At 71.1% G+C, this 56,397-nt stretch carries 56 protein-coding genes, 1 tRNA gene and 2 pseudogenes (1 of these 59 running past the window's edge); 41 read left to right on the top strand and 18 right to left on the bottom strand.

Annotated elements, in window-relative coordinates; genetic code table 11:
- The 7 genes from ACFQE5_RS17415 to ACFQE5_RS17385 all read left to right on the top strand — a co-directional run.
- Positions 1 to 551, top strand: the 3' portion of a protein-coding gene (locus ACFQE5_RS17415; protein WP_379586409.1) for a hypothetical protein. Its footprint begins 103 nt before the window's first position; only the last 551 of its 654 coding nucleotides appear in the window; its start codon lies beyond the left edge, outside the window; the stop codon is at positions 549 to 551.
- Between the two features lie 189 nt (positions 552 to 740).
- Entirely contained in the window at positions 741 to 1,514 is a 774-nt protein-coding gene (locus ACFQE5_RS17410) for an SDR family NAD(P)-dependent oxidoreductase (protein ID WP_379586408.1), read from the top strand.
- Entirely contained in the window at positions 1,514 to 2,095 is a 582-nt protein-coding gene (gene pyrE / locus ACFQE5_RS17405) for an orotate phosphoribosyltransferase (protein WP_379586407.1), read from the top strand. Before ACFQE5_RS17410 ends, pyrE begins: the two co-directional genes overlap by 1 nt.
- A gap of 141 nt (positions 2,096 to 2,236) precedes the next feature.
- A complete protein-coding gene (locus ACFQE5_RS17400; RefSeq protein WP_379586406.1) occupies positions 2,237 to 2,908 on the top strand; it encodes a hypothetical protein in 672 nt (223 codons plus the stop codon).
- Positions 2,905 to 5,259 carry an AAA family ATPase gene (locus ACFQE5_RS17395; protein WP_379586404.1) on the top strand — a complete coding sequence of 785 codons (2,355 nt, stop codon included), beginning with the start codon at positions 2,905 to 2,907 and terminating at the stop codon, positions 5,257 to 5,259. Before ACFQE5_RS17400 ends, ACFQE5_RS17395 begins: the two co-directional genes overlap by 4 nt.
- Positions 5,260 to 5,334: 75 nt before the next feature.
- Positions 5,335 to 6,006: a TrmH family RNA methyltransferase gene (locus ACFQE5_RS17390; RefSeq protein ID WP_379586402.1), complete on the top strand. Its 672-nt coding sequence runs from the start codon at positions 5,335 to 5,337 to the stop codon at positions 6,004 to 6,006.
- A gap of 72 nt (positions 6,007 to 6,078) precedes the next feature.
- Positions 6,079 to 7,146, top strand: coding sequence for a glycoside hydrolase family 76 protein (locus ACFQE5_RS17385; protein WP_379586400.1), 1,068 nt, complete (start codon positions 6,079 to 6,081; stop codon positions 7,144 to 7,146).
- Here ACFQE5_RS17385 and ACFQE5_RS17380 read toward each other — a convergent pair.
- Genes ACFQE5_RS17380 through ACFQE5_RS17370 form a run of 3 tightly spaced genes read right to left on the bottom strand, consistent with a single transcriptional unit; the run spans position 7,134 to position 8,722 of the window.
- Positions 7,134 to 7,811, bottom strand: a complete 678-nt coding sequence (locus tag ACFQE5_RS17380) for a DedA family protein (protein WP_379586399.1) — start codon at positions 7,809 to 7,811, stop codon at positions 7,134 to 7,136. The genes ACFQE5_RS17385 and ACFQE5_RS17380 overlap by 13 nt on opposite strands.
- Before the next feature lie 27 nt (positions 7,812 to 7,838).
- Positions 7,839 to 8,120, bottom strand: a complete 282-nt coding sequence (locus tag ACFQE5_RS17375; protein ID WP_379586397.1) for a hypothetical protein — start codon at positions 8,118 to 8,120, stop codon at positions 7,839 to 7,841.
- Complete coding sequence (locus ACFQE5_RS17370) at positions 8,117 to 8,722, bottom strand: SigE family RNA polymerase sigma factor (RefSeq protein WP_379586396.1); 606 nt, start codon at positions 8,720 to 8,722, stop codon at positions 8,117 to 8,119. Before ACFQE5_RS17370 ends, ACFQE5_RS17375 begins: the two co-directional genes overlap by 4 nt.
- Before the next feature lie 99 nt (positions 8,723 to 8,821).
- Here ACFQE5_RS17370 and fbaA point away from each other — a divergent pair, with 99 nt between their 5' ends.
- The 4 genes from fbaA to ACFQE5_RS17350 all read left to right on the top strand — a co-directional run bounded on the left by fbaA (position 8,822) and on the right by ACFQE5_RS17350 (position 12,216).
- The gene (fbaA, locus tag ACFQE5_RS17365) at positions 8,822 to 9,856 is read left to right on the top strand and encodes a class II fructose-bisphosphate aldolase (RefSeq protein WP_379586395.1); all 1,035 of its coding nucleotides are present in this window, start codon (positions 8,822 to 8,824) and stop codon (positions 9,854 to 9,856) included.
- A 75-nt stretch (positions 9,857 to 9,931) separates the two neighbouring features.
- The gene (locus tag ACFQE5_RS17360; protein ID WP_379586394.1) at positions 9,932 to 10,345 is read left to right on the top strand and encodes a DUF3151 domain-containing protein; all 414 of its coding nucleotides are present in this window, start codon (positions 9,932 to 9,934) and stop codon (positions 10,343 to 10,345) included.
- Between the two features lie 91 nt (positions 10,346 to 10,436).
- Complete coding sequence (locus ACFQE5_RS17355) at positions 10,437 to 11,465, top strand: FUSC family protein (RefSeq protein ID WP_379586393.1); 1,029 nt, start codon at positions 10,437 to 10,439, stop codon at positions 11,463 to 11,465.
- Between the two features lie 67 nt (positions 11,466 to 11,532).
- Positions 11,533 to 12,216 carry a lysophospholipid acyltransferase family protein gene (locus ACFQE5_RS17350; protein WP_379586392.1) on the top strand — a complete coding sequence of 228 codons (684 nt, stop codon included), beginning with the start codon at positions 11,533 to 11,535 and terminating at the stop codon, positions 12,214 to 12,216.
- 5 nt (positions 12,217 to 12,221) lie between these two features.
- Here the strand turns inward: ACFQE5_RS17350 and ACFQE5_RS17345 are convergent, their stop codons facing one another.
- Positions 12,222 to 12,935, bottom strand: coding sequence for a hypothetical protein (locus tag ACFQE5_RS17345; RefSeq protein WP_379586390.1), 714 nt, complete (start codon positions 12,933 to 12,935; stop codon positions 12,222 to 12,224).
- Between the two features lie 109 nt (positions 12,936 to 13,044).
- Here ACFQE5_RS17345 and ACFQE5_RS17340 point away from each other — a divergent pair, with 109 nt between their 5' ends.
- Positions 13,045 to 14,325 (top strand): adenylosuccinate synthase, encoded by a 1,281-nt coding sequence (locus tag ACFQE5_RS17340; protein WP_379586388.1) that lies wholly within the window; start codon positions 13,045 to 13,047, stop codon positions 14,323 to 14,325.
- Positions 14,326 to 14,346: 21 nt separating this feature from the next.
- Here ACFQE5_RS17340 and ACFQE5_RS17335 read toward each other — a convergent pair whose 3' ends face one another.
- Genes ACFQE5_RS17335 through nth form a run of 4 tightly spaced genes read right to left on the bottom strand, consistent with a single transcriptional unit; the run spans position 14,347 to position 17,758 of the window.
- A complete protein-coding gene (locus ACFQE5_RS17335; RefSeq protein ID WP_379586386.1) occupies positions 14,347 to 15,549 on the bottom strand; it encodes a MarP family serine protease in 1,203 nt (400 codons plus the stop codon).
- 13 nt (positions 15,550 to 15,562) lie between these two features.
- Positions 15,563 to 16,261 (bottom strand): NUDIX hydrolase, encoded by a 699-nt coding sequence (locus ACFQE5_RS17330; protein WP_379586385.1) that lies wholly within the window; start codon positions 16,259 to 16,261, stop codon positions 15,563 to 15,565.
- Positions 16,258 to 16,899 (bottom strand): TlpA family protein disulfide reductase, encoded by a 642-nt coding sequence (locus ACFQE5_RS17325; protein ID WP_379586384.1) that lies wholly within the window; start codon positions 16,897 to 16,899, stop codon positions 16,258 to 16,260. Before ACFQE5_RS17325 ends, ACFQE5_RS17330 begins: the two co-directional genes overlap by 4 nt.
- Positions 16,900 to 16,918: 19 nt before the next feature.
- A complete protein-coding gene (gene nth / locus ACFQE5_RS17320; protein WP_379586383.1) occupies positions 16,919 to 17,758 on the bottom strand; it encodes an endonuclease III in 840 nt (279 codons plus the stop codon).
- Between the two features lie 131 nt (positions 17,759 to 17,889).
- Between nth and ACFQE5_RS17315 the strand changes: the two genes are divergently transcribed.
- Complete coding sequence (locus ACFQE5_RS17315; protein ID WP_379586382.1) at positions 17,890 to 18,144, top strand: hypothetical protein; 255 nt, start codon at positions 17,890 to 17,892, stop codon at positions 18,142 to 18,144.
- A 165-nt stretch (positions 18,145 to 18,309) separates the two neighbouring features.
- Positions 18,310 to 18,984, top strand: a complete 675-nt coding sequence (locus tag ACFQE5_RS17310; protein ID WP_379586381.1) for a Crp/Fnr family transcriptional regulator — start codon at positions 18,310 to 18,312, stop codon at positions 18,982 to 18,984.
- A 10-nt stretch (positions 18,985 to 18,994) separates the two neighbouring features.
- On the opposite strand, the gene ACFQE5_RS17305 is transcribed toward ACFQE5_RS17310, so the two are convergent.
- From ACFQE5_RS17305 to ACFQE5_RS17280, 6 genes are all read right to left on the bottom strand, one after another.
- Positions 18,995 to 19,789, bottom strand: a complete 795-nt coding sequence (locus ACFQE5_RS17305) for an MBL fold metallo-hydrolase (RefSeq protein WP_379586379.1) — start codon at positions 19,787 to 19,789, stop codon at positions 18,995 to 18,997.
- The gene (locus tag ACFQE5_RS17300) at positions 19,786 to 20,628 is read right to left on the bottom strand and encodes an NUDIX hydrolase (protein WP_379586378.1); all 843 of its coding nucleotides are present in this window, start codon (positions 20,626 to 20,628) and stop codon (positions 19,786 to 19,788) included. Before ACFQE5_RS17300 ends, ACFQE5_RS17305 begins: the two co-directional genes overlap by 4 nt.
- 177 nt (positions 20,629 to 20,805) lie before the next feature.
- Positions 20,806 to 22,551: a hypothetical protein gene (locus ACFQE5_RS17295; protein ID WP_379586377.1), complete on the bottom strand. Its 1,746-nt coding sequence runs from the start codon at positions 22,549 to 22,551 to the stop codon at positions 20,806 to 20,808.
- A gap of 29 nt (positions 22,552 to 22,580) precedes the next feature.
- Positions 22,581 to 23,201: a hypothetical protein gene (locus tag ACFQE5_RS17290; RefSeq protein ID WP_379586376.1), complete on the bottom strand. Its 621-nt coding sequence runs from the start codon at positions 23,199 to 23,201 to the stop codon at positions 22,581 to 22,583.
- Complete coding sequence (locus ACFQE5_RS17285) at positions 23,201 to 23,659, bottom strand: RidA family protein (RefSeq protein WP_379586374.1); 459 nt, start codon at positions 23,657 to 23,659, stop codon at positions 23,201 to 23,203. Before ACFQE5_RS17285 ends, ACFQE5_RS17290 begins: the two co-directional genes overlap by 1 nt.
- 2 nt (positions 23,660 to 23,661) lie before the next feature.
- The gene (locus ACFQE5_RS17280; protein ID WP_379586373.1) at positions 23,662 to 23,838 is read right to left on the bottom strand and encodes a hypothetical protein; all 177 of its coding nucleotides are present in this window, start codon (positions 23,836 to 23,838) and stop codon (positions 23,662 to 23,664) included.
- Between the two features lie 103 nt (positions 23,839 to 23,941).
- Here ACFQE5_RS17280 and ACFQE5_RS17275 point away from each other — a divergent pair, with 103 nt between their 5' ends.
- Positions 23,942 to 24,976, top strand: coding sequence for an ArsA-related P-loop ATPase (locus ACFQE5_RS17275; protein ID WP_379586372.1), 1,035 nt, complete (start codon positions 23,942 to 23,944; stop codon positions 24,974 to 24,976).
- A complete protein-coding gene (locus tag ACFQE5_RS17270; RefSeq protein ID WP_379586371.1) occupies positions 24,973 to 26,142 on the top strand; it encodes an ArsA family ATPase in 1,170 nt (389 codons plus the stop codon). Before ACFQE5_RS17275 ends, ACFQE5_RS17270 begins: the two co-directional genes overlap by 4 nt.
- Before the next feature lie 4 nt (positions 26,143 to 26,146).
- Here the strand turns inward: ACFQE5_RS17270 and ACFQE5_RS17265 are convergent, their stop codons facing one another.
- The gene (locus ACFQE5_RS17265) at positions 26,147 to 26,572 is read right to left on the bottom strand and encodes a WhiB family transcriptional regulator (protein WP_449301279.1); all 426 of its coding nucleotides are present in this window, start codon (positions 26,570 to 26,572) and stop codon (positions 26,147 to 26,149) included.
- A 150-nt stretch (positions 26,573 to 26,722) separates the two neighbouring features.
- Between ACFQE5_RS17265 and ACFQE5_RS17260 the strand changes: the two genes are divergently transcribed.
- The 7 genes and pseudogenes from ACFQE5_RS17260 to ACFQE5_RS17230 form a co-directional block, all read left to right on the top strand.
- Entirely contained in the window at positions 26,723 to 29,161 is a 2,439-nt protein-coding gene (locus ACFQE5_RS17260) for a transglycosylase domain-containing protein (protein ID WP_379586370.1), read from the top strand.
- Between the two features lie 90 nt (positions 29,162 to 29,251).
- Positions 29,252 to 29,644 (top strand): hypothetical protein, encoded by a 393-nt coding sequence (locus ACFQE5_RS17255; protein WP_379586368.1) that lies wholly within the window; start codon positions 29,252 to 29,254, stop codon positions 29,642 to 29,644.
- A gap of 142 nt (positions 29,645 to 29,786) precedes the next feature.
- Positions 29,787 to 31,838 carry a bifunctional MFS transporter/dTMP kinase gene (locus ACFQE5_RS17250; RefSeq protein WP_379586851.1) on the top strand — a complete coding sequence of 684 codons (2,052 nt, stop codon included), beginning with the start codon at positions 29,787 to 29,789 and terminating at the stop codon, positions 31,836 to 31,838.
- Positions 31,835 to 32,986 (top strand): DNA polymerase III subunit delta', encoded by a 1,152-nt coding sequence (locus ACFQE5_RS17245; RefSeq protein WP_379586367.1) that lies wholly within the window; start codon positions 31,835 to 31,837, stop codon positions 32,984 to 32,986. Before ACFQE5_RS17250 ends, ACFQE5_RS17245 begins: the two co-directional genes overlap by 4 nt.
- A 69-nt stretch (positions 32,987 to 33,055) precedes the next feature.
- Positions 33,056 to 33,132, top strand: a tRNA-Thr gene (locus tag ACFQE5_RS17240).
- Between the two features lie 259 nt (positions 33,133 to 33,391).
- Positions 33,392 to 33,715: an antitoxin VbhA family protein gene (locus ACFQE5_RS17235; protein ID WP_379586366.1), complete on the top strand. Its 324-nt coding sequence runs from the start codon at positions 33,392 to 33,394 to the stop codon at positions 33,713 to 33,715.
- Positions 33,712 to 34,095 (top strand): annotated as a pseudogene (locus ACFQE5_RS17230) (Fic/DOC family protein); the annotation flags it as partial. The gene ACFQE5_RS17235 and the pseudogene ACFQE5_RS17230, both read left to right, overlap by 4 nt.
- A 354-nt stretch (positions 34,096 to 34,449) precedes the next feature.
- Here ACFQE5_RS17230 and ACFQE5_RS17225 read toward each other — a convergent pair.
- Positions 34,450 to 35,067 carry a TetR/AcrR family transcriptional regulator gene (locus ACFQE5_RS17225; protein ID WP_379586365.1) on the bottom strand — a complete coding sequence of 206 codons (618 nt, stop codon included), beginning with the start codon at positions 35,065 to 35,067 and terminating at the stop codon, positions 34,450 to 34,452.
- Positions 35,068 to 35,189: 122 nt separating this feature from the next.
- Between ACFQE5_RS17225 and ACFQE5_RS17220 the strand changes: the two genes are divergently transcribed.
- From ACFQE5_RS17220 to ACFQE5_RS17175, 10 genes are all read left to right on the top strand, one after another.
- Complete coding sequence (locus ACFQE5_RS17220) at positions 35,190 to 36,782, top strand: acyl-CoA synthetase (protein ID WP_379586363.1); 1,593 nt, start codon at positions 35,190 to 35,192, stop codon at positions 36,780 to 36,782.
- Positions 36,779 to 37,771 (top strand): LLM class flavin-dependent oxidoreductase, encoded by a 993-nt coding sequence (locus tag ACFQE5_RS17215; RefSeq protein ID WP_379586361.1) that lies wholly within the window; start codon positions 36,779 to 36,781, stop codon positions 37,769 to 37,771. The genes ACFQE5_RS17220 and ACFQE5_RS17215 overlap by 4 nt, the downstream gene beginning before the upstream one ends.
- A gap of 95 nt (positions 37,772 to 37,866) precedes the next feature.
- The gene (locus tag ACFQE5_RS17210) at positions 37,867 to 38,622 is read left to right on the top strand and encodes an SDR family NAD(P)-dependent oxidoreductase (protein ID WP_379586360.1); all 756 of its coding nucleotides are present in this window, start codon (positions 37,867 to 37,869) and stop codon (positions 38,620 to 38,622) included.
- 76 nt (positions 38,623 to 38,698) lie between these two features.
- Positions 38,699 to 40,660: an acetoacetate--CoA ligase gene (locus tag ACFQE5_RS17205; RefSeq protein WP_379586850.1), complete on the top strand. Its 1,962-nt coding sequence runs from the start codon at positions 38,699 to 38,701 to the stop codon at positions 40,658 to 40,660.
- Between the two features lie 29 nt (positions 40,661 to 40,689).
- Positions 40,690 to 41,442, top strand: coding sequence for an LLM class flavin-dependent oxidoreductase (locus tag ACFQE5_RS17200; RefSeq protein WP_379586358.1), 753 nt, complete (start codon positions 40,690 to 40,692; stop codon positions 41,440 to 41,442).
- Positions 41,443 to 41,579: 137 nt separating this feature from the next.
- Positions 41,580 to 41,987, top strand: coding sequence for a YciI family protein (locus ACFQE5_RS17195; protein WP_379586356.1), 408 nt, complete (start codon positions 41,580 to 41,582; stop codon positions 41,985 to 41,987).
- Entirely contained in the window at positions 41,984 to 43,141 is a 1,158-nt protein-coding gene (locus ACFQE5_RS17190; protein WP_379586354.1) for an RNA polymerase sigma factor, read from the top strand. The genes ACFQE5_RS17195 and ACFQE5_RS17190 overlap by 4 nt, the downstream gene beginning before the upstream one ends.
- An 817-nt stretch (positions 43,142 to 43,958) precedes the next feature.
- Positions 43,959 to 44,615, top strand: coding sequence for a YeeE/YedE thiosulfate transporter family protein (locus ACFQE5_RS17185; RefSeq protein ID WP_379586352.1), 657 nt, complete (start codon positions 43,959 to 43,961; stop codon positions 44,613 to 44,615).
- Positions 44,615 to 45,031 (top strand): YeeE/YedE thiosulfate transporter family protein, encoded by a 417-nt coding sequence (locus ACFQE5_RS17180; protein ID WP_379586351.1) that lies wholly within the window; start codon positions 44,615 to 44,617, stop codon positions 45,029 to 45,031. Before ACFQE5_RS17185 ends, ACFQE5_RS17180 begins: the two co-directional genes overlap by 1 nt.
- 318 nt (positions 45,032 to 45,349) lie before the next feature.
- Entirely contained in the window at positions 45,350 to 46,543 is a 1,194-nt protein-coding gene (locus ACFQE5_RS17175) for a serine hydrolase domain-containing protein (RefSeq protein ID WP_379586349.1), read from the top strand.
- An 87-nt stretch (positions 46,544 to 46,630) separates the two neighbouring features.
- Here the strand turns inward: ACFQE5_RS17175 and arfA are convergent, their stop codons facing one another.
- A complete protein-coding gene (gene arfA / locus ACFQE5_RS17170) occupies positions 46,631 to 48,109 on the bottom strand; it encodes an arabinosylfuranosidase ArfA (RefSeq protein ID WP_379586347.1) in 1,479 nt (492 codons plus the stop codon).
- Between the two features lie 172 nt (positions 48,110 to 48,281).
- Here arfA and ACFQE5_RS17165 point away from each other — a divergent pair, with 172 nt between their 5' ends.
- From ACFQE5_RS17165 to ACFQE5_RS17150, 4 genes are read left to right on the top strand one after another with little or no spacing between them, the layout of a single operon-like run.
- Positions 48,282 to 49,427, top strand: a complete 1,146-nt coding sequence (locus tag ACFQE5_RS17165) for a helix-turn-helix domain-containing protein (protein WP_379586346.1) — start codon at positions 48,282 to 48,284, stop codon at positions 49,425 to 49,427.
- A 47-nt stretch (positions 49,428 to 49,474) separates the two neighbouring features.
- Complete coding sequence (locus tag ACFQE5_RS17160; protein ID WP_379586345.1) at positions 49,475 to 50,374, top strand: alpha/beta hydrolase; 900 nt, start codon at positions 49,475 to 49,477, stop codon at positions 50,372 to 50,374.
- Positions 50,375 to 50,432: 58 nt separating this feature from the next.
- Positions 50,433 to 51,233, top strand: coding sequence for an SDR family NAD(P)-dependent oxidoreductase (locus tag ACFQE5_RS17155; RefSeq protein ID WP_379586343.1), 801 nt, complete (start codon positions 50,433 to 50,435; stop codon positions 51,231 to 51,233).
- A 15-nt stretch (positions 51,234 to 51,248) separates the two neighbouring features.
- A complete protein-coding gene (locus ACFQE5_RS17150; protein WP_379586341.1) occupies positions 51,249 to 52,046 on the top strand; it encodes an SDR family NAD(P)-dependent oxidoreductase in 798 nt (265 codons plus the stop codon).
- A 16-nt stretch (positions 52,047 to 52,062) separates the two neighbouring features.
- On the opposite strand, the gene ACFQE5_RS17145 is transcribed toward ACFQE5_RS17150, so the two are convergent.
- A complete protein-coding gene (locus ACFQE5_RS17145; protein ID WP_379586339.1) occupies positions 52,063 to 52,818 on the bottom strand; it encodes an ABC transporter permease in 756 nt (251 codons plus the stop codon).
- 93 nt (positions 52,819 to 52,911) lie between these two features.
- Here ACFQE5_RS17145 and ACFQE5_RS17140 point away from each other — a divergent pair, with 93 nt between their 5' ends.
- The 4 genes and pseudogenes from ACFQE5_RS17140 to ACFQE5_RS17125 all read left to right on the top strand — a co-directional run.
- A complete protein-coding gene (locus tag ACFQE5_RS17140) occupies positions 52,912 to 53,778 on the top strand; it encodes a class I SAM-dependent methyltransferase (protein ID WP_379586338.1) in 867 nt (288 codons plus the stop codon).
- 9 nt (positions 53,779 to 53,787) lie between these two features.
- Positions 53,788 to 54,750, top strand: a complete 963-nt coding sequence (locus ACFQE5_RS17135) for an alpha/beta hydrolase (protein WP_379586337.1) — start codon at positions 53,788 to 53,790, stop codon at positions 54,748 to 54,750.
- A gap of 63 nt (positions 54,751 to 54,813) precedes the next feature.
- Positions 54,814 to 55,869, top strand: a complete 1,056-nt coding sequence (locus ACFQE5_RS17130; protein ID WP_379586335.1) for a helix-turn-helix domain-containing protein — start codon at positions 54,814 to 54,816, stop codon at positions 55,867 to 55,869.
- Positions 55,870 to 55,982: 113 nt separating this feature from the next.
- Positions 55,983 to 56,397 (top strand): annotated as a pseudogene (locus tag ACFQE5_RS17125) (hypothetical protein); the annotation flags it as partial.

Here is a 56,397-nt window from a genome sequence, read left to right as displayed (position 1 = left end):
GGGACCGGAGGCGATGGGCCGCGGCGCACGAGTGGGAACACCTCGACACCGATCCGGTCCTGCCCAGCCGGTGGCGCTACGGCACCATCCACCAGGGCGGGCCAGGCGTGGCCCGAAACCTGATCAGCGGCATGGTCCCCACCCCCGACGGCCCGCGCCAGGCGTACGTGTTCGACCATGAGCAGGGCGGTCGGGTGGGATCGGTGCTCGCCGCCGTGCAGGTTCGCACCCCGTTGCCCGCCGCGGTCGAGCTCCGGCTGCCCTCGGCGCCGCTGCCCGACGATGCCGGCCTGGATCTGCTGGAACCGGTCGGCGAGCGCTACGCCTTCGTGTCCGACGCCGAGGCGGTGAAGCCGCTGCTGACCGAGCGGCTGGCCACGGCGGGCGATGCGATCGGCGAGGACATCGAGCTGCTCTGGGCCGAGGACTCCTGGGTCCTGGCGGCGGCGCCCGTCGGTGCCCCGCCGGAGCGACTGCAGGATCTGCTCGCCGACATGGCCGAGGTGGCGACGGCGCTCGAGGAGGGGCAGTCGGCGCGACGAGGCGCCTGACCGGAACGAGCAGCCCGATTCCTCGCGCAGCCGCGCACCGAAGATCACGGTGTCGAGCCGTGAGCGCGAACCTCATCGAGGAAGTCCGCTCCGGCGGGCCGGGCACGGGTGCACCCGGGTGCCGATCGCCGGGCGGGACGTCCTGTGCGGCGGCGATCCTCGCGTCGCCGGACAGTACTGTGTGTGGGCGTGTCCACCGCCCTGATCACGGGAGCCACCGCAGGCATCGGCGCCGCTTTCGCGGCGCGGCTGGCCGCGGACGGGCTCGACCTCGTCCTGGTCGCCCGGGACGCCGAGCGGCTCGAAGGGTGGGCGCACCGACTGCGCGGACGGGGGGTCTCGGTCGAGGTGCTGCCCGCCGATCTCGCCGCCGCCGCCGACCGGCGCCGGGTGGCCGCTCGGCTCGCCGACCCGGATCGGGCGCCGGTCGAGCTGCTGGTGAACAACGCCGGTATGGCGGTGGGCACCTCCTTCCTGGAGGCCGACGCCGAGGCGCTGCAGCGGCAGCTGGATCTCAACGTCACCACCGTGCTGCAGCTGACCAGGGCCGCGCTACCCGGCATGGTCGGGCGCGGGCGCGGCGCGGTCGTCAACGTGTCGAGCGTGGCCGGGTTCCTGACGGGCAGCGGTTCCAGCTACAGCGCAGACAAGGCGTGGGTGACGACCTTCACCGAGGGGGTCGCGGCGTCCCTCGCCGGCACCGGCGTGCGGGCGCTCGCGCTGTGTCCGGGGTTCGTCCGGACGGAGTTCCACGCCCGCGCCGGCATCGACGTCGGAGATCGGCGCGGTCCGCTCTGGCTCGATGCCGAGCGTGTCGTCGACGAATGCCTGGCCGACCTGGCCCGCGGCAAGGTCGTCTCGGTGCCCAGTCCGCAGTACAAGGCGATCGTCTGCCTGGTGGACCTGCTTCCCCGAAGCCTGCTGCGCAGGCTGATCGCGCGGTTCGACCGCGACCGTACGTGATGACCGTCCAGGAGGACCCCGTGATCGCCCGCAACACCGATCGGAACCGCCTTGCAGCTCTGGTCCGCGACCTCGGCGTGATCCATCAGCGGGTGACGCTGGCCTCCGGGGCGAAGGCGGACTACTACGTCGACCTGCGCCGAGTCACCCTCCAGCACGAGGCTGCGCCGTTGATCGGGCGGCTGCTGCGGGTGCTCACCGCCGACTGGGACTATGAGGCCGTCGGTGGTCTGACCCTCGGTGCGGACCCGGTCGCCGCCGCTGTGCTGCATGCCGCCGCGACCGAGCCGGATGCCCGGCCGGTCGACGCGTTCGTCGTGCGGAAGTCCACCAAGGAACACGGTATGCAGCGCCTCATCGAGGGCCCGGACGTGGCGGGGCGGCGGGTCCTCGTCGTCGAGGACACCTCGACGACCGGCGGGTCCGTTCTGACGGCGGTTCGCGCGGTCCGCGAGGCCGGGGCGACCGTCGTCGGTGTGGTGACCGTGGTCGACCGCAACACCGGTGCCAGGGAGGCCATCGAGGCCGAGGGCGCGCCCTACCGAGCCCTTCTCAGCCTCGCCGATCTGAACCTCCTGTGAGTGCGTAACAGTGTTCTAACACTGTTACGCACTCACGGCCGCTGTTGACGAGGGGTTTGCCTGCAACCTGTTCGGGGCAGGCGTGCACGCCGCCCGTGCCGCATACTTCGAAGTCACGGATAAGTCACGGCGGGAGGGCGCATGACTGTCCGGGCAGCGCTACGACGGTCCGCGATGGCACCGGTGGCGATCGTCGCGGTCCTGCTGGCGGTCGTGGGCTGTGGGGCGCCGTCGTACAACTACGTCGCGAACTCCGCCGAACGTACCTACATCAAGGTTCCCGCGACCTGGCGGCCGATCGACCCGCGGCAGCTCGCCGACGTTCTCGGGGTCGACCCGGCCGGTGGTGACCACGGGCTGTGGATGCAGGCCTACGACGCCGACCTCCAGCCCTCGCCGTCGCATCTGTTCGGGCAGGACGCCCCGCAACCCGTCGTGTTCGTCAGCGTGCAGACCATCCCCAAGAACGTCCAGGGACAGCTGTCCCTGGACCACCTCAGGGACCTCGTCTACCCGGTCTCGCCGACGGCTCGCCAGCAGCTCGAACTCACCGGGTCGTCGTCGCTGAGCGACTTCGCGCTGATCACCGACGAGGTGCTCACCCCGGGTCACGGGGTGCGTGGCGTGCATTCGGAGTACCGGTATCGGATCCAGGGCGGGCCACCTCAGATCATCGACCAGATCGGCTACCTCAACGACGACGCCAGCAAGCTCTACCTCGCCTTCGCGCGCTGCTCGGCCCAGTGCTTCCAGCAGCGGGAGCGGGAGATCGAGAGCGTCATCTCCTCCTTCACCGTCCGGGAGCAGCCATGACAGACGCGGCCCCGTCGCCCGCCACGCGCAAGCCCATGCCCGTATGGGATCGGATCCGGCTGCTGCTGCTGTTCGCGGTGGCGTTCCTGGTGATCGTCTGGGCGGCGATGGCGGACAATCCGCTGCTGCCGTTCGTCGACTCGCTGCGGATCCACCTCGTCGAGTCGCAGTGGCTGCTGTGGCTGTTCGGCCTCGAGTTGCTGCGCCAGGCGCATTTCCTGGTGAGCGAGCACTGGTCGGCCTACCACCGGTTCTGGACGGAGCGGGTGTTCGGTGGAGCCGACCGCCTGGTCAAGCGCCGGTTCTCCGACTGGACCCGGTTCCGGATCGGCAGGCTGATCAAGATCGCCGCGCTCATCGTGCTGTTCGCGCTGGTCGCCGCTCAGATCCTGCAGACCTCGCCGGTGCTCGCGGTGTTCCAGCTGCCGGCCCTCATCTGGTCCGCGCTGCCGTTCATCTTCCAACTGGCGTTCGCGTTCTTCTTCATCGCGTTCCAGTTCATCGGCTTGTTCTGGTTGCTCTCGCGCGGCGGCGTCGACACCTATTTCCCCGACGACATCAAGACTCGGTTCCGCGACGTCTGGGGGCAGGACCACGTCCTCGAGCGGATCAAGGAGAACATCCTGTTCCTGGAGCGGCCCGAGGAGATCGAGCGCAAGGGCGGATACGTTCCGGGCGGCATCCTGCTGTGGGGGCCCCCGGGCACCGGTAAGACGCTGATGGCCGAGGCGGTGGCGGGCGAGACCGGCAGGCCGTATGTGTTCGTCGACCCCGGCGCGTTCATCAACATGTTCATGGGCGTGGGAATCCTCAAGGTCAAGTCCCTGTTCCGGAAGCTGCGCAAGCTCGCCCTGCGGTACGGCGGAGTGATCGTCTTCTTCGACGAGGCCGACGCGCTCGGCAACCGTGGCGCGCTCGCCCAGAGCGGCCCCGGCGGCCCGCGGGGAATGGGCCCGGCTCCGTTCCACGCCGCCGGATGTCACGGCCTGTCCTACCTCTCCGAGGACACCCAGCTGTTGCTGGCCCGGGAGGCGATGCGAGCCGTCGCGGCGGACTCACCCCCCGAACCCTCCCGTCGCAGCCGCTTCGTGATGGGTGGGTTCGGCGGTGGCGGGGCCGGGATGGGCACCCTGCAGGCCCTACTCACCGAGCTGTCCGGGCTGAAGAAACCGCGTGGGCTGATCAACCGGTGGGGCCGTCGCGCGCTGGGCATGCGGCCCAAGCCACCGCCGCAGTACCGGATCCTCGTCATGATGGCGACCAACATGCCGGAGGCGCTGGACGAGGCGCTGCTGCGACCCGGTCGCATCGACCGGATCTACAAGGTCGGCTATCCGAGCAAGGCCGGCCGGATCCGTACCTATGAGGGCTACTTCGCGAGGGTGCCGCACGAGATCACGCCCGAGCAGCTCGACAAGCTCGCGACGATCACCCCGTACGCGACCGGCGCGACGATCAAGGACTTGGTCAACGAGGCGTTGATCATGGCCATCAGGGACGGCCGCGAGGTCATCACCTGGCGGGACGTCATCCGGGCCAAGCAGCTCAAGGACCTCGGCCCGCCCGAGGACGTCGAGTACATCGAGCGCGAGCGGCATGCGGTGGCGGTGCACGAGGGCTGCCACGCCGTCGTCGCCTTCCGGGTGCGCGAGCATATGGAGATCGACCTCGCGACGATCGAGAAGGGCAGCGACTACCTCGGCATGGTGGCCAGCATCCCGCCGGAGGACCAGTTCACCCGCTGGCGCTCGGAGTACGAGGCCGACATTCTCGTCTCGTTGGCCTCGCTGGCCGGCGAGCGCCTGTTCTTCGACGGCGACAGCTCGTCCGGGGTTTCGGGTGACCTGGAGTCCGCGACGACCCTGGCGTCGTTCATGGAGGGTTTCTGGGGGATGGGCTCGACCGTGTCGTCCTACTCCACGGCGCGCAGGCTCGAGGTCGGCAGCCCTGGCGGTGGCCGCGGCGCCCCCGGCAAGCGCGGCGAGAGCACCGAGACGATGATGCGCAAGGCCCTCGCCGACCGGATCGAGGACCAGCTCGCCGATCTGCTCGAACGGGCCGAGTCGATCGTGCGGGACAACCGTGCCGCCGTCCTGGCGCTCGCGCACGCGCTGGAGACGTACAAGACCTTATCGGGCGAGGATGTCGAGGCGGTGCTGTCGGGCACCAAGGGTCCGACGGTCGATGGGAGCCGCTACGCCGATCCGGGCTTCATCGCCCGGCTGGAGGAGTACCACGCCGCTGTCGTCGGCGCGCACCGCGGCCACACCAGGGTGCAGATCGCGTTGCCGGATGCCCAGCCCGACCCCGTCCCCGCGAGTCGCGCCATGTCCGAGCGCGAGTCGGGGTAATTCCGCGAGCGAGTTGCGGCTCCGGTGAGACGGCCGCCGCTTGGACGAGTGGCCGGGCGGCGGGATCATCGGAGAGTGACGCAGCAGGAGACCGCGCCCGCCGGGCCGACGGAGTGGACGGTTCCCGGGCAGGTGGGGGTCGGGCCGTGGCCGGGTGGGCCCGCCGCATGGCCCGATGACGAGCGCTACGACCCCGATCTGCTCGAGCACGGCGACCGGCGCAACGTCGTCGACGCCTACCGGTATTGGCGGCGCGACGCGGTCGCCGCGGACCTCGCGGCTCGTGCGCACCCCTTCCACGTCGGCATCGAGAACTTCGGGCACGACCACAACATCGGGACGGTGGTGCGGACCGCCAACGCCTTCGCGGCGGCGGGTGTGCACATCGTCGGGCGGCGCCGCTGGAACCGCCGGGGGGCGATGGTGACCGACCGCTACCAGCAGATCCATCACCATGCCGAGGTGGCGGGTCTTGTCCGGTTCGCGACCGAGCACCGGCTGGCCGTCGTCGCGGTCGACAACACCCCGGGGGCGGTGCCGCTGGAGACGGCGCGGTTACCCCGGCGGTGCGTGCTGCTGTTCGGGCAGGAGGGGCCCGGACTGACCGACGAGGCACGCGCCGCGGCGAGCCTGGTCTGCTCGATCGCCCAGTTCGGCTCCACCCGCTCGATCAACGCCGGGGTCGCTGCGGGCATCGCCATGCACGCCTGGATCCGCGTGCACGCGGACCTCGTCAAGGCCTGGTAGCGGGGAAGACCGGCAGCGCCGATACGTCGCATGCGGGGCCCGGGCACCGCGAGCCGATGCCATCATCGTCCGATGACCCGGTGCTGGGCCGATCGTGCGGCACTCGCGGAACGCGCCGTCACCCACCGTCACCTGCGCAGGCTCGGTGGGGTGCTGCCGGGCACCCGGATCGGCCGGGTGTGCTGGCCGCGCCCCGTCCCCGCGCCGCCCGCGCAGTGGCACTACTGGTGGCAGGCCCATCTGCTCGACTGCCTCGTCGATGCCCAGCTGCGGGAGCCCACCCGACGGCGGGCGACCGTGATCGCGCAGCTGGCCCGCACGGTGTGGCTGCGCAACCTCGGCCGTTGGACCAACGCCTACTACGACGACATCGCCTGGCTCGGCCTGGCGCTGCAGCGGGCGGGCCCGCTGGTCGGACGGGCCGGTCCGGCCGCGCTCACCGCCGTGACCAAGCAACTGCGGGAGGGCTGGACGTCCGACGGCGGTGGGGGGATCTGGTGGCGGCGCGGGGACGATTTCAAGAACGCCCCCGCGAACGGCCCGGCCGCGATCCTGCTGGCTCGTCGCGGAGAGCTCGGACTGGCTGCGGCGATCACCGACTGGATGGCAGCGACCCTGATCGACCCGGACACCGGGCTCGTTGTCGACGGTGTCCGGGTGCGCCCCGATGGGTCGGTGCGTCTGGTCGAGACCGCCATCTACACCTACTGCCAGGGCGTCTACCTCGGGGCGTGCGTGGAGCTCGCCGAGCGCGACGGTGACCCGCGGTGGGCACGCCGGGCGGCCGCGGTGCTCGCGGCGGTGACTCGCCGGGTCGCCGGCGCCGACGGGGTGATTCCCGGGGGCACCGGCGGCGGCGACGGTGGCCTGTTCAACGGCATCCTGGCCCGCTATCTCGCCGACGCGGCGCGGCGCCGCCCCGAGCTGGCCGCCGACGCCGGAAGGTTGGTGCTGGCCAGCGCCGAGTCGGTATGGGCGAACCGGGCTGAGGCCGAGGCGGGCCCGGTATTTGCCGAGGACTGGCGTCGCCCGGCGCGGATACCCGCTCGGGGCTCCCCCGAGTCCGGTCTGTCGGTGCAGCTGTCGGGGTGGATGCTGCTCGAGGCCGCGGCCCGGCTGACGGTCGGTCAGCGCAGGTGACGGGGGCCCGTGGTGGCGCGGCGTGCGGCCCGACGGGCGCGGACCATCTCGATGATGATCGGCAGCACCGAGAGCAGCACGATGAGCACGAGCATGAGCTCGATGTTGTTCTTGACGACGTCGAACTGGCCCAGGAAGTAGCCGAGCACGGTGACACCTGCTGCCCAGAGGACACCGCCGATCAACGAGTAGGTCAGGTACCGGCGGGCCGGCATCCGACCGACCCCGGCCATGACCGTGATGAATGTGCGCACGATCGGCACGAACCGGCCGAGCACGATGGCCCGGTTGCCGTACTTGTCGAAGAACTGCTGGGTCTTGACGACGTGCTGGGGTTTGAACAGCCGGGACCGCGGCCGGTCGAACACCGCGGGTCCCGCGGAGCGGCCGATCCAGTACCCCGTCACATTGCCGGCGAACGCCGCGACCACCAGCACCAGACAGGTCAGCCACAGCGGCGACTTGATCGAGTTGTTGGCGACGAACAGCCCAGCGGTGAACAGCAGCGAGTCACCGGGCAGGAAGAAGCCGATGAGCAGGCCGCACTCCGCGAACACGATCAACGCGAGGCCGATCAAGGCCCACGGGCCCAGCCACTCGATGATCGTGTCGGGCTTCAGCCACTCCGGGCCGAGCGCGAGTGTGCTGGTGGCGAGATGCGTCACGAACACGACCGTACCGGTCCACGAAGGTCACCCGAGTGGGGGCAGCAGTCCCGGTGCGAGCACGGACAACAGCCCGAGCGCGCAGCCGAGCACCGCGCCGGCGATCAGCGCGATGAACAACGCCCAGCCGGCCTGGGCCAGCAGACCACGTGGCGACGCCTCCCGGTGCGGGCCGGCATCGGCCGGTGCAGATCGGAAACCGGGTACGGGCGATGGGGGTGGGGGCGGTGGAGCGGAATGCCCGGCCTGCGTGGCCCGGGCCCGTAGGGCCTCGGCCAGGCGCTGCTCGGCATCGTCCATCGTGCTCATCGTCTCGTCGGTCGACCGGCCATCACCTTGGCCACCGTGTCCAGGGCTCTGCTCGCTGTCGACTTGACGGTACCCCGGCTGATCCCGGTCGCGTCGGCGATCTCGGCCTCCGACAACCCGCCGTAGTAGCGCAGCACCAGAACCTCGCGCTGCCGCGGCGGTAGGGTCGCCAGCGCGTCGACGACGGCCTGGTGCTCGGCCGACAGCATCGCGAGCGACTCGGCGGAGCGGGCGTTCACCTGATGCGGGGGGACGTAGTCGCGAGCGGTCCGACGCCTGCGCAGCACCGACCGGGACCCGTTGACGACCGCGATGCGCAGATATCCCAGGGCGGCCGACTCGTCGCGCAACCCCGACCAGTTCCGGTGCAGCCCGGTGAACGCCTCCTGGACGACGTCCTCCGCGGTCCCCGGCTCGTCGACGAGCAGGATCGCGAGCCGGACGAGTTGCATGCGGTGGTCGCGGTAGAGGTCGGCGAGGGTGCGCGGAGCGGGCTGGGCCGGTGCGGTGGGCACGGGAAGCGAAGAGTCCGGTCGGCTGTCGAGGCGACGTAACCTGCTCAACGTCTGCTCGACGGCGCGCTCGATCCCGCCTGCACTCACCCGACACACCCTATCTGCGCCCGGATCCGGCGCCCGGGGTGTCCGTCCTCGGATGGGCGATACTGGCGGCAAGAGCCGCAGACATCGAGGAGGCCGACCATGCCGATCGCCACCCCCGAGATCTATAGTCAGATGCTGGACAACGCCAAGAGCGGTGGCTACGCCTTCCCGGCGATCAACGTGACGAGCAGTGAGACGCTCAACGCCGCCCTGCGCGGTTTCGCCGAGGCGGAGAGCGACGGGATCATCCAGGTATCCACCGGTGGTGCGGAGTTCCTGTCCGGAACGAAGGTCAAGGACATGGTCACCGGTTCGACGGCGTTCGCGGAGTTCGCGCACGTCGTCGCGGCGAAGTACCCGGTGAACGTCGCCCTGCACACCGACCACTGCCCCAAGGACAAGCTGGACGGGTTCGTCCGGCCGCTGCTCGCGATCAGCCAGGAGCGAGTCGCCCGCGGTGAGAACCCGCTGTTCCAGTCGCATATGTGGGACGGCTCCGCGGTCGACCTCGAGGAGAACCTCAAGATCGCGGCCGAGCTGCTGGACGAGGCGGCCCAGGCCAAGATCATCCTCGAGGTCGAGATCGGTGTCGTCGGCGGCGAGGAGGACGGCGTCGCCCACGAGATCAACGAGAAGCTCTACACCACTGCGGGTGACTACGAGCGGACCGTCGAGGCTCTCGGGGCCGGTGAGAAGGGCCGTTACCTGCTCGCCGCGACGTTCGGGAACGTGCACGGCGTCTACAAGCCGGGCAACGTGAAGCTGCGCCCGGAAATCCTCAAGCAAGGCCAGGAGGTGGCGAGCGCGAAGCTCGGCCTCGAGGCCGGCTCCAAGCCGTTCGACCTGGTCTTTCACGGTGGCTCCGGATCGCTGCTGTCCGAGATCCACGAGGCGCTGAGCTACGGCGTGGTGAAGATGAACATCGACACCGACACCCAGTACGCCTTCACCCGGCCGATCGCCACACACATGTTCACCAACTACGACGGTGTGCTGAAGATCGACGGGGAGGTCGGCAACAAGAAGACCTACGATCCGCGTTCCTACCTCAAGGTCGCCGAGGTCGCGATGGCCGACCGCGTGGTGCAGGCCTGCGAGGACCTGAAGTCCTCTGGCCGCACCCTCGGACGCTGACCCCGATCGGGCGGTAGGCGGGTTCGCCGGTACCACCTACCGGGTGCGGCGTCGCAACCGGGCAGGATGTGCCGCATGAGTTTGCACGGCAACCTGCTCGGTCCGGACCCGACGCTGCTCCCGGTCGATCCCGCCGCCGCGACGCTGGACGCCGGTACCGACCCGGTCGAGGTCGCGGCCGCCAACCCGACCTCGAGCCTCGCCTGGGCGACGCTCGCCGAGGCCGCACTCGCCGAGGGCCGGACGGTCGTCGCCTACGCCTACGCGCGCACCGGCTACCACCGCGGGCTCGATCACCTGCGCCGCAACGGGTGGAAGGGCTTTGGCCCGATTCCGTGGGCGCACGAGCCGAACCGGGGTTTCCTGCGCGCTCTCGCCGCGCTGCTGCGGGCCGCCGAGGCCATCGGCGAGACCGATGAGATGGAGCGCTGTCGGACCTTCCTCGCCGAGTCCGACCCCGCCGCGCCGGCGGCGCTTGGCCTGACCTGACCGAGTCCGTGCGGTGACCATCCGGGCACGGGCGAGCGTGCGTGCGCGAGCCGCGGTCGCGGGGAGTACTCGTAGGCTGACGGTGGCCGCCGTGCCCATCGTGCAGTGCGCGGTTTCCGCGGGTCTGGCCTGGTGGGTCGCGGCGAACGTCGTGGGGCACCACCAGCCCTTCTTCGCGCCGATCGCCGCCGTGATCAGTCTCGGGGTGTCGCTGGGGCAGCGGCTGCGCCGGGCGGTCGAGCTGGTGGTCGGGGTGAGCCTGGGAGTGCTCGTCGGCGACCTGCTGATCTCGGTGATCGGGAGCGGACCGTGGCAGATCGCTCTGGTGGTGGCGCTGGCGATGGCCGCCGCGGTGTTCGCCGACGGTGGCACACTCATCGTCGCCCAGGCGGCGGCGTCCGCGGTGCTGGTGGCGACGTTGCTCCCGCCCGGTAGCGTCGGCGGGCTGGACCGCTGCGTCGACGCGCTCATCGGCGGTGTCGTCGGGGTGGTCGTCGCAGCGGTGCTGCCCGTCAACCCGGTTCGCCCGGTGCGCCGGGCGACCCGGGCCGTTCTCGACGAGCTGTCGGCGGTGCTGCATTCGATTGCCGATGCGTTGCGGGACAGGGACGTCGCGATCGCTGCGGCCGCGCTGCACCAGGGCCGGCAGAGCCAGCCGCTCATCGACGCGATGCACACCGCCCTGGCCTCGGGACGCGAGGTCACCACCGTCGCGCCCCTGCGCCGGCCGCGCCGTCGCGAGCTGGACGAGTTCGACGAGCTCGTCGAACGCATCGACTACGCCATGCGCAATGCCCGGGTGCTCGCCCGGCGCGTCCACACCGCGCTCGGCGACCGGAACTCCACCGTCGACGGGCTGGCGGACGCGGTCGCCGCGCTCGGCGACGTCGTGCACAAGCTCGTCGGCGAGCTGGGCGAGGGCGGCGACCGGTCCCGGGTGCGGGCACCGGTGCTCGAGATCGTGCACGAGCTGCCGACTCCGACGGGGCAGGGTGTGCCGGCGCTGAGTCCCACGGAGCACGTGTTGGTGGCGCAGCTCCGCTCCATCGCGCTGGATCTGTTGCAGGCCAGTGGGATGAGCCGGGATGAGGCGCTGGCGGCGATGCGGTCGAGGGACTGATGGCCCAGGTGTGTTCCGAAGACCCGTGTCAGGATGAGAACCATTCCTCGATCCCAGAGGTGACGAGATGCACGTGTTGATCAGGTGGCTGCTTGCCCCGATCATGCGGCTGCTGTATCGACCCGAGGTCGACGGTGCGCACCGAGTCCCCCGATCCGGGCCGGTGATCCTCGCCGCCAACCATCGCGCCGCGGTCGACACGGCCGTGATCTCGCTCGTCACCTCGCGTCCGGTTTCGTTCCTGGGGAAAGCGGAGTACTTCACCGGGCGGGGCATCAAGGGACGCATGGTCGCCCGCTTCCTGGCGGCGTTGGGCTATGTGCCGGTCGACCGCACGAACGCCAAGGCGGGACTGGCCGCGCTCGATGCCGGGCGCACCGTGCTGCGTTCCGGTGGGGTGTTCGCGATCTATCCGGAGGGCACCCGTTCGGTGGATGGGCGGTTGCATCGGGGACATACCGGGGTCGCCTCGCTCGCCCTGAGCACGGGCGCCCCGGTCGTCCCGGTGGCGTTGCTGGGGACCGAGCGGGTGCAGCCGATCGGAGCGAAGATCCCGCGAATTGCGCCGCTGAGGGTCCGCTTCGGTGATCCGCTCGACTTCTCCCGCTACGAGGGTCTCGAGGGCTCGGCCGCGATTCGCCGGGCCGTGACCGACGAGATCATGGATGCGATCGCCGGGCTATCGGGGCAGGAGTACGTCGACCGCTATCACCCTCGCCCCGACGACCTACGCCCCCCTGTGAGTGCGTAACAGTGTTAGAACACTGTTACGCACTCACAGGCCGAGGTGACCAGGAGCCAGTCGGACGTGTGGCGGTACCACGTCCAACGGGTGACCGCGCGTGGGTGAGCCACGCCGTCGTGGACGACGGTCGCCGAGACGCAACCCACCTGGAGGGCTCGGCCGGTGGCGGCCTGCACTCCCCGTCCGGGCAGAGCCGACACGCCCTGCGGACCAGGCGCCACCACCAGCCGCCGCACGTTTCCGCGCAGCACGAGCCGCTCGTCGCAGTAGGCTTCGCCGCGCAGACCACGCACCTCGCCGCGCCCGACCAGCACGCCGCCGGCGTCGTCACGGATCAGCGGCACCGCCGAGGCCGTTCCCGTCAGCGCCAGCGCCGCGGCCCGGGCCGGGTCGCGGGGCAGCCCCCACACGGCCGCCGCCGCCGAGCGGCGGGTCATCGGGATGTAGGCCACCTCGGTCGTTCCCAGGCGCTCGGTGCGTAACAGCCGCACCAGCACGGCGCTGAGGTCAGCGTCACATCCGGCGACGATCAACCTGGTGGGCCGGTGTTCGGCAAGCACCGGATCGATCTCGGCGCGGCCGGGGTTCGCGGATATCCGCACCTCGGGGACGTTCGCCAGGGCGGTGGGGACCCGCCTCATCCCGGCCGCGCGGAGACCGCGACGGCGCCCCGCCGCGCCGCGGTCACAGGTCAGCAGCACCACGTCAGAATCGATCGAACTCACCTGATCGGATACCCTCTCGCCGCGACGCCGAGGCGCGCCACTCGTCTGCTTCGCGCGTGTCGAGGCGCGCGCTCACGCCGCGTCGCGCCGTCAAGGACTGGAGTTTCGCATGCCGGCGATCGTGCTCATCGGTGCCCAGTGGGGCGACGAGGGGAAGGGTAAGGCGACCGACCTGCTGGGTGGTCAGGCACAGTGGGTGGTGCGTTATCAGGGTGGTAACAATGCTGGCCACACCGTCGTTCTGCCCAACGGGCAGGACTTCGCCCTGCACCTCATCCCGTCCGGGATCCTGACCCCTGGGACCAAGAACGTCATCGCCAACGGCGTTGTGGTCGACCCTGGTGTGCTACTGGAGGAGCTGGCCGGGCTCGAGGCCCGCGGCGTCGACACCAGCAACCTGCTGATCAGCGCGGATGCGCACATGATCATGCCGTACCACATCGCCATCGACAAGGTGACCGAGCGCTTCCTGGGAAAGGCGAAGATCGGGACGACCGGTCGCGGTATCGGGCCTGCCTACCAGGACAAGGTCGCCCGGGTGGGGGTGCGAGTCGCCGACGTACTCGACGAGAAGATCCTGCACCAGAAGGTGGAGGCCGCGCTCGCATACAAGAACCAGGTGCTGGTGAAGGTCTACAACCGGCGGGCCCTCGATGTGGACCAGGTCGTGGATACCGTGCTCGCCCACGGCAGGCGCTTCGCCAACCGGATCGCCGACACCCGGCTGCTGCTCAACAACGCCCTCGAGGCCGGTGAGACGGTCCTGCTGGAAGGTTCGCAGGGCACGCTGCTGGACGTCGATCACGGCACCTATCCCTTCGTGACCAGCTCCAACCCGACGGCCGGCGGCGCCGCGGTCGGGTCGGGCATCGGCCCGAACAAGATCGACCGGGTGATCGGGATCCTGAAGGCGTACACCACCCGGGTGGGGTCGGGCCCGTTCCCGACCGAGCTGCTCGATGCCATGGGCGAGCATCTGCGCAAGGTCGGCGGCGAGGTCGGCGTGACCACCGGGCGGGCTCGCCGCACCGGCTGGTTCGACGCCGTGATCGGCCGCTACGCGGCGCGGGTCAACGGGATCACCGACTTCTTCCTGACCAAGCTGGACGTGCTGTCCGGGCTGGAGAAGATCCCGCTGTGTGTGGCATACGACGTCGATGGCAAGCGGACCGACGAGATGCCGATGACGCAGACCGACGTGCACCACGCGGTTCCGATCTACGAGGAGCTCCCGGGGTGGTTCGAGGACCTTTCGGTGTACCGGACGTTCGAGGAGCTACCCGCTAACGCCCGCGCCTACGTGCACCGTATCGAGGAGCTGACCGGAGCCCCGGTGAGCGCCATCGGAGTGGGCCCGGGACGCGACCAGACGATCACCCGCGACACCTGATCCGACCCGCCCGGCGCCCGCTCAGGCCGCGCAGGCCCCGGTGTCGGCCCTGGCGCTGAGCCCGGCCGAGCCGAGCCGCGCGTCGGCCACCTGCTCCGCGGTGAGCACGAAGCCGGTCTCCGAGTCGTCCAGCGCCGCGCCGAACACCACGCCGAGAACCTGCCCGTCGGGGCTGATCATGGGTCCGCCGGAGTTCCCGGAGCGCACGACCGCTCGCACGGTGTAGACGTCGCGGGTGACGGTGCCGCTGTCGTAGATGTCCGGTCCGCGCAGCTGGATCCGATCGCGGACCTTGCCTGCCGTGGCGGTGAACGGTCCGTCGAGCGGATAGCCGAGCACGATCACGTCGTCGCCGACGGCGGCTGGGCTCGGGGTGAACTCCAGCGGCGGAGCCTGCAGGTTGGGCACCGCGAGGACGGCAACGTCGATCTCGGGGTCGTAGGACACGACCGTGGCCCGCAGGTCGCGGGTGCGCCCACCACGGCCGAGCACCTCGATGCTGGTCTCCGAGGTACCGGCGACGACGTGGGCGTTGGTCATCACCCGCTGCGGGCCGATGACGAACCCGGTTCCCTCGAGCTGACGCGAACACGACGGGGCCCGCCCGCGAACCTTCACCACGCTGCCCGCGACCTCCCGCACCACCGGGCTGCGCGCCAGCGCCGGGTCGGGCGGGCCGACGACGGTGATCGGGGTCTGCGCGAAGGGGCTGAGCACGTCGGGGAACCCGGAGCTGTCGAGCAGTTGCCGCAACTCGGCGGGCAGCTTGCGCGCTCCCGTCGGCATCACCGCGTCGACCGACTTGAGCACCTCGGAGCTGCGCACACTCGCCGCCAGCCCAGGAAAGCTCACCGAGGCCAGCGGCAGCGCCACCAGCCAGGCCGCGACCACGACGGTGAACGCCTGCAACACCGACCCGAACGCCGAGTCGACCTTGAGACTGCGTTCGCCGGTGATCCGGTCGCGGATCCGGCGGCCGAGGAACACCCCGGTCGTCTCGCCCAGCGCGACGAGCAGCACCACCACGACGATGCTGATGATCACCCGGGCGCTCTGAGTCTCGATGTTCTGCGCCAGCAACGGCGCCAGCCGCACCCCGAGGATGGCGCCGCCCAGCACCCCGATGAACGACAGCAGCGCGACGGCCATGCCGTGCCGCCATCCGGACACCCCGGCGATCAGTGCCAGCGCGATGATGAGGATGTCGACCCAGCTGATACTCATGCCCAGACCGTGGTCATCGTCCTGAGACCTCCTGCCTGGCGGCCCTCGCGGCGGACCACGCTTCTCCCAGGTTGTGGGTCCGCGACTCGTCCCACGGCCGCTCCCAACCCCCGAGCTGCAACAACGCGGACAATAGGCCCCCGGTGAACCCCCAGACGAGCAGGCCCGCCACGCTGAACGCCGGGCCGACGAGACCCGAGGGATGCCGCACCGAGAGCCGGTTCGCCGGATCGGTCAGGTCCTCGATGGGCACCCGTACCACCCGCGCGGTCTCCGCCGGGTCGACCGCACGGACCTGCGTCGGCCGATCCCAATGCGCCAGCACCGGCGTGACGATGAAGCCCGAGGGGGGGATGAACAGGTCCGGCAGCCGGGTCAACGGGACCACTCCGGTCGGATCGAGTCCTGTCTCCTCCTGCGCCTCGCGCAGCGCCGTATCGACCGGGCCGAGATCGGTTCGATCGATACTTCCGCCGGGAAACGCCACCTGACCCGGGTGATTGCGCAGGTCGGCCGCCCGCTCCATGAGCAGCACGTCCGGCCCGCCGTTGCCCTCGGCGAACAGCATGAGCACCGCCGCGCGTCTGCCTCCCGCAGGCGGCGGGATGGGGTGCCGGCTCAGCGTCTCGGCATCGACGTCACGCACGCCCTCCAACAGCGGCACCAGCCAGCGCGGCGCGCGCTCGGGATGCAGTCCGACCGGCCGGATCATGCGGACCCCCCGAGCCGCGCGACCGCGGCGGCGACGTCGTCGGCGGTCGCGAACGGGATCGGCGGGTCGACGAGCGCGACGCTTCCGTCCGCCCGTACGACGTAGCTCACCGGCAGCGCGGGCGGCAGGGTCAGCGCCCGGCGCAAGGCGTCGTCGGGATCGGTCACCGAGGGCAGCCGCACACCGAGGTCGGCGAGCAGTGACAGCGCCGACCGAGGGTCGTCCCGGACATCGATGCCGATCACGGGAACGGCCCCGGGCCGGGCCGCGTACTCCGCGAGCACCGGTAGCTCGGCCCGGCACGGCGCGCACCATGACGCCCAGACGTTGAGCAACGCGGGACGGCCGGCCAGCGCCGCGGCGAGGTCGACCGAACCGTCGGCGCCGAGGCACGGCGCCGACACCCCGGCCAGCGGCCCACTGCCCGCCCCGGTCCCGGCCGGGCAGGGTTCGAGCGCTGCGGCGGCGCGCAGCGACGTGAGGCTGTCCTCCGCCGGCGCGCTGCGTTCGGCGGGCGGGGCGGCCGGTTCGGTACCGCTGCGTGGCCACAGTGCGAACACCCCGACCGCGGCGAGCAGCACCACGACCACGGTGATGACGATCTCGGAACGCGACGGCCGAGTCAGCTTCGCGCTCATCGTCCCGATCCGTGCCGGCTCATGGTCCCTCGTCCACCGCTGTGCTCATCGCGCCGTCGCCGTCCGGGGTGCCGAAACCGGCCAGGGCCAGCAGATGGGCCGTTTCCGGACCCTTGACCAGGACGGCGGCCTGGGCCGGGTCGGTGGGCCCGGTGCCGAACGCCGGGCAGTCGACGGCGATCGTGCAGACTCCGCAGGCCGGTTTGCGGGCGTGGCAGACCCGGCGGCCGTGGTAGATCACATGATGCGAGACCATCGTCCAGTCCCGCTTGGGAACCAGCGCCCCGACCGCGTGCTCGACCTTCACCGGGTCGTCCAGCGTGGTCCACCCCCAGCGCCGGACGAGTCGGCCGAAGTGCGTGTCGACGGTGATCCCGGGGATACCGAAGGCGTTGCCCAGGATGACGTTGGCGGTTTTGCGGCCGATCCCGGGCAGCTTCACCAGCTCGTCGAGGGTGTTCGGCAACCGCCCGCCGTGGCGTTCGACGACGGCCTGTCCGAGCCCGATCAGCGCCGTCGCCTTGTTGCGGAAGAAGCCGGTGGGCCGGATGAGCTCCTCGAGCTCGGCCCGGTCGGCCTCGGCATAGTCGACGGCGGCCGGATAACGGGTGAACAGCGCTGGGGTGACCTCGTTGACCCGCTTGTCCGTGCACTGCGCCGACAGGATCGTGGCGACCGCGAGTTCGAGCGGGTTGGTGAAGTCGAGCTCGCAGCGCGCGTCGGGGTAGGCGACGGCCAGCGCGCGCAGCATGCGGCCCACGCGCCGGGCCCGGCCCAGGCGGCTCTCCCCGGCGGCGATCCGGGCGGCGAGCCGGGCCGCACTGCGCCGGTCGGGAAGGGTCCGGACGGGATTGCTCACGCCGTCGAGCCTACGGGCGCTCGCCGACAGCGGGTGACGCGCAGGTCAGGTCACGAATAGGTATCGGGGCGCGACGGATCGGGGCCCCCGGTGAGCATGCCTCGAACGGGTGCGGAATCATCGGTGCCGACATGACTGCCTGGTTGTCCGTCCTCGTGCCGCTGCTGGTGATGTTCTTCGCGCTCGGCATGGAGCGCGTCGAGTCCCGACTGCGGGAAGCCACTCTCCGTCAGGACGAGCTCGATGAGCTGCTCCAACGACCTCGCCCCGACGAGGTGCGCGCGCTCTTCCGGCAGGGCACGGCCCGAGCGCTGGAGCTGTTCCGGTTGCGTAACCGGGCACCGGGTCATCGCCGTTCGGCGCGCCGAACGAGGATCCCCTCGTAACGGATCGGGTCGTTGCGGGGAGATGGGTCGCGCCGAGCGCGCGCGACTGGCATGCTCCGGCTCACCGTGGACGGGACCTCGTCGTAGCTGGACAGGCAGTAACGCCTAGACTAGCGCGCCGATGATCCGTTGCCAGGGCGCGCCGGATGGACGAGGAGCGGGAATGTGGACGATGTTCTGATCCGCGCAGGGATCTTCCAGGGCGTGGAGCCGCAAGCTGCCGAGGTGCTGGCGCAGTCGCTGGAGCCGGTCGAGTTCCCACGCGGTCACATCATCTTCGCCGAGGGCGAGCCCGGTGATCGGCTCTACATCATCGGTAGCGGCAAGGTGAAGATCGGGCGCAAGTCCGCGGATGGGCGCGAGAACCTGCTGATGGTGGCGGGCCCGTCGGACATGTTCGGTGAGCTTTCGATCTTCGATCCGGGACCCCGAACGTCGACCGCGACGACGGTCACCGAGGTGCGCGCCTTCACGATGGACCGCGTCGCGCTGCGGGAGTGGATCGGCAAGCGGCCCGAGATCGCCGAGCAGTTGCTGCGGGTGCTGGCCCGTCGGCTGCGCCGGACGAACAACATGCTCGCGGACCTGATCTTCACCGACGTTCCTGGTCGCGTGGCGAAATCGCTGCTGCAGCTGGCGCGCCAGTTCGGATCGCAGGAGTCGGGCCTGCTGCGGGTCACCCACGACCTCACGCAGGAGGAGATCGCACAGCTGGTCGGCGCCTCCCGGGAGACCGTGAACAAGGCGCTCGCCGACTTCGCGCACCGTGGCTGGCTGCGGCTGGAGGGCAAGAGCGTGCTGATCCTCGAGCCGGAGCGACTGGCCCGCCGGGCCCGCTGACGCCCGGACGTCAGGTACGCAGGTAGTCCAGCTGGGCGTGGACCGACCACTCCGCGGCGCCCCACAGCGCCGGGTCGACGTCGGCATAGACCATCTCGACCACCTCGCGTGCTGTCGCGTCCGAGCCGAGCCGAGCCAGCGCGTCGCGGATCTGGGCGAGCCGCTCCTCGCGGTGCGCCAGATAGGTCGTGGCGGCACTCGGCGCGTCGGCGAGCTCCGGGCCGTGCCCGGGCAGCACTGCGGTGCGCTCCGGCAGCTCGGCCAGGCGCGCCAGGGAGCTCAGGTAGGGGCCGAGTGCTCCGTCCGGATGCGCGATCACCGTCGTGCCGCGGCCGAGGATCGTGTCGCCGGTCAGCACGCTCGGGGCCGGGTTGTCCGGGCCGTCCAGGAGCAGGCAGATCGAGTCGGCGGTGTGGCCGGGGGTGGCGAGCACCCGGATCTCCAGCCCCGCCGCCGCGACGACGGCGCCGTCGGCCAATGCCTCGGAGCCCAGCACCAGTGACGGGTCGAGCGCCCGCACCGGCGCCCCCACCCATTCGGCGAGCCTGCGGGAGCCGCCCGCGTGGTCGCGATGGTGATGGGTGAGCAGGATCTGCGCGACCGGGCCCTGCGCGGCCACCCGACGCAGGTGTGTCTCGTCGTCCTCACCGGGATCGACGATCACACACTCCTCGACGCCCGGTGCGCGCAGCACCCAGGTGTTGGTGCCCTCCAACGTCATCGGCGACGGGTTCTCGGCCAGCAGCACTGACGCGAGCGGGGTGACCTCGCGCAGCACGCCATAGGCGGGATGCCGAGCCGTCATGGCCGAACCGCCGGGCTCAGGTGGTCGACGGCCAGCGGGTAGTCGGGGTCGCCCGGCACCACGACGACGATGTCGTCGCCGCGGCGAACCACCTTCGGGATGACCGGCTCGATCGGCTGCTGGTCCGCGGCGGCGAGGACACCGCCGGTGTCGGGGTACTCGGCGATCTGCCGCAACGTCCGGAGAGTGGGCGGCATCAGCTGGATCGCGCCGTCGCGCCACTGCGCGAGCGCATCCTCCGGATGCCACCAGCTCGCCTCGACCGCCTCGGTCGTCGCACCGTCGGCCTGTTGGCCGTCGGGGACCGTCGCGGCGAAGAAGAAGGTGTCGTAACGCCGTGGGCTGGACTCCGGCGTGATCCAGCGGGCCCAGCCGCGCAGCAGGTCGGCGCGCACGGCGAGGTCGGCGGCGGCGAGCAGCTCGCGGAAGGTCCGCCTGCCGGCGACGACGTCTGCGCGTCCCTGCGTGAGTACCTCGGGATCGAGTGGGCCCCCGTCGGCCGGCCCGGCGAGCAGCACCCCGCACTCCTCGAAGGTCTCCCGCACGGCGGCGTGGACCAGCGCACCGGCGAGCTCGTCAGGGCAGCCCAGCCGTTCGGCCCACCAGCGGGGGCCTGGACCGGTCCACCGCGCCGGGGCCGGTCGGTCGTCGGGGTCGACGCCGCCGCCGGGGAACACCGTCATCCCACCGGCGAATGCCATCCCGGTGACCCGTCGCTGCAGGAATACCTGAAGCGGCGTACGACCGGCCGCAGGCTCGGGTGCGTTGCGTACCAACAGAACGGTCGCCGCGGGACGCGGCGCCGCAGGCTCCCGCGGCTCTACGGCTCCGATGCTCACGCGGCTGACGGTAACTGATTGGCCGACCATCGCGCGGTGATGGCGAACACGGTCTGTCGGACCCGATACGCGCCAGGCCCGGGGGACGCGGCCGACACGTGGCGCGACGGTCGTGCGCCGGCGGCACGGTTCAGCGTGCCCGGACCCCACCGCGGAACGACGGCCGGGCGAGGCTGCTCAGTTGTCGATCTCGGGTGGGCCGATCGAGGGCGGCGGGGTGAACCCGTTGGTCGAGTCGTGCCGGCGCGGAGACCGCTCGCGTGCGTTCAGTTCGGCACGCAGCTGGTGAAGGAGCGAACGCTCGGCCTCACTCAGTGTCACCGTCGGATCCGCGGCGGACTCCGGCGCCTCGCCGGGGCCGTCGGCGGACGGTGCTGCGGCGTCCTGCGCCTCCTCGGGGTCCGGCTCCGAGCGGTGCCGAGCCCGCCGCCGACCGTCCGGCGGCTCGAACGGCCCGCCGGGTGCGAGATGGGGCCCTCGCCGCCGGACCGGACGCGGCGCGGCCGGCCCGTTCACCGGCTGGGAACGATCGGTCCGGTCCGGATCGGGTTGATCGGAATCGGCGCGGCCCGGATCGGCTGTGGTCGGCTCCGCGCGATCCTCGACGGGTGGGGTGTCGGTGAGCCGGTCGCCCTCGCCGGACCCGTGGCCGGTCTGCCCGTCGGCGGCGGCAACGTCCTCGGCGTGATCGTCCTCGGCGATCCCGTTCGCGGTGGGTTCGGCCCCTGCTGCCACCGGCGGCACGGGCAAGGCCCACTCGCCCGAGGCCCATTCGTCGGCCCAGGGCCGCGGCGGCTCGGTGGGCATCGGCGGTTCCGGCTCCGCCGGGACCGGGGTCTCGGCTCCGACCTGCGGCTCGGGTGCCGACGTCGGATCGAGCAACGGGTCGAGCAACGGCTGGCGCAGCGGCCCGGTGAGCGGGTCCGGAAGCTCGCCGAGGGGTCCCGCGCCGGCCTCCTCGCCGACCTCGGTGTCAACGGGCGGTGTCGAAGCGGGCGCGTCGTTCTCCCCGGAAGCCTCGGTGGCCGACGGCGCGCCCGTGGTGGGCCCGGTCGGCACCGCGGGCACGGTCGGCACGGTGGGCGGCTGGAGCTGGACGGTGGGTGGCCCGGCCGCTCCGATCCGCAGCCCGGTGGTGGGTCCGTCCAGCGCAACCGGATCGGCAGCGAACCGGGGAGCCGGATGCCGTTCCGGCGCCGGACGTGGGGTGGATGTGTCGATCGAGGACACCCGATCCGGGGCGGGCAACGGCCGCGGCTGCGGTGGCCCCGAACGGGCACGCAGGTGCGCAGGCCGGTGCGGGGCCGCGTCGGGCACCGGGCGGGCGGAGCTCAGTGCCGCGGCGTGGTAGCTGGGCAGCACCGTTCCGGCCACGAACACCTCGACGGACGCGGCTGCGCCCGCTCGGTCGAGGACGGCCGCGAGCCGATAGGCGAGGACGTCCGCGAGGTGCTCCTCGAACGCGACCTCCGCGGCGATCTCGACCAGCACCACGGGGTGGGGCAGTGGGCCCGGCGCGGATCCGGCAGGTGTGATCCGCCAGGTGAGCCAGGTCCGGCAGCCGGGAGGCCGGTGGGCTGCCCCGGCGAGCACCGACCCGATGCGGGTCGTCGCGCCGCGGCCTCCGGCGTCGGGGTCGAAGCGGTGTGTCGTGCCGTTCTCCCGGCGCCCCGCAGGCAGCTCCCGTTCGGCGTCGAGCCCGATCCGCAGGCTCTGTCCGAACGCGGCGACGGACGCCCGGACCTGCGGCGGCAGGACGGTGCGGTCGGCGATGAGGGTCGCGGTGAGCAGCTCCAGGGCCTGCGCGTCCTCGCCGATCGCCACCAGCTCCCGGCAAAGGGCGAGCAGGTCGTCGTCGACCCTGCCGGCCAGAGCGAGCAGCAGTTCGTGCATCGTCAGGGCCGAAGTCCCGGGTCGGGCCACGGAACCTCCTTCGCTCAGCTCGCTCCGGGTCACGCAGAGGTGGATGCGCCGACCGGCGCCGCGGGGGTGGGCTCGCCTGCGGCCGCCCACAGCAGCGTGGACCCGGCGATCGCGGCCTGGTGGTACAGGGTGGGCTCGAGGCCGCCGGGCAGGACCTCGACACAGGGGGTGCGGTCGCCGTGCGCACGCAGCAGCCGCTGCAGCGAGCCGGTCAGCGTCCACGGGCGGTCGGCGCCCAGCACGAGCACGACCCGCTGCTCCCACCGCGGGCCGAGCCGCAGGGTGTGGCGCACCTCGCGCACCCCGGCCTCGCCCCGCGCGACCGCGAGGACACACAGCGCGGCGACGTCGGGAACGAGGGTGTCGGCCCGGAACTCGGTGGTGTGCGCCTCCGGCGCCTGGACCGGGAGCACGGCGTCGAGCAACCGGCGTGGGGCGCCCCAGCCACCGACGGCCTGGACCAGCAGGTCGCGCTCGGCGGCGGTGAGCCCGACCCGGTTACGCAGCAACGCCCGCGGCAGGGTCGCCCCCACCGCCGACCGGCCACCGGCCGCGAGCCAGTCGCGCAGCCGCCACAGCGGCTCGTCGGGAAGCCGACCGGCCAGCCGCAGGAGCAGCTCGTGGCAGGCGCGGTCGGCCCCCGACTCCATCACGCAACCTCGACGATCAGCTCGACCTCGACCGGGGCGTTCAGCGGAAGCTCCGCGACGCCGACGGCGGAGCGCGCGTGCCGGCCCGCCTCCCCGAAGACCTCGACGAGCAGGTCCGATGCGCCGTTGACCACGCCGGGCTGGCCGCTGAACCCGGGCGCGGACGCCACGAATCCCACGACCTTGACCACGCCGGTGACCGCATCGATGCCGACCAGGGCGTCGAGGGCCGCGAGTGCGTTCAGCGCGCAGGCCCGGGCGTGGTCGCGGGCGTCCTCGGCGCTGACCTCGGCGCCGACCTTCCCGGTGGCGAGCAGCGCACCGTCGACGAACGGCAGCTGCCCGGCGGTGAACACCAACGAACCGGCGCGTCGGGTCGGGACGTAGGCCCCCGCCGGGGCCGTGACCGACGGCAGCGCGATACCGAGTTCCTTGAGCCGGTCGCTAGGCGTCCCCACGCTCAGCCGCCCTGGACCGGACGCTTGAAGAAGGCCACCAGCTGCTCGGGGTTGGCCCCGGAGGTGACGGTGACCAGCTCCCAGCCGTCCCGACCGAAGTTGTCGAGGATCGCCTTGGTGTTGTGGATCAGTAACGGTGCGGTGAGATACTCCCACCGGGTGACGCCGGGTGAGCTCATGCCGCCTGACTGTAGTGGGCGCCGCCGCGCGTCCCACTCGCCCCCTGACCCTCTCGGCCCGGTAGGACGGGCCGGGAGGCGGCGCCGACCGTAGGCTGGAGCCGTGACCGTCCCCAGCTGGCCCGCGGCGTTCTCCGGCGTCCGACTGCACGTCGTGTCCGGCAAGGGCGGGACGGGCAAGACGACCGTCGCGGCAGCACTCGCGCTCGCCCTGGCCACCGGCGGGAAACGGACGTTGCTGGTCGAGGTCGAGGGTCGCCAGGGCATCGCCCGGGTCTTCGACACCGCCCCGCTGCCCTACGAGGAACGGCGGATCGCGGTGGCCCCCGGTGGCGGGGAGGTCCGCGCGCTCGCCGTGGACGTCGAAGAGGCGCTGCTGGAGTACTTCGAGATGTTCTACCGGCTCGGCATGGCCGGTCGGACCCTGCGGCGGATGGGAGCGATCGAGTTCGCGACGACCCTCGCCCCCGGCCTGCGGGACGTGCTGCTCACCGGCAAGGTCAAGGAGTGCGTGACCCGTACCGGCCGCGACGGGCGCTACGTCTACGACGCCGTCGTGCTCGACGCGCCACCGACCGGGCGGGTCCTCACCTTTCTGGACGTCACGCGGGCCATGGCGGATCTGGCGAAGGCCGGCCCGATCCACAGCCAGTCCGAAGGCGTGGTGCAGTTGCTGCACTCGCCGCAGACCGCAGTGCATCTGGTCACGCTGCTGGAGGACCTTCCGGTGACCGAAACCCTCAACACCGTCCGCGACCTCGACGCCGCGGACCTGCGGGCCGGAGCATTGATCGTCAACAAGGTGCGGGAGCAGTGGCTGCCGGACCGCTCGGTGGCCCCTGCCGCCGACGGTCGGGTCGACGCCGCCCGGGTCCGCAGCGGACTGGTCGCGGCGGGGCTGGACCTGCCCGCGGATGTCGTCGACGGGCTGGTGGCCGAGACCGTCGAACACGCCGTGCGGGTCGCCGCCGAGGCGGCCGCGCTGGCCAGGCTCGACACCGAGCTCGCCGAGCCGCTGCCTCGGCTCGAGCTCCCGCACCTGCTCGGTGGCGTCGATCTCGGTTCGCTCTACGAGCTTGCGGAGGCGCTGGTGGACCAGGGCGTCCAGGTCCGGCAGACCAGCGGGGCGTCCGCGTGAGCCCGCCGAAGCAGTCCCCGCCGCTGAAGATCGACGATCTGCTCGACGACGCCTCGACCCGGATCGTGGTGTGCTGCGGGTCCGGTGGGGTCGGCAAGACGACCACCTCGGCGGCGCTCGCGATGCGGGCGGCCGAACGCGGCCGCAAGGTCGTCGTGCTGACGATCGACCCGGCGCGGCGCCTGGCGCAGGCCCTAGGCATCGGTGAACTCTCCAACGAGCCCCGGCGGGTCGCCGGACTCGACGCCGACGGGGAACTGCACGCGATGATGCTCGACATGCGCCGGACCTTCGACGAGATGGTCTACGCGCACGCCGACCCGGAGCGGGCCGAGAAAATCATCGCCAACCCGTTCTACCAGGCCATCTCCACATCGTTCTCGGGGACGCAGGAGTACATGGCGATGGAGAAGCTCGGTCAGCTCGCCGCGACCGGCGACTGGGACCTCATCGTCGTCGACACCCCGCCGTCACGGTCGGCGCTGGACTTTCTCGACGCCCCGCAGCGGATGTCGACCTTCCTCGACGGCCGGATGATCCGGCTGCTGTCCGCTCCGGCGCGCGCGGGCGGGCGGGGTCTGCTCAGGCTGGTCGGCGTCGGGTTCCAGATGTTCGCCAAGGCCGTCTCGACGATCATCGGCGGCGCGATGCTCGCCGACGCGTCGGCGTTCGTGCAGGCCTTCGACACGATGTTCGGCGGGTTCCGGGAACGCGCCACGGCGACATACTCGCTGTTGCGCTCGCCCGGTACCGCATTCGTCGTCGTCGCCACCCCGGAGCCGGATGCGCTGCGGGAGGCCGCGTACTTCGTCGACCGCCTGTCCTCCGAGGACATGCCGCTGGCGGGGCTCATTCTCAACCGGACGCATCCGGTGCTGGCGCGGCTGTCGGCGGCCAGGGCACGCGATGCCGCGGACAACGCGACCGGTTCGCCGCTGGCCGCAGCGGTGCTGCGGTTGCACGCCGACCGGGTCGAGCTCGCCGAGCGGGAGGAGCGGCTGTTCGGCCGGTTCGCCGGCGCCCATCCCGAGGTCGCGGTGGCCCGGGTGCCCGCCGTCGCGGGCGATATCGCCAACCTCGAAGGGCTGCGCGAGATCGGCTCCCGGCTGGTGGCCGACGGGTACCCGGAGCACGACGTGTCCGCCACGCCGGGTGCGGCCCAGTGACCGCTCACCGGGGCTTTCCCCCGGTCAGTTCGGCCTGCTGGGTCGGTCGGGCCGTCCGGGCCGTGCCCGTCGCCGTCGCCCAGGCGGTGCGGACCGCGGCCGGGAGGCAGGTGCGCCTGGCGTCCCCGGTCGCGGCGGTCGCTGCGTAGTGCGCTGTCCGGGCCTGGCCGAGCAACTGGGCCCAGGACCGGATGGTCGGCCTGGTCCGAAGCAGCGCGCGGCGCTCGCGTTCGGTCATCCCGCCCCAGACGCCGAACTCGATCCGCTGGTCGAGGGCGTGCGCCAGGCATTCGGTGCGTACCGGGCAGGTGAAGCAGAACCGGCGGGAGTCTCGCTGCCCGGCTCCGGTCACGAACAGTCCCTCGGCGTCCTGGGTGCGGCACCGCGCCGCTGCCCGCCAGTTCCAGGTGCCCGTCATCTCGGCTCCCACGGTCCGTCCTTCGGGCCGCCGGAGTCGGTGACCCTGCTTGGAAAGGATCTTGTCGGTGCACCGCTGCACCGATAACCGTGTGGAACTACTCAACCTCCCCCGTTGCGACCTGACGGGACCGAAACAGGACTCCGCGTACCCTGACGCGTTGTGAACATTCCGCGGCATCTGGTCCGGCCGATCGGACTGCTTCTGGGGTTCTGCGTGCTGGCCGGCATCGTGACCGCTGGAATGGTCTTCCCTTTCGCCGCGTGGGCGGGCGTGGTCTCCAACGACGCCGGTGACAGCGTCAACAGCACCTCGGGCGATCTCGTGGACGGCGGGTTGCCGCAGCGCACGACGCTCACCGACGCCGAGGGCCGGCCGATCGCCTACCTGTTCGACCAGAACCGGTCCTCGGTCTCGGCCGACGAGATCTCCCCGGCGATGAAGGCGGCGATCGTCGCGATCGAGGACCGGCGCTTCTACCAGCACCAGGGCGTCGACTGGCAGGGCACGATCCGGGCGGTGGTCGCGAACTCCGCGTCCGGCGATGTCGTGCAGGGTGCCTCGACGCTGTCGCAGCAGTACGTCAAGAACTACATGCTCTACGTCGAGGCCAGGACCGAGGCGGAACGGCTCAAGGCCACCGAACAGACGCCGGCCCGCAAGCTCAAGGAAGCGCGCATCGCGCTGCAGCTGGAGCGGTCGCTGAGCAAGGAGGAGATCCTCACCCGGTACCTGAACATCGTGTACTGGGGCAACGGCGCCTACGGGATCGCCGCCGCGGCGCGCACCTACTTCGGCACCACGCCCGACAAGCTGACCGTGCCGCAGGCCGCGCTGCTCGCCGGGATGGTGCGCAGTACCTCGGGGTTCGACCCGGTCGCGCACCCACAGGCCGCGTTGGAGCGGCGCAACCTCGTCATCGCCCAGATGCACGAGCAGGGCATGATCAACAACGCGCAGGCGGAGGAGGCCGCGGCCAGCCCACTGGGGGTGATCACTCCGCTGGGCAGCCTGCCCAACGGCTGCATCGGCGCGGGCGACGCCGGCTTCTTCTGCAAGTACGTCGTGGAGTACCTGACCGAGGCGGGGTTCCCGATCGACCAGCTCACCCGCGGCGGCTTCACGATCAAAACCACGCTCGATCGCACCGCGCTGGAGAAGATGAAGGCGGCGCTGGACCAGAAGGTGCCGCCGGCCCAGCCGAACGTCGCGAACGTGATGTCGATCGTGGCCCCGGGCCAGAACAAGCACCGGGTCCTCGCGATGGGGTCGAACCGCACGTTCGGGCTGAACGCCGACAAGTGGGAGACGAGTTACGGGCTGCCCTACGAGCCGGTCAACCTCGGGGCCGGGTCGGTCTACAAGATCTTCACCGCGGCCACCGCCTTGGAGAAGGGGATCGGGATCAACTACTCGCTGGCCGTCCCGCCCAGCGGTTACACCTCGCCGATCTTCCTCGACGGCGGAGGCCGTCCGATTCCGGTGCAGAACGCCGGTAGCTACCCCGAGCGGATGACCCTCACCGACGCGCTCGCGACGTCGCCGAACACCGCGTTCATCAAGCTGGAGGAGTTCACCGGGATCCCCGACGTCGTCGACATGGCGGTCCGGCTGGGGATGAAGTCGCTGGCCACCATGCCGTTCGTGGACCCCGCGACCGGCAGGCGGACCGACCGCTCGATCGCCGAGGTGACCAAGGAGCAGAAGCAGGCGTCGTTCACCCTCGGTGCGAGCCCGACGAGCGCGCTGGAGCTCGCCAACGTCGCGGCGACCCTCTACAGCGCGGGCAAGTGGTGTCCGCCCAGCCCGATCGAGTCGATCACCGACGCGTCGGGAAAGCCCGTTTCGATCATCGAGGCGCCGTGCACCCAGGCCGTCGAGCCGGGGCTGGCCAACACCCTGGTCAACGCGCTGAGCAAGGACGACATCAGCGGCACCGCGGCCGCCGCCGCTCGCGCGGCCGGCTGGAACCGGCCGATGCTCGGCAAGACCGGGACCACCCAGGAGCACAAGTCGGCGGCCTTCGTCGGAGCCGTGCCGCAGCTGGCCGCCGCTGTGATCACCTTCGACAACTCGCGGTCGCCCAAGCCGTTGTGTGACGGCGGCGGCGCGCCGTACGCCTGCCGCAGCGGGACCATCTTCGGCGGGAAGACACCGGCGCAGACGTGGTTCAGCGCGATCAAGCCGATCCTCGAGGGTCAGCCGGTCCTGCCGCTGCCACCGACCGAGGACCGCTATCTGCAGGGTGGTGCGGAGTCCCGGGTCCCCGATGTCGTCGGTCGCGGCATGAACGACGCGCGCGCGATCCTCCAACGGGCCGGGTGGACGGTCTCGACCCGCACGGTCGACAACCTGGCTCCGCGGGGGACCGTCGTCGGTCAGAACCCGCGTGGCACCGCGCTGCCCGGCGAGACGATCGTGCTGCAGGTCAGCAGCGGCACCGTGCCCGCCCCGCCGCCCGCCCCGAGCAGCGAACCGGCGCCCGATGGTAATCCGGGGCAGGGCGGTGAGTCGCCGCCTGGTGGCGAGCCCGCTCCGCCCGACGGCGGGAGCCCGCCCAACGGGGAGGGTTCGCCCAACGGTGGTGCCCCGCCGGGGTGAGCGTGCCGAGGCCGTGGGTGTGGGTGACCGCCCGGACACGCCGCCGCGCGGCGCTGCCACCGGGCTGAGCCGGCATCTACCATCCGCGGCATGGGGGAAGGCGACGATCAGATCGACGCATTGTTCGGCCCCGACGGGACCGGCGAGGCGGACCCGGCCGGCGTCGCGCGGCCGCCGGCGGTTGAGCAGCCGGGGCAGGGCGTGCCGGACGCCGCCACCCGGCCGGCGGCGCCCCCCGGTGTCCGGCCGGCCGCACCCTCCCACAAGATCGTCATTTCGGAGCCGAGAACCGCGCCCACCGCGGCGGCCTCCGCCGAAACGCCGATCATGACCTACCGCCCTCGGGTCGAGGCCGAGCCGAGCATCCTCGGTCTGTCCCGGCATACCCGCGGACGGGTTGGCTCCCGGCTGTTCAACCTGTTCTTCACGGCGGTCTTCGTGGTGATCTTCGTGCAGATGGTCGTGGCCCTGCTCCGTGGCTGAGAGCCGGCTGAGCTTCGCGAACCGCCCGACCCGCTGCGGGTCGGCCGGCGACGACTACCCTGATGGCGCATGGCCATCGCCTACTGACGGTGGTGGCCCTGGTCCCGGTAGCCGGTCGGCGTCGCCGAGGAGGTGAGGAGCGATCCATCCCGAGACCGCTCCGCCCGGCGGGCCTGCGCTATCCCCGCCGACGTCGCACCGCGTCCGCAGCGTCCTGGCGATCCCGGCGTTTCGGCGGCTCTGGCTGGTCACGGCGGTGGCAGCGACGGGTGACTGGCTGTCGCTGCTCGCGCTGACCTCGCTGGCCACCCAGCTGACCACCGGCTACCAGGCGCAGAGCTTCGCGCTCGGTGGCGTCGTGGCGACCAAGCTGCTGCCGGCCCTGCTGCTCGGGCCGCTGGCGGGCGCGCTCGCCGACCGGTTCGACCGGCGCCGCGTCATGGTCGTCTGCGATGTGTTGCGATTCGGTCTGTTCATCTCGATCCCGCTCGTCGGGTCGCTGTGGTGGCTGTTCGCCGCCACCTTCTTGATCGAGATCTGCGCGCTGTTCTGGATTCCGGCGAAGGACGCGTCGGTGCCGAACCTGTTGCGCCGGCCCGACCAGATCGAGACGGCCAACCAGCTTGCGCTCGTGATGACCTACGGCGTCGCGGTGATCACCGCCTCCGGGCTGTTCACGGTGATATCGAGCGCCGGATCGCTGATCAACCACACGTCGCCGTTGATCACCGTCTACGTGGCGTTGATCATCAACGGCTCGGCCTACCTGCTCATCGCGGTCACCGTCTGGTTCCGGATCAAGGAGATCTCCGGGCGCGGGGGTGCGCGCCACGAGGAGGCGCCGGGCCTGGTCCAGCTGCTGCGCGAGGGTTTCCGCTTCGTCGGCAGCACCCCGCTGATCCGCGGCCTCGTCATCGGCATCATCGGCGCGTTCGCGGCAGGCGGCGCGGTCATCGCGTCGGCCAAGCTGTACTCGGCGAGCCTCGGCGGCGGCGACGCGGCGTACAGCGTGCTGTTCGTCTCGATCTTCGTCGGCCTCGCGGTCGGGATGGGCTCGGCGCCGCGGCTGGCGCGGCGGCTCCCGCACAACCGGCTGTTCGGCGCCGCGATCGTCGCGGCCGGGCTCTCGCTGTCGCTCGTCGCGTTGGCTCCGCATCTGTTCCTGGCGATCATCGCGGTGGCGTTGGTCGGCGGGTTCGCCGGGATCGCGTTCCTCACCGGTCTGACGATCATCGGCGCGCAGGTCGCGGACGAGGTCCGCGGCCGCGTCGTCGCGTTCGTGCAGTCCTTGGTGCGCATCGTGCTGCTCGGGTCGATGTCCGTGGTTCCGCTGATCGTCGGACTGGTCAACGCGCACCAGATCGAGGTGTTCGGCTACCCGTTCCTGATCGACGGCACCCGCACGGTGATGCTGGCCGGCGGCCTGGTCGCCGCGGCGGTCGGCGCGCTCGCCTACCGTCAGATGGACGATCGGCGCACCGAACCGTTGCTGCCGGATCTGCTGGCGGCGCTGCGCCGTGGCGATCGAAGGACGGGTACCGGGGTGCTGATCGCCGTGGAGGGCGCGACGGCCGCGGAGACCACCGAACAGGCCGGACGGCTGGTCGCGACCCTGCGTGCGCAGGGTCATCTCGTCGTCGAACCCGATCATGACGAGCGCGATCACGCTCGGTGGGCCGCGGCCACCCGCGAGGCCAACCTGTTCGGGGCCCGGGCCAAGGCGTTGGCGGCCGCGGCGGTGCGTGCCGACCTCGTCGAACGAGTGATCCGCCCGGCCCTGGCCGTGGGCGCCATCGTCGTGGTCGACCGATTCCTGGCCAGCCCGCTGGCTCAGTTCGGCGTGGCCGCGGACCGGATGGACGCCGAGCTCGACCAGGGTGAGCTGGAGAGCCTCGCCGCCTGGGCGACCGGACGGCTGCGGCCCGACATCTCGGTGCTGCTGGACCGCGCGCCGACCTCCGAGGCGGCCGATCCCCGGGAGAGCCGCGGCGTCGCCGGCGAGGAGCACCTCCGGGTCCAGCGGCTGTTGACCCGGATGGCCGCGGCCGAACCGCACCGCTACGTCGTCGTCGATGCAGACGGCTCGCCCGAGGAGGTCGCCGAGCGGGTCTTCGCGGGCTTGAGCTCGGTTCTCGGTGGGCCGCGCGTCGCGGAACCGCCGCCGGTCGGCCCGGACACCAGGACGTTGTCGTGAGCGTGTGGCGCGATGTCGTCGGCCAGCCGGCGGTCGTGGCCGAGCTGAGCGCCGCGGTGCGAGATCCCGCGGCGATGACCCATGCCTGGCTGTTCACCGGTCCGCCCGGTTCGGGCCGGTCGGTGGCGGCGCGCGCCTTCGCCGCGGGGCTGCAGTGCCCCCAGCAGGGCTGTGGTGCGTGCAGCGTGTGCCGCACGGTGCTGGCCCGCACCCACGCCGACGTCCGCGAGGTCGTGCCCGAGGGGCTGTCGATCAAGGTCGACGAGATGCGCACGCTGGTCCAGCTCGCGGCGCGCAGCCCGAGCACCGGGCGATGGCAGATCCTGATCATCTCCGACGCCGACCGGCTTGGTGAGCGCGCCGCGAATGCGCTGCTCAAGGCCATTGAGGAGCCGGCGCCGCATACGGTCTTCCTGTTGTGCGCGCCGTCCGATCATCCCGAGGATGTGCCGATCACGATCCGTTCGCGATGCCGTCCGATCCCCCTGCGGACGCCCTCGCCCGAGGCGGTCGCCGAGGTGCTCGTCGAGCGGGACGGTATCGACGTGGAGACCGCGCGGTGGGCCGCCGCGGTGGCAGGTGGGCACGTGGGCCGGGCACGTTGGCTCGCACGTGACCCGGAGGCGCGGCAGCGTCGCGCCGAGGCGCTCGACCTTCCGCTGCGCCTGCACGGTCTCGGTGACGCCTTTGCCTTCGCTGACTCGCTGGTCCGAGCGGCCAAGGCCGAGGCCGCGGAGATCGCCGAGTCCCGCGATGCCGCGGAGCGCGAGGAGCTCGCGGTCGCGATGGGCGCGGGCGGCGTCGGCAAGGGGGTCGCGGCCGCGGCCCGCAGCGCCAAGGCGGCGGAGCGCGAGCTGGAGAAGCGTCAGAAGTCGCGCAGCACCCGCAACCAGCGCGACGCCCTCGACCGCACGATCATCGACCTTGCCAGCTTTTTCCGGGACGTCCTGGTAGCCGGCAGCGGGGCCCGCGTCGCGCTGGCCAACCCGGACCGCGAGGACGACGTGCGGCGCGCTGCCCGGGAGTGGAGTCCCGAGTCCGCGCTGCGCAGGCTCGAGGCCGTCCTGGCGTGCCGCGAGGCACTCAATGCCAACGTCAAACCCGAGATCGCCGTCGAGAACATGCTGATCTCGCTGCACCGCGGCTGAGCGCCGTGCCGAACGGACCGGGCGCCGAAGCGCCGAGGGGTGGTCGCTACACTGGGCCCCGCACCACCTGCCGCCTTAGCTCAGTCGGTTAGAGCGACGCACTCGTAATGCGTAGGTCTGGGGTTCGACTCCCCAAGGCGGCTCCACTATTTCCGTAGGTCAGAGCCCTGCGACTGTTTTTCTCTGTGCGTTACGTTCGGTTGACCCGGCGCACTCGCCGAAACGCTGTTTCGCCTGGTCGCTGGCCTATGTAGGCCCTGATCAAGAGGGCTGGAGTGATCGATTTCGGTCGGGAGGTCGTGGCATGACGAACTCATGCCACGACGAGTGCGTTGCTCGGACGGACTGAGGGAGAGACTGAGTTCGTGTACGCGAGTGTGTACGCATCCGGGTACGCTGGTGTTCGTGCAGCCTCCTGAAGTCCTGTCGTTCCGGGAGTTCCGTGCGGGTCTTGCGGCGGCTCTTCGCCGGGTGCAGGAGCCGGGGGCGGAGCCGGTGTTCGTCGGTGCTCATCGCCGTGCCGAGGCGGTGGTGATGTCGGTGGAGCATTACGAGCAGCTCGTCGCGGCGGCGGGACGCCGTGAGGCGGTCGGCGAGGCTCTGGCGTCGGTTGGGGCGGAGGGGATCCAGCCGAGTGCGGAGGGTCTGGCTCGCCTCGATGCTGTGGCCGAGGGACGGTTGTCGACGGCGCAGGCGCGTGAGCAGGTGCTGGCCCGCTATCGCCGGTGAGTGCCGCTGATCCGTACTTCGACGTCGAGCACGGGCTGCTGCGGAACCGTCTCGGGATCGTTGATCCGGAGGAGTTGGAGCAGGTCGAGGCGGAGCTCACCGCGCTGCGGCTGGTGGAGCTGCAGGAGGTGCCGATCCCGGGAGGCTACGACCTCGCGCACGTGCAGGCGTTCCACCGCTTCATCCTCGGGGATGTCTACGACTGGGCGGGCGAGCTCCGGTCGGTGGTGATCGGCAAAGGTGATGTGTTCTGCCTGCCGCAGTTCATCGAGTCCTTCGCCGCGGATGTCTTCGGTCGTGTGGCGGGCAACGGGTTCCTGCGCGGCATGGGTCGTGCGCGGTTCGTCGATGAGTTGGCGGACCTGTTCGCCGACGTCAACGCGTTGCATCCCTTCCGGGAGGGCAACGGTCGCACGCAGCGGGCGTTCCTGGCGCAGCTCGCGACGGACGCCGGGTGGCGGCTGAGGTGGACGCTGATGGACCCGGAGGAGAACGCGCGAGCGTCCCAGCATGCTCACCGCGGTGACATCGCGCCTCTTCGTGCCATGCTCGACGGGCTGATCGAGCCGCGCGGGCCGGTTCCTCCTCCGCGCGATCGGCGTAGGTCCGCGGTTCGACCCCCCACGACGGCTCCACCATTCCGCAGGCCAGAGGTTTGCAGCTGCCCGGTTCCGCATGACGGTCGACGTTGCCTCGCCCTCGCCGGACGCCGGCAACGACGATGCGCTCGGCCGTCAGACGAAGAGTCGGGGCAGCAGGTCTCGGCAGCTGCGACGGAGGTCGTCGAGCGCTGTCGCCGAGCCCGCGAGGTAGCGCTGCAGCGCCTGATGGAACAGCCCGTCGAACATCGCGTAGGCCGCGGAAGGCGAGCAGGTCGGCTCGGCGCCGGTGAGGTCGGCGTAGGCGCGCACGAGGCGCCAGATCATCTCCTGCAGGCTGTCGTCGATCTCCGCGACGTCGTCGCGGAACGCCTCCTCGAACAGGGACTGCGAGCGCAGGTCGTACCAGAGCCGATGCATGAGCGGGGCGTCAACGAGCGTGGCGGCCAGCCCCTTCCCGCAGGCTGCGGCGAGCTCGTCGGGCGTAGCCGCCTCGGCGACGAGGCCCTCGTACCGCTGCACGCAGGCGTCCTTGTAGCGCCGCACGCAGTAGGTGATCAGGTCGCTCTTGTCGGCGAAGTAGTAGTGCAGGAGGCCGTGGGAGAACGTCGTGTTGTCCGCGATCGTGCGCAGGCTGGTGCGCGCGTAGCCGAGATCCGCCAGGGTCGCCAGCGCCGCGTCGGCGAGTTCGCGGCGGCGATCTTCGAACTTGTCGACGCGGGACCGCAGCCGCACGGCGGCTGTGTTGGACATGGGCCAACCATACCCACCGGGTGGTTTCCTAACCATCTGTCCAAAGAAATCTTGACAGCCGTCCAAAATCGGGCCATTGTCGGGCCTGTCACAGTGGCGCCGACGAAGATCGAGAGCCGACGATGTCGCTGACCTTCTACCTGGACAAGGGCGCCTCCCTGGGTCCCGAGGCGCCCTGCCTGACCCTCGACGGGACCTCGCTGTCGTACGGCGAGGTCGTCGAGCTCTCCCACGCGGTTGCCAGGGCACTGCGGCGCTCGGGCGTCGAGCCCGGGGACAAGGTCGGCATCCTCTCGGCCAACGACCCGACCGCGTTCTCCTGCGTCTTCGGCATCGCCCGGGCGGGTGCGGTGTGGTGCCCGATCAACCCGCGCAACGCGGCAGGCGAGAACGCGGAGTTGCTCGACCTGTTCGACTGCTCCGCACTGATCTTCCAGCCGGCCTTTGACGAACTGGTCACCGCGATCGTCCCGGAGCTTCCGAAACTGACCACGCTCGTCCGGCTCGGCGACGGAGCGGACGACGGTGGAGACCTGGCGCAGGCCTTCGACTCCTGGCTCGACGCGGCCCGGGACGATCCCTGCGCCGAGGCCATGCAGCCCGAGGACGTGGTGGCGCTGGTCGGCACCGGTGGCACCACGGGGCGTCCCAAGGGGGTGATGCTCACCGATCGCAACATCGAGGCGATGTCGGCGATCACGCTGATGAGCTACCCCTTCGAGGGGCGTCCGGTGTACCTGGCGCAGGCCCCGCTGACCCACGCTGCCGGAGTGCTGTGCTTCCCGATCCTCGCCCGCGGCGGGGAGGTCGTGATCATGGCGAAGCCCGACATCGGCCGGTTCCTGGAGCTGATCGAGCGGCACCGGGTCACCCACACCTTCCTGCCGCCGACGCTGATCTACATGGTTCTCGGCCATGCGGCGCTCGACAGCACGGATCTGTCGTCGCTGCAGTGCTTCTGGTACGGCGCGGCGCCGATATCGGCGGCCAGACTGGCCGAGGCGCTCGACCGCATCGGGCCGATGGCGCAGCTCTTCGGGCAGTCCGAGGCCCCGATGATGATCTCGACGATGTCTCCGGCCGAGCATCGCCTGCCCGACGGGTCGATCAACACCGCCCGGCTGTCCTCCGCCGGCCGACCCTCGCCGCTGGTCACGGTGGCGATCCTCGACCGGCAGGGCCTGCCGGTACCGCGCGGGGAGCGGGGGGAGATCTGCGTCCGGGGCTCGCTGGTGATGGTCGGCTACTACCGCAACCCCGAGGCCACGGCCGAGGCGTCCGCCCACGGCTGGCACCACACCGGCGACATCGGTTTCCTCGACGAGGACGGCTACCTGTACATCGTCGACCGCGCCAAGGACATGGTGATCACCGGCGGGTTCAACGTCTACTCCGCCGAGGTCGAGCAGGCGCTGATGGCCCACGACGCCGTCCGCGACTGCGCGGTGATCGGCCTGCCCGACGAGAAGTGGGGCGAACGGGTCGCTGCCGTGATCCAGCTCCGGCCCGACACCGCGATCGACGTCGACGAGCTGATTGCCTTCGTCAAGCAGCGCATCGGCAGCGTCAAGGCGCCCAAGCAGGTCGAGATCTGGGCCGATCTTCCCCGCTCGACCGTCGGCAAGGTCCTCAAGACGGAAATTCGCCTCACACTCGCGGGGCGCCAACGGAATCACCGCTCGCTACCCGAACGCCGCAAGGAGTCCGCATCATGAAGCTCGCCCTCTACCTGCCGAACTTCCGCGACAAGGTGACCGTCAAGGAGCTCGAGGACCTCACCGCGCTCGCCGAGGAACTCGATTTCGACTCGGTGTGGACGCTCGACCGGATCGTCGTCCCCGAAGCCTCCGACCGCGAGGAGCTGCAGTACTCGTTCGGGATGATGCCGGGGCTGCCCAAGGCGCTGCCGGTGTCCTCACGGGGTGAGTGGCTCCAGGGCATGCCGCTCATCCCGTGGCTCGCCGCGAAAACGTCGAAGGTCCGGATCGGCATGAGCATCATCGACACGCCGTACCGCTCGCCGGGCGTCCTCGCCGCGGAGATGGCCACCATCGACCACCTCTGCGCCGGCCGGCTCAACGTCGGCGTCGGCTCCGGCTGGATGCCCGAGGAGTTCGCGGCGGCGAGCGCCGCGCACATCTTCCCGAAGCGCCACAAGCATGTGCGCGAGACGATCGAGATCATGCAGGGCATCTGGCAGAACGAGCACTTCGAGTACCACGGCGAGTTCGCCGACTTCGGCAAGTGCGGGTTCGGGGCGAAGCCGGTGCAGAAGCCGCACCCGCCGATCTACTTCAGTGGCCTCAAGGATCCGAAGCGCTCGGCGAGCCGGATCGCCACGTACAACCTGTCGGGCTGGATCGGGATCCAGGACTCGCCCGAGGACATCCAGGGGTGGCGCGCTGCCATCCAGCGCGAGCTCGAGGAGCTCGGGAGCTCTCGTTCCGTCGACGAGCTGGACATCAGCAGCATGCTGTGGACCGTCATCACCGACGAGGAGACCGATCAGTCGCCGAACGGCAAGGTCACCAACCTCATGGTGGGTACCGCCGGGCAGATCACGGACCGCCTCAAGCGCTACAAGGAGGCCGGGCTCACCATGCCGATGATCTGGCCGCCGTTCGTGGACGTGCCGGTCTCGAAGACGCTCGATGACCTCAAGCGGCTGAAGGAGGAGATCCTGCCCAAGGTCGAGGCCAGCTGACCGGCTTTCGACGGCGCCGAGCCGACATCGATGTTCCACCCGACGGTTCCGCGCAGCGGGGCCCACCCCTGATCGACGTGAGAGGAGAGGAAGAGATGCCCGAGCTCGAGGGTAAGCGGGTCTTCATCACCGGGTCCGGTGCCGGGATCGGCAAGGCGATCGCGACGCTGTTCACGCAGCGCGGCGCCCGGGTCGTGGTCAGCGACATCGATGCAGACTCGGCCAAACAGACGGCCGAGGAGATGGGTGCGGTGGGCGTCGCCAACTGTGACGTCACGGACGAGGGCCAGGTCCAGGCGGCGGTGCAGCAGGCGGTCGAGTTCCTGGGCGGCCTCGACGTCCTGGTCAACAACGCCGGGATCGAGGTCTCCTCGCCGCTGTTGCAGCAGTCGACGGAGAGCTTCGACACGATCTTCGCGGTCAACGTGCGCGGTCCGTTCGTCGCGATGAAGGCGGCCATCCCGCACCTGGTCGCCGCGAAGGGCAACATCGTCAACATCGCCTCGATCGCCGGCATCGGCGGCAGCCCGCTGCTCGGCTCCTACTGCGCGACGAAGGCGGCCCTGATCCAGCTCACCCGGGTCGCCGCGGTGGAGATGCGGCCGACGGGGGTGCGGGTCAACGCGGTCTGCCCGGGGTTCGCCGACACCGCCATGGTCGAACGGCTCGTTCCCGACTTCGAGGCGGCGACCCAGATCCCCTTCGGCGACCTCGTCGCGATGAAGCAGGGCAGGCTCGGCACCCCGCAGGACATCGCCGAGGTGGCCGCCTTCCTCGCATCCGACCGGGCGACGTGGATCACCGGCAGCCACTACGTCCTCGACGGTGGGCTGACCGCGTCGCTCGTGTGACGTCCACGTCGATGACCGTGTCGATGACCGCGGTCGATGACGCTGTCGTCGACGCGTGCACAGTGAGGCGGTGCAGATGACCGACACGCTCTGGAGCCCGACGGCGGCCCGCATCGAGAACTCCGCGCTGCGCGCATATCTGAACTGGTTGGAGGAGCGCGAGGGACGGCGGTTCGAAGACCACGACGCCCTCTGGGCATGGTCGGTGCAGGACCTGGACCGGTTCTGGGTCTCCGTGGTCGACTACTACGACGTCGACTTCTCCACGCCGTGGACGCAGGTTCGCACCGCCGCGGAGATGCCGCACACCCGCTGGTTCACCGGGGCCCGGCTGAACTGGGCTCAGCACGCGCTGCGCAACGGGGCCGACCACACCACCGCGCTGCTGTGCATCCAGGAGGGTGGTCTGCCCGCGCGCGAGATCACCTTCGGTGCCCTGCGCCGATCGGTGGCGGCGGCGGCCGGTTGGTTGCGCCGGGCGGGCGTGCGTCCCGGCGACCGGGTCTGCGCCTACCTGCCGAACACCGAGCACGCGGTGATCGGCGTCCTCGCCGCCGCCGCGGTCGGCGCGGTGTGGTCGTGCTGCTCCCCGGACTTCGGTGCCGAGGGCACCATCAGTCGCCTCGCGCAGCTCGAGCCCAGCGTGCTCATCGCGACGGACGGCTACCACTGGAACGGCAAGGAGATCGACCGCGGCGACGTCGTCGCGCAGCTGCGCGAGAAGCTTCCGACGCTGCGTCATGTCGTCCACGTCCCGTACGTGTTCGACCGGCCGGCCCCCGACGGCTCGACACCGTGGGCCGAGCTGCTGACCCAGGACGAGCCGCTGGTGTTCGAGCAGGTCGAGTTCTCCCATCCGCTGTGGGTGCTGTTCACCTCCGGCACCACCGGGCTGCCCAAGGGCCTGGTGCACGGCCACGGCGGGATCACGCTGGAGGGCCTGAAGTGGTCCGGGCTGTACTGCGGGCTCCGCGCCACCGAGCGGATGTTCACCTACACCTCGACCGGCTGGGCCCTGTGGAACATGCAGCTGGGCGCGCTCAGCCAGGGCGCGAGCATCGTGCTGTACGAGGGCAGCCCGGGCCACCCGGCGGGCGCGGTCTGGGAGGTCGCCGCACGCACCCGGGCGGACGTCATGCTGCTGGGCGCCGCCGTGGTCACCGCCACGGCGAACACCGGGGTGTCGCCCCGGCGCCAGCACGACCTGAGCCGGTTGCGGCACGTGATGGTCAGTGGCTCGGCGCTGCCCTCGGCCGGATACCACTGGGTGCTGGAGCACGTCAGTGCGGACCTCCGGATCGACTCGACCAGCGGCGGCACCGACATCTCCGGCTCGTTCGTCGGCGGCAACGAGTACGCCCCGGTCCGGGTGGGTCGCATCGGCGGCCGGCTCGCCGGCGTCGACTGCGCGGCCTGGAACGACGACGGCGATCCGGTCGTCGACTCGGTCGGCGACCTCGTCGTCACGCAGCCGATGCCGTCGATGCCGGTGCACCTGTGGAACGACCCGGACGCGGTGCGCTACACGGAGTCGTACTTCGAGACCTGGCCCGGTGTCTGGCGGCACGGGGACTGGGTGACGCTGCACTCCGACGGCAGTGTCTGCATCCACGGCCGCTCCGACTCGACGCTCAACCGGCAGGGCGTGCGGCTGGGCAGCAGCGACTTCTACGACGTGCTCGAGACCATGCCGGAGATCACCGAGACCCTGGTGGTCGGGGTCGAGCTGCCCGACGACGGATACTGGCTGGGCCTGTTCGTCGTCCCGGCCCCCGGGCACGTGCTCGACGAGGACCTCAAGCGACGGATCAGCACCACGTTGCGGACCCGCCTGACGCCCCGTCATGTCCCGGACGAGATCGTCGAGGCGCCCGCCGTGCCGCACACCCTGAGCGGCAAGCGGCTCGAGGTCCCGATCAAGAAGCTGCTGACCGGCAGACCGCTGGAGAAGGCCGCGAACATCGCCTCCGTCGACGACCCCGACGCGCTGCGCTGGTACGCGCGGTTCGCGGCAGCCCGGTTGGCCCAGTCGGGCTGACCTGCCCCCGAGGTGACGAAGGAGAGCACGTGCGCCTGGGTGCGACGCTCGCCCATCTGTCCGAGGCGCCGCCGTTCGCGGTCGCCGAGTGGGCGCGACGCCTGGTGGATGCCGGTTTCGAGAGCCTGTGGACGCCCCAGATCATCGGGCGCGGCTCCCTGGTCCCGGACCCCTTCGTGACGGTTGCGGTGGCGGCCACAGCCACCGAAGGGGTGGAGGTGGGAACGGCCACCGTGCAGGTGCCGCTGCACCATCCCGCCGACCTCGCGCACCGGATCCTGTCGCTGATGTCCGTGTGTGGCGACCGCCTGACCCTCGGCATCAGCCCTGGGTCGACCGCAGCCGACTACGCCACCGTCGACCGGGACCACGCCGCGCGATTCCGGACCTTCGACCAGAACGTGGCGCGGCTGCGGGTCCTGCTCGCCCACGGGCGGGACGAGTTCGCCGACCTCGCCCCCGCAGCCGGTGCCACCGGCGGGCCGCCGCTGCTCCTCGGCTCGTGGGGGGCCAACGTCGAGCGGGCCGCCCGGGAGTTCGACGGCTGGCTGGCCTCCGGATACCGCCGCACGGCCGATCAGATCATCGCTGCCCACGACCGATACCGTGCCGCCGGTGGCCAACGGGCCATCGTGTGCGCCGTCCGGCTGTCCGGACCGGACGACCTCGGACCCATCGGCGAGCAGCTCCACCGCTTCGCCGAGGCCGGCTTCGACGACGCTGTCGTACTGATCGAACCCGGCGGGCCGGATCCCGAGACGGTCAGGGCCCTTCTCCCGTGAGCCTGTCACGGCGGCTCACCCAGGCGGATGACGAAAGCCTGAAAGTCGGGGATGGCGATGTCGAGAATCCGTGACCGGCCTCGTCCCCGCGGTGAACGTGACCAGAATGGGTCACACCAGTACCGAGGAGTCACACGATGGCCAAGTACCTGCTGCTCAAGCACTATCGCGGCGCTCCGGCTCCGGTCAACGACGTGCCCATGGACCGGTGGACGCCGGAGGAGATCTCCGCGCACGTGCGGTACATGAACGACTTCGCGGCCCGGCTCACGGAGGCCGGCGAGTTCGTCGATGGTCAGGCGCTCGCCCCCGAGGGGGCCTGGGTCCGCTACGACGGCGAGGGGCGCCCGCCGGTCACCGACGGCCCGTTCGCCGAGACCAAGGACCTCATCGCCGGCTGGATGGTGATCGACGTCGACAGTTACGAGCGCGCCATCGAGCTGGCCGGGGAGCTGTCGGCCGCCCCCGGGGCGGGCGGGAAGCCGATCCACGAGTGGCTCGAGGTGCGCCCGTTCCTGACCGCGCCGCCGACCACCACACAATGACCTCTCCGGTGAACGAGGACCTGCTCCGGAGCCTCATACCGAGCGTGCTCGGAATCCTGGTCCGCCGCGGAGCCGACTTCGGTCGGGGAGAGGAGGCCGTGCAGGAGGCGCTGGTCGAGGCGGTCCACGTCTGGCCGGCCGACCCGCCGCGGGATCCGAAGGGCTGGCTGGTCACCGTGGCCTGGCGCCGGTACCTCGACGCGACCCGGGCAGACGCCGCCCGCCGCCGGCGGGAGGAGCTCGTCGACCAGGAGCCGGCGCCCGGGCCCGCGTCCGGGATCGACGACACGCTCCAGCTCTACTTCCTGTGCGCCCACCCGTCGCTGACGCCGTCGTCCGCGGTCGCGCTCACACTGCGCGCCGTCGGCGGGCTGACCACCCGCCAGATCGCCCAGGCCTACCTGGTGCCCGAGGCGACCATGGCACAGCGCATCAGCCGGGCCAAGCGCGCCGTCGCCGGCGTGCGGTTCGACCGGCCCGGCGATGTCGCCACCGTGCTGCGCGTCCTGTACCTGGTCTTCAACGAGGGTTACTCCGGCGACGTCGACCTCGCGGCCGAGGCCATCCGGCTCACCCGGCAGCTCGCGGCCGCGATCGACCACCCCGAGGTGGCGGGGCTGCTGGCCCTCATGCTGCTGCACCACGCCCGGCGCGCCACCCGGACCGCGCCCGACGGCAGCCTGGTGCCGCTCGCCGAGCAGGACCGTGCCCGCTGGGACACCGAGTCGATCGCCGAGGGGGTCGAGATCCTGCAGGCGGCTCTCGCCCGCGACCGGCTGGGTGAGTTCCAGGCCCAGGCCGCGATCGCGGCACTCCACGCTGACGCACCCACCGCCGAGGACACCGACTGGAGACAGATCGCCCAGTGGTACGACGAGCTCGCGCGCCTGAGCGACAGCGCGGTCGTCCGGCTCAACCGCGCGGTGGCTGTCGGCGAGGCGGACGGACCGCGCGCCGGACTGGCCGCGCTCGCGGAGCTGGACGACTCGCTGCCCCGCTACGCGGCGGTGGCGGCGTACCTGCACGAGCGCGACGGCGACCTGGCGACGGCGGCACGGCTGTACGCCGAGGCGGCCCGCAAGGCCCCCAACCTCGCCGAGCGCGACCACCTGACGCGCCAGGCCGCCCGGCTCAACACCCGCCGGCAGCACTGACGGGGCGCGTTCGGCTGTCCCGGCCGCACCGATCGTGCATCGGCCGAGCGCCGCGAGTGCCGACGATGCGGCACGGCGTGGCCTGCTCCCCGACGGGATGCCAGCGGCGTTCGATCCTCTCTGCGGTGACGGGCCCGAAAGGACGCCGACGGACGGCACCACCCGGGCGTTCGGCCCGGCTCCCTGGGAATTCGTGATCAGGGCGACAGACGAAATTGATCTTATCGATGGCGAGGGGGTAGCCCGTTCAGCGGTACGTGACGCTCCCGTTACACTCCAGGCCTTCGGATCGCTGGAATGGGTTCTGCAACGACAAGATCGCGCCATGCCGTCGACACAGTGGTAGGCACCGGTCAGATCGGAGCGTCGTGGGCTGCACACACCTCGAGGCATGTCCTCTTTTCCCACTCCTCAACGCAAGCCTGCGTGGCTGGCGCGACTACTACTGCGACAGTGAGGACAACTGGCGCACCTGCGCGCGATTCAAGCTGTCGCTCACCGGCCAGCTCGTGCCGATCTCGCTGCTCCCCAATGGGCATGACGCGCTGCACCTGCGCCGCGCTCCCGACGCCGACCAGCCCGGCGTCGCAGACCTCGGGCACGCGCCGCCGGCTCAGCCCGGTTCCGGGCCGCCGCCGACCGCGGTGCCGCCGTCTCCGTTCGAACCGGCACCCGCACCGGAACGAGCGCCCCGGCCCGCACAGGTTCCCCCGCCCCCAGGGGTTCCACCGGCTCGATCGAGGGGCCCCGCGCAGCGGCCGCGAGGTTCGAGACGCCGCTGGTGGACCCGATTCGTCAACTGGTTGAGAGGCCCCGCATGAGCAACTACTGGCCCTGGTGGGCAGGCGCGATCGGCCTCGCGCTGGTCGCCATCAACTACACCCTGACCACCGACCGGTTCCTCGGGGTCTCCTCGGCGTGGGATCGTGTACTGCACTGGCGGGCCGAACGCCGTATCGAACGGATGGACGAGCAGTTCTCCGACGATCGCGCGCTCGCCGAGGCGCTCGCCGCGGCCACCGCCGAGCACTTCGGAACCGGCCCCGCAGGCCCCACCGGACCGGGCGCCGGGAGCGGGGGTGCTCCGGCACCCGGTCCGGCCCCCGCGCCGACCACACGCGAGACGGCTCCGGTCACGCGCCTACGCCCGGCCCCGCTGTTCACCCAGGCCGTCCTGCTGCTGTCGATATTCGTCGGCGGCTGGATCGCGGCCGCCACCGCGGGCCGGTTCGAGCTTCGCTTCGACATGGGTGACGGTTTCCGCGAGATCGTCACCGGCAACCCGGTGACGATGATCGTCACGTTGTTCATCGGAGGCGTGCTCGTCGGCTTCGGCACCCGCCTCGCCGGAGGGTGCAGCTCCGGGCACGGGCTCAGTGGCTGCGGGCGGCTGCAGCCGGTCAGTCTCCTTGCCACCGCCGTCTTCTTCGGCGCCGCCGTCGTGATGTCGTTCCTGCTGTGGAAGGTGATCTGATGCGTTCACGAGGTGGGCTGCTCGTTGCCACCGTGATCGCCGGGCTGGGGCTCGGGTTCACGGTCACCAACATCGGGTTCGGCGACTACGCCGAGCTGAACCGCATGTTCACGTTCCAGGATCTCCGCATGCTCCTCGCCTTTGCGGGCGCGGTAGCGATCCTCGTGGTGGTCTACGCGATTCTCCAGGTTCGCCGCGCACCGGGGCGCATCCACGCGGGCGTCGTTCCCGGTGCGATCCTGTTCGGCGTGGGCTGGGCGATCTCGGGCGGTTGCCCCGCGATCCCCATCATCCAGGTCGCCAGCGGTTACCTGCCCGCGCTCGTCACGATCGCCGGTGTCGTCGTCGGGATCCGGCTCTGCCGCTGGGCCAATGGCAAGTACTTCCACCTCGACCGGGGCTCCTGCGGGTTGTAACGACGATTCCGTCGCGCAGTTGTGCCGCTGAGGCGCGGCTGCCTGCCGCTGGCGCCTACGAACCCGGCATCGTGGGCGCCGGTGTCATGTCCACCCGACCGGCGGGATGGGCCGGTCGGGCACGCGCAGCCGGTTGACCAAGGCAGTAGCGTCGTGGACGGGATCACTGCCGCCGAGTCCGCCGCCGCGACCACCATGAGCGCGCCGTGGCGGTGGCTCGTCGGCGACCCTCGACCGCTGGGCTCACGCGCCGGTCGATCACCTCATGGGGGCAGGATGGCGACCTGGACGTTGACACCCAACCGCCGGAGTCGACGCGTGGCCCGGGTCGTGGTGTCGATCCTCGCGGTCGGCGTGCTGGCGGTCGCCGCCGCGTGTACCGCGCCCGGTACGTCGGCGAACGCCCCGTCGCAGGCGCCGTCCTACGCGGCAGGTCTGCAGCCGAAGCTGGAACAGATCGCCAAGGACCGGCTCCTCACCGGGGCCGTCGTGCTCGTGCGCTCACCAGAACTCGGCGACTGGACATGGCAGACCGGCACCCGAACCTACCGGGGGAACGACCCGGTTCAGGTCGGCGACCACGTCAGGGTGGGTAGTAATACCAAGACCTGGACAGGAACGGTGATCCTCCAGCTCGTCGGGGAGGGCCGGCTCGCGCTCGACGACCCGGTGTCGAAGTACCGGCCCGACGTCCCGAACGGGCAGAACATCACCATTGCCCAGCTGCTGGACATGCGCAGCGGGCTGGCGAACTACACCGTGGACTTCGACCTCAACAACCAGATGGACATCTACCCCACCAAGGTGTGGAAACCCGAGGAGTTGCTGGCGAAGGCGTTCGCGATGCCGCCGGTCGCGACGCCGGGCGAGAAGTTCTTCTACTCCAACACCAACACGGTGCTGCTCGGCCTGATCATCGAGCAGTTGACCGGCCATCCGGTCGCGGAGGAGTTCCGGAACCGTCTGTTCGCTCCGCTGGGCATGAACAACACGGTGATGCCGGACCTGTCCTCGACGGCGATCCCCGACCCGCACCCCCGCGGCTACACGTACGGCACCAACGTCGGGACGATCGACAGCCTCGTACTGCCCCCCGACGTGCAGGCCGCGGCGAAGACCGGTGAGATCGTGCCGATGGACGTCACCGACGTCAACCCGTCCTGGGGGTGGACCGCGGGCGCTGGAATCTCGACGGCCGAGGATCTTGCTCGCTGGGTCGAGGCGCTCGGCGGCGGCGGGCTGCTGACCCCGGACCTGCAGAAGCAGCGCCTCGCCAGCGTCCAAGCGATCAGTCCGGGCGACCCGGCCAGCGCAGGCTACGGACTCGCGCTCGCCCGGTTCGGGCACCTGTACGGGCATTCCGGGGAGCTACCGGGCTACAACTCCTTCATGGGCTACGACCCCGATCGCAAGATCACCATCGTGGCCTGGGCGACGCCCGCACCGTCGGTCGACGGCAATGGGCCCGCCGTCGAGCTGGCCAAGTCCGTGATCGGCACACTGTACGGCTGACGTCCTCCCCGAGGGCCGAACCCGACCGCGCGGGCACCGTTCGTCGGGAAGCTCGCTGCCCGCCGCCGGACCCGAGCGCCGGACGGATCAGGACTGCCGGAGCCGCAGCACGTTCCACGAGATGGGCGACAACTCCACGGCCCTGCCCCGCGGCACCGGACGCGTGTGTGGGCGGACCCGTTCGGGGGCCTGCCAGGTATTGGCGGCCGTCGGGTCCGGATCGGTCACCGCGAGGTGCTCGGCGATGGCGTGCCCCGGCACGGCGGAGGCATCGACGGTCAGCTCGATCGGCTCCTGCTGGTGCCGGTTGACCACGAACACGACCACCTCCCCGTCACCGCGATGCGTCGCCGCGGCGGCCAGGAGCGGAACGCGGCCGTAGCGTGCGGTGTCGTACTCCGGGACGTCGAGCTCGGTGCGCAGCACCGTCCCTCGGGCCAACCGGGCGGTGAGGGCGAACGGGTGGAAGATCGTCTGCCGCCACGCCGGCCGGTCGGGTTCGGTCCGGATCGGCGCGAGCACGTTCACCAGCTGGGCCTGGCAGGCCACCGCGACCCGGTCGGCGTGGTTCAACAACGTGATCAGCAGGTCGCCGACGACCACGGCGTCGGCAACGGTGAAGGTGTCCTCGCTGATCCGCGGTGCCCGGGTCCATTCCTCGGGCGGTTCGGACGGCCGGTGCCAGACGTTCCATTCGTCGACGGCGACGGTGATCTGGCGACGACCGCGGCGCCGGGCCGCGACGGCGTCCGCGGTGGCGACCACCGACGAGATCATGCGGTCCATGTCGGTGGCCGATGCCAGGAAGCTGCCCAGATCGCCCGCCGGGGCGAAGTAGGCGTGGGCTGCGATGTGGTCGATCTGCTCGAACGCGAGATCGAGGACCGTGGACTCCCACTGGCCGAACGTCGGCATCCGGCCGTGTGAGCTGCCGCAGGCCACCAGTTCCAGCCCGGGGTCGATCATCCGCATGGCGCGGGCCGTCTCGGCGGCGAGCCGGCCGTACTCCTCGGCGGTCTTGTGCCCGATCTGCCACGACCCGTCCATCTCGTTGCCCAGGCACCACATGCGGACTCCGTGCGGCTCCGGCGCTCCGTGTGCCGCCCGCAGGTCGGACAGCCGCGTGCCGCGGCGATGGTTGGCGTATTCCAGGAGGTCGAGAGCGTCCTGCACGCCGCGAGTGCCGAGGTTGAGCGTGAGCATCGGCTCCACCCCGGCTCGCCGGGCCCAGCGGATGAACTCGTCGAGGCCGATCTCGTTGGTTTCGACGCTGTGCCATGCCGGATCCAGCCGTGCCGGTCGGCTCGTCCGCGGGCCGATCCCGTCCTCCCAGCGGTAGCCGGAGACGAAGTTGCCGCCCGGGTAGCGCACGAGGGTGACCCCCAGCTCGCGCACGAGGGCGAGCACGTCGGCGCGGAAGCCGTCGGCGTCGGCGCTCGGGTGGGCAGGATCGTAGATGCCGCCGTAGACGCAGCGGCCCATATGCTCGACGAACCCACCGAACAACCGCTTCCGGACCGGGGCGAGCGGAAAGGCGGGGTTGAACGACAGGCGAGCGGTGCGCACGGTCAGGCTCCTACCCGTGGCGCTTGAGCGGCGCAAGCGTCGCCAGGGGGCACATGCGCCGCTCAGGTGGCGGTGGTGACCGGCCTTTACGTGTAATGGCGTGGGTGTGCACGTGTCTGGCGCGGGAGTTCTAGGAGCGACCGGACCATCACGGGCAGCGTCCGGAGCGACGGTGCACCGTGCGCCGGGACCGCGCGCCCACGGTCGTACCGGGACGGTCGAGCGCAACCGCGGACATGCGGCGCTGTTCGACGGCGGAGTCGAACGGGAGGTGGCGGTGCGGGACGGCGAGTTCTGGACGACCGACGGCCAGGCCGGGGACCTGACCGATCAGTGGCAGCAGATGCTCTCGGCGACGCACCTGCCGTGGGCGGTGCAGATACCCGAGCCGGACGACGGCCGGCCCTTCGAGGCGTGGATTCGCCGCCTGTGGATCGACGACCTCGCCCTGGTCGACTGCGAATGCGGACCCTGTTCCGGTACCCGGCAGCGTCGCCAGATCTCCGGCACCGACGGTGAGTTCGTCGTCGTGCTGATCACCCGGGGCGGTCGCGAGACGGTGAGCCAGGCGGCGGCCGAAGCCGACCTCCAGCCCGGCGACGCCGTGGTGTGGGACAGCACCGTGCCGGCCCGGTTCCGCGTCTGGGAGCGGCTGTCGAAGCGGAGCCTGTTGATCCCCCACGCGGCCCTGGACGAACTGAGCGGCCGCGCGTGGTTCAGCGCCGGGGTCATGCTCGACGGCCGGTTACCGGCGACTCGTCTGCTCACCACGTACCTCGACACGCTGAGCGAGGCGTTGTCCGGGCTCAGCCCGGCGGCCGTGGCCGCGGCCCGCAACGCGACGCTGGAACTGTTCATCGGTGCGGTGCGAGCCGAGGGTGACGTCACCACGGCCGGTGCGGCCCGGCCCGCCCTGCGCGCGGCGATGGAGCGCTGGATCGACCGGCACCTGCTCGACGACTCCCTCTCGCCGACGGCCGTCGCGGCCGCTCACGGCGTCTCGATCCGCACCGTGAACCGGATCTTCAACGCGACCGGGCAGACGGTGGGCGAGGTCGTCCGGGTGCGCAGGCTCGCCCGCGCTCGCAAGGAGCTGGCCGAGTCCGACCGGCCCATCGCGGCGATCGCTCACCGCTGGGGATTCTCCGACAGCAGTCACTTCAGCCGCAGCTTCAAGGCCCACTACGGCAGCTCACCGACCGACTATCGCGGTGCCGTGCGTGCCGCCGGTGGCGTGCCGGTCCATGGACGTGTCGCGACCGTTCAAGCCGCCGAGACCGTCGGTGACGAGACTCGCATCACAGTGGCTCGGGGGTGAGTCGGTCCTGTCCCGAGTCCGCGACCCGACCGGAAGGAGAGATCGACATGACTCGCCGCGACATCGAGTTCGACGCCGAGGGCGTCACCCTGCGGGGCTGGTTCTACACCGCCGACGGCGCGAGCGGTGCCGCGCCGACGGTGGTGATGGCGCACGGGTTCTCCGCCGTCAAGGAGATGTACCTCGACACGTACGCCGAGTCGTTCGCGGCGGCGGGCCTGAACGCGCTGGTGTTCGACAACCGCAACTTCGGCGCCAGCGACGGGAGCCCGCGCCAGGAGATCGACCCCTGGGCGCAGGTCCGCGACTACCGCCACGCGATCACCTACGCCACCACGCTTCCCGAGGTGGACGCCGACCGGATCGGGATCTGGGGCAGCAGCTACTCCGGCGGCCACGTGCTCGTGGTCGCCGCGATCGACCGCCGCGTCAAGGCGGTCGTCAGTCAGGTGCCGCTGGTGAGCGGGCAGGGCAACTTCCGGGCGCTGGTGCGCGCCGACTTCATCGACGGCTTCCGCAGCCAGTTCGACGCCGACCGGCTGGCTCGCTTCCAGGGCGACCCGCCCGCGATGGTGCCGGTGGTGGACGAGGACCCGCTCGCGCCGTCGGCGCTCCCGACACCGGACTCGTACCGGTGGTTCACCGAGACGCATAAGCTCCGCGCGCCGTCGTGGCGCAACGAGGTCACGTTGCGCAGCGTGGAGATGTTCACCGAGTACGAGCCGGCCAGCTACCTGCCCTACATCAGCCCGACCCCGCTGCTGCTGATGCCGGCGCAGAACGACGTGCTCACTCCCACGCACCTGACCATCGCCGCATACGAGCAGGCCCGGCAGCCCAAGAAGCTGCAGATCCTGCCCGGCGGCCATTTCGACGCGTACGTCAGGGGATTCGAGGCCTCCAGCGGCCCGGCCCGCGACTGGTTCGTCGAGCACCTCGCGCCCTGATCCGACGAGGTCCCACACCGTCCACACCCGGTCGAGAAGACCGAGAAGGAAACGCCTCATGTCGAACAAGCTGCAGGACACGGTCGCCGTCGTCACCGGCTCCAGTTCGGGCAACGGCCGGGCCATCGCGCTCGCCCTCGCGGCGGAGGGCGCCACCGTCGTCTGCTCCGACATCCGTCGCGAGGCCCGCGAAGGCGGCTACGAAGGCGACATCCAGACACCCACCGACGACGCCATCCGGGCCAACGGCGGCAAGGCCGAGTACATCGAGGCCGACGCGGCGAGCTACCCCGCGATGGAGAGCCTGATCAATTCCACGGTCGACGGTTTCGGCCGGCTCGACGTGATGGTGAACAACGCCGGGATCTTCACCGGCCTGCACACCATCGTCGACGAGACCGAGGACGAGTACGACCGCACGATGGCGGTCAACGCCAAGAGCGTGTGGCTGGGCTGCAAGTTCGCGATCCGGCAGATGCTCACGCAGGAGCCGGTCGACGGGTCGCGCGGCCGGATCGTGAACATCGCCTCCATCGGCGGGCTCGTCGGGCTCGCCGCCGAACCCGCCTACTGCGCCGCCAAGGGCGCGGTGGTCAACCTGACCCGCCAGCTGGCCGTCGACTTCGCGCCCGAGCGGATCAACATCAACGCGATCTGCCCCGGTTTCCTCGCCACCGCGATGGTGCGGCCGTTTCTCGACGACCCCGAACTCAACAAGGTCCTGCACGCCAAGTCGCCGTGGCCGGAGCTGGGCACCGCCGAGGACGTCGCGAAGGCGGCCGTGTTCCTGTCCACGAGCGACGCCCGCTGGGCCACCGGATCGCTGCTCACCATCGACGGCGGCTTCACCGCCCCCTGACCCTGGAGGTCACCCATGGCTCGTTTGCAGGACAAGGTCGTCGTCGTCACCGGTGCGAGCTCCGGCTTCGGCCGCGGGATCGCGAAGGCGTGTGCGGCCGAAGGGGCGAAGGTCGTCGTCAGCGACGTGCACGAGAAGCCCAACACCGGCGGCTTCGAGGACGATGCCGCGCTCACCACGGTGGAGGTGATCGAGAAGGCCGGCGGCCGGGCGGTGTACGTCGGCTGCGACGTGACGAATGCCGACCAGGTCGACCATCTCATCGCCGAGGCGGTTCGCGTCTTCGGCCGCCTCGACGTCATGGTCAACAATGCCGGCGTGTACCGAGCCGGGAAGCGGCTGCACGAGTTCACCGAGGCCGACCTCGACGTCTGCTATGAGGTCAACGTCAAGGGCACGTTCTTCGGTGCGCGATCCGCGATCCGGCAACTGCTCGCGCAGGGCGCGGGTGGTGTCATCATCAACCTCGTCTCGACGGCCGGTCTGCAGGGCCACCCCAACCAGTCGGTCTACAACATCTCGAAGGGCGCCCAGGCCAACCTCACCCGCTGCCTGGCCATCGAGTACGGGAAGGACGGAATTCGCGTCAACGGCATCTGCCCGACCTACGCGAAGACCTCGTTGACCCGAGAGTTGTTCGACGACAAGGATTTCGACCAGGCGTTCACCGAGTCGATCCCGCTCAAGCGCTGGGGTGAGGTCGACGACATCGCGAACCTGGCGGTGTTCCTCGCCGCCGACGAGTCGAGCTATATCCACGGCGACCTGATCAAGATCGACGGCGGGGAGACGCTCTGCCGCTACTCGGTCTGACCCGCCCACGGGCCGATCAGCCGTGATCGTCGCGCCGGTGGATTCGCGCGTGGGCGATGAGCTCGACGGTGACGAGGACCGCGAGGGTCTCGGCGGCGAGGAGGCCGACGAGGACCAGCACCTGGGCGGCGCCGGCCTGGAGTGGGCCGCCGCCGCCCATCAGGACTCCCACGAACGCGCCGGGCAGGGTGACGAGCCCGACCGTGCGAGTCTGGTCGAGGGCGGGGACGAGGGCGTCGCGCGCCGAGGGGCGGATCAGCAGAAGGGAGGCGTCGCGCTGGGCGAGGCCGAGCGAGAGCGCGGCCTCGTACTCTCCGCGCCGGTGGTGGAGTTCGTCGAGTGCCCGGCGCCCGGCGAGGGAGGTCGCGGTCATGGCTCCGCCGATCACGATCCCCGCGATGGGAACGACCGCGATGCCGACGAGCGGGACGGCGCCGGTGGCGAGGATGATCGCGATCACGGGGACGGCCCCGGTGAGGATGGCGAGCCCGGCGTGCAGGCCGCTGCGGCTCGGGGTGATCCGGCGCGCGGCGGTCCAGGTGGCCACCCCGAACATGATGAGCACGAACAGTCCGGTCGCCCACCACGAGCGCACGACGGCGAGGATGAGGGTGGAGACGACGGCGAGCTGGACCACCGCGCGGACGGCTGCCACAGCGGACGCGGTCGAGGTGCGCAGACCGCCGAGACCACCGGTCAGCGCCGCCAGCGCGACCAGCGCGACAACCGCGACCCCCAGCTGCCACCCGACGACCACACCGGACTCACCCATATACACCTCCCTGGTTCGGCAAGGCTGCCGTAGGTTCCGGAACGCAGTCGCGCCCGCCCCGGCGCTTCAGGGCACGATGCCGTTCCGCTGGTCGTGCGTGTGCAGGATGTCAAGGGTTCGTGCGGCCGGGGCGTCGAGGGAGGGGAGTGCCAGCAGGTGACCGACGCCTGGGACAGCGAGGATGCCTACGAACGCTACATCGGGCGGTGGAGCCGGTCGGTCGCGGCGCGGTTCCTGCACGGGCTGCCGGACGGACCCCCGGCGGCGTGGTGCGACGTCGGCTGCGGGACCGGCGCGTTGGCGCACGCGATCCTGACGACGCAGAACCCGACGAGGGTGCTCGGGGTGGACCGCTCCGAGCCCTATCTGGCCGCCGCCCGGCAGGCCGCCGCGGATCCCCGCTTCACGACAACGGTGGGGAGCGCCACGGCGATCCCGGCCGGTGACGGCGAGTTCGACCGGGTCGTCTCGGCGCTGCTGCTCAACTTCGTGCCACAACCCGACGAGGCGCTCGCCGAGATGCGCCGGGTCGCCCGGCCGGGTGGGTTGATCGGCGGCTACGTTTGGGACTATGCCGAGGGGATGCGGCTGATCCGATCGTTCTGGGACGCGGCGACCGCGCTGGATCCGGCCGCGGCCGAGCTCGACGAGGGCCGCCGCTTCCCGATCTGCCGCCCGGAGCCGCTGCGGGCGCTGCTCGTCGGGGCGGGGCTGGTCGACGTGGCCGTCGGGGCGGTCACGGTTCCCACGGTGTTCGCCGATTTCGACGACCTGTGGGACCCGTTCCTCGGCGCCCAGGGCCCGGCGCCGGGCTACTGCGCCGCGCTGCCCGAGGAGCACCGCGCCGCCCTGCGGGAACGGTTGCGGGGGATGCTGCCGCAGCGTGCCGACGGTGGCATCGCGCTCGAGGCCAGGGCCTGGACCGTCCGCGGTCGCGTCCCCGGGAACGGGAACCGGTAGCAATACCGCATGACAACTGCCCCGCGGCCCAAGTTCGACCCCGAGCTCAAGGCCGGGCTCGCCGTCGTGGGTGGGGTGTTCCCGCCGACCATCACCCCCGACCTGATCGCCTTCATGCGCCGGTCCTATGCCTCGCCGCCGATCGAGGAGACGCTGCGCGGCCGTGCGATCGACCATCGGGACGAGGTGATCACCGGGCACGGCGGTGACCCGGTCGTGGTTTCCGTCCTGCGGCCGACGGGCGCGGACGGCCCCCGGCCGGGCGTCGTTTACGCGCATTCGGGCGGGCTCATGTTCGGCGACCGGTTCAGCGGGCTCGACCTGATTCTGAGCTGGGTGGAGCGGCTCGGCGCCGTCCTCGTCACGGTCGAGTACCGACTCGCCCCCGAGTTCGCTGACCCGTACCCGCGCGAGGACATGTACGCCGCGCTGGAATGGGTCGCCGCGAACGCACGGCGCCTCGGCATCCGGCTCGACCGTCTCATGGTGGCGGGCGCGAGCTGCGGCGGTGGACTCGCGGCGGGGCTGGCACTGGCGGCCAGGGACCGGGGCGGACCCGCGCTGTGCGGCCAGCTCCTCGACTACCCCATGCTCGACGACCGCGGGCTGACCCCGTCGACGCACCAGTTCGACGGCGTCGGGGTGTGGGACCGGATCAGCAACGAAACCGCGTGGACCGCCCTGCTCGGCGCGGCCCGCGGCGGGCAGGGCGTCTCCGAGTACGCCGCGCCGGCGCGGGCGACCGATCTGCGCGGTCTGCCGCCCGCGTTCATCGACGTGGGTTCGGCCGAGATCTTCCGCGACGAGGCGATCGGCTACGCCGCCGCGCTGTGGAACGCCGGGGTCGACGCCGAACTGCACGTGTGGCCCGGCGGGTTCCACGCGTTCGACATCTTCGCGCCGCACACGGGTCTGGCCCGGGGAATGATCCGCACCCGGAACGCCTGGGTGGAGCGGATCCTCGCCGACTGAACCGACGAACCGGGCCCGGCGCCGCAGTAGGCTGCGGCGATCGGCCACGGGAGGTGCGGCGAGGTGCAGGATCTGCTGGGACGTCTCGCCGCGCTCGACCCGGAGGCGAGTCTGGGGCTGCGGGTGATCGCCTGCTTCGACGAACTGATCGTCGGGAATGTGAACACCCGCGCGCTGCTCAGCGCGGCCGCCGCCCTCGCCGGCTGCACTGCGGGCTTCCACCAGGAGCGTCCCGCGCGGACGGTCCGGGTCACGCCGAAGGGGGAGCTGTGCCCGAAGGGGGAGCTGCGCCCGATCCCGGGCGCGCCGCCCGCCCACGGCGTCGAATCCGGTGACGGGCTCACCGTGTGGCTGGAGCGGACCGGCTCGGCCCACGCCAATGACGCGATCATCCTGGAGCGGCTCGCCCTGGCGATCCGGCTGCGTCACGGACGGGGCCGGCGGGATCTGGACAACCGCCGCGATCTGGGCACACTCCTGGACGCGTCCGTCTCGGTGGAGGATCGCCACGACGCCGCCGCCCGGCTCGGGCTGTCGGCCAAGCGCAGCTACCGGGTCGTCGCCGCGCCGCTCTTCGCGACCTGGCGGCACCATCCCGCCGGGCCCGAGGATGTCGTCCCGACGCCGTTCGGTCCCATCCACGCGCTGGTCCTCGCGAACGACCACGAGGCCGTGGACGCGCGCCCCTCCGGAACGGGCGTGCCCACCCGGCCCGAGCACCTGCATCGCTCGTTCCGCACCGCCCTGGTCGCCCTGCGGCTGTGCGCCCCGCCCGAGGTGTGCTCGGTCGACGCCGACCAGTACGGTGGGCTCATCGCGATCCTGGCGGACGCCCCCGCGGATGGGCATCAGCCCGACGTCGATCTCCTCGACCGGATCATCGCTCATTCCTGGGGTGCGGCCACGCTCGATGCCCTGGTCCGGGCCGGGTCCGTGCGGCAGGCCGCCCGGCTGAGCGGGGTGCACCACAGCACCATGCAGGCTCGGCTCGACTCGATCGAGGAGATCCTGGGCTTCCACCCGTTCGACGGGTGGGGTCGCACCCGCCTCGGTGTCGCCTACCTCGTCTGGCGGCTGCGCCACTCCCGCGTTCTCGACCTGCCCGCCCCGGTCCGCTGAATCCGCCATCTGGCGGATACCGCCCCGCGAGTCGCGCATGATCGTCGGTTCCGGCCCCGGGGTGTGGCCGCGACAATGGCCGGATCAGCCACCCGTCGAGACGAGGATCACCGATGATCGACAATCCGTACTACACCCCCGAGTTCCACGGCGACTACGAACTGATCAGCATCGGCCGGCTCGATCTGGAGGAGGGCGGCTCGATCCCGGACTGCCGGCTCGCGGTGGCGACCTTCGGCACCCTCAACGCGGCCCGCGACAACGCCATCCTGGTCCCCACCTGGTACTCGGGCACCCATCAGATCTGGCGTGACGTCTACATCGGACCGGACCACGCGCTCGACCCGACCCGGTACTTCATCGTGGTGATCGACCAGATCGGCAGCGGGCTGTCCACCAGCCCGCACAACGCCGAGGGCGCCAACGCCGAGATCGCGATGTCGCGGTTCCCGCGGGTGCGCATCGGCGACGACGTGGTGGCCCAGGAGCGGCTGCTGCGCGAGCATTTCGGGATCGAGACCCTGCAGT

It is taken from the genome of Pseudonocardia hispaniensis (assembly GCF_042658695.1).
Taxonomy (GTDB): domain Bacteria; phylum Actinomycetota; class Actinomycetes; order Mycobacteriales; family Pseudonocardiaceae; genus Pseudonocardia; species Pseudonocardia hispaniensis.
The sequence above is the reverse complement of the archived record's forward strand: the minus strand, read 5'-3'. Positions and strand labels throughout refer to the sequence as shown.

Coding starts and splice junctions, on each gene's coding strand:
- pyrE (WP_379586407.1), top strand. CDS start 1,514: ATGACCGTCCAGGAGGACCCCGTGATCGCCCGCAACACCGATCGGAAC.
- ACFQE5_RS17400 (WP_379586406.1), top strand. CDS start 2,237: ATGACTGTCCGGGCAGCGCTACGACGGTCCGCGATGGCACCGGTGGCG.
- ACFQE5_RS17395 (WP_379586404.1), top strand. CDS start 2,905: ATGACAGACGCGGCCCCGTCGCCCGCCACGCGCAAGCCCATGCCCGTA.
- ACFQE5_RS17385 (WP_379586400.1), top strand. CDS start 6,079: ATGACCCGGTGCTGGGCCGATCGTGCGGCACTCGCGGAACGCGCCGTC.
- ACFQE5_RS17375 (WP_379586397.1), bottom strand. CDS start 8,120: ATGAGCACGATGGACGATGCCGAGCAGCGCCTGGCCGAGGCCCTACGG.
- fbaA (WP_379586395.1), top strand. CDS start 8,822: ATGCCGATCGCCACCCCCGAGATCTATAGTCAGATGCTGGACAACGCC.
- ACFQE5_RS17360 (WP_379586394.1), top strand. CDS start 9,932: ATGAGTTTGCACGGCAACCTGCTCGGTCCGGACCCGACGCTGCTCCCG.
- ACFQE5_RS17350 (WP_379586392.1), top strand. CDS start 11,533: ATGCACGTGTTGATCAGGTGGCTGCTTGCCCCGATCATGCGGCTGCTG.
- ACFQE5_RS17340 (WP_379586388.1), top strand. CDS start 13,045: ATGCCGGCGATCGTGCTCATCGGTGCCCAGTGGGGCGACGAGGGGAAG.
- ACFQE5_RS17335 (WP_379586386.1), bottom strand. CDS start 15,549: ATGAGTATCAGCTGGGTCGACATCCTCATCATCGCGCTGGCACTGATC.
- ACFQE5_RS17330 (WP_379586385.1), bottom strand. CDS start 16,261: ATGATCCGGCCGGTCGGACTGCATCCCGAGCGCGCGCCGCGCTGGCTG.
- ACFQE5_RS17325 (WP_379586384.1), bottom strand. CDS start 16,899: ATGAGCGCGAAGCTGACTCGGCCGTCGCGTTCCGAGATCGTCATCACC.
- ACFQE5_RS17315 (WP_379586382.1), top strand. CDS start 17,890: ATGACTGCCTGGTTGTCCGTCCTCGTGCCGCTGCTGGTGATGTTCTTC.
- ACFQE5_RS17305 (WP_379586379.1), bottom strand. CDS start 19,789: ATGACGGCTCGGCATCCCGCCTATGGCGTGCTGCGCGAGGTCACCCCG.
- ACFQE5_RS17290 (WP_379586376.1), bottom strand. CDS start 23,201: ATGGAGTCGGGGGCCGACCGCGCCTGCCACGAGCTGCTCCTGCGGCTG.
- ACFQE5_RS17280 (WP_379586373.1), bottom strand. CDS start 23,838: ATGAGCTCACCCGGCGTCACCCGGTGGGAGTATCTCACCGCACCGTTA.
- ACFQE5_RS17255 (WP_379586368.1), top strand. CDS start 29,252: ATGGGGGAAGGCGACGATCAGATCGACGCATTGTTCGGCCCCGACGGG.
- ACFQE5_RS17225 (WP_379586365.1), bottom strand. CDS start 35,067: ATGTCCAACACAGCCGCCGTGCGGCTGCGGTCCCGCGTCGACAAGTTC.
- ACFQE5_RS17220 (WP_379586363.1), top strand. CDS start 35,190: ATGTCGCTGACCTTCTACCTGGACAAGGGCGCCTCCCTGGGTCCCGAG.
- ACFQE5_RS17215 (WP_379586361.1), top strand. CDS start 36,779: ATGAAGCTCGCCCTCTACCTGCCGAACTTCCGCGACAAGGTGACCGTC.
- ACFQE5_RS17210 (WP_379586360.1), top strand. CDS start 37,867: ATGCCCGAGCTCGAGGGTAAGCGGGTCTTCATCACCGGGTCCGGTGCC.
- ACFQE5_RS17205 (WP_379586850.1), top strand. CDS start 38,699: ATGACCGACACGCTCTGGAGCCCGACGGCGGCCCGCATCGAGAACTCC.
- ACFQE5_RS17195 (WP_379586356.1), top strand. CDS start 41,580: ATGGCCAAGTACCTGCTGCTCAAGCACTATCGCGGCGCTCCGGCTCCG.
- ACFQE5_RS17190 (WP_379586354.1), top strand. CDS start 41,984: ATGACCTCTCCGGTGAACGAGGACCTGCTCCGGAGCCTCATACCGAGC.
- ACFQE5_RS17185 (WP_379586352.1), top strand. CDS start 43,959: ATGAGCAACTACTGGCCCTGGTGGGCAGGCGCGATCGGCCTCGCGCTG.
- ACFQE5_RS17180 (WP_379586351.1), top strand. CDS start 44,615: ATGCGTTCACGAGGTGGGCTGCTCGTTGCCACCGTGATCGCCGGGCTG.
- ACFQE5_RS17160 (WP_379586345.1), top strand. CDS start 49,475: ATGACTCGCCGCGACATCGAGTTCGACGCCGAGGGCGTCACCCTGCGG.
- ACFQE5_RS17155 (WP_379586343.1), top strand. CDS start 50,433: ATGTCGAACAAGCTGCAGGACACGGTCGCCGTCGTCACCGGCTCCAGT.
- ACFQE5_RS17150 (WP_379586341.1), top strand. CDS start 51,249: ATGGCTCGTTTGCAGGACAAGGTCGTCGTCGTCACCGGTGCGAGCTCC.
- ACFQE5_RS17145 (WP_379586339.1), bottom strand. CDS start 52,818: ATGGGTGAGTCCGGTGTGGTCGTCGGGTGGCAGCTGGGGGTCGCGGTT.
- ACFQE5_RS17135 (WP_379586337.1), top strand. CDS start 53,788: ATGACAACTGCCCCGCGGCCCAAGTTCGACCCCGAGCTCAAGGCCGGG.